Genomic DNA, 57,671 nt, shown 5'->3' with positions numbered 1-57,671 from the left:
GTGGTACTGCTTTACTTGGTATGTTAATAAATGATTTATTTGATTTTATTTCTCCTGGTGGCTGATTAATTAAATAACGTAGCGCATTTTCGCTTGCGACGATATTGTTTTGTACTTGCTTTTGCTGTCCCATAATACTTTGTAATTGGCTTGTTAAGGCTAACAATTGTAGTTTATTCGCTAATCCTTGTTTTCTTGCTATTTCTAATGATGCTAAAAGCTCTTTATTGTCTTGTTCAATTTGCTTCAGAAGAGTTAATTGGTGATTCCAAGCGAGTAGAGAAAAATAGCTACTGATTACTTCTCCAATAACAGCCAATCGAACACCAAGATAATATGCCTTAGAACGCTCCAAGATAAATTCTGCTTTTTTTTGCTGAAAATAAAGCGCAACAAAATTTTGGTAATAGCTGGGAAGAACACCATAAAACACTCCAGGATTTCCTAAAGCAGGATTTTGGGCGAAACCCATTAAAAGATTCAGACCAGGAAGCCAATTTAAGCGAATCGTTTGCAGCTCAGCCTGTGCAACACGAATTGATTGCTTCGCTACTGTAACATTATTATTGTAAAGAAGTGCTTTATCAACAAACTGATTAAGAAGAGGATCTCTAAAATCTTCCCACCATGCTTGATAAGGAAGCCCATTTAATGCATCATTGCTTGAGTCTTGCAGATATGTAGGGATATAAATTGGCGTGAGTCGTGAATTTTTTGCGCTTGGCATACATGCTACTAGCACACTTGTCATGACTAAAGTAATTAGCGTTGCCAGGCTGCGCAATTAAACGGATCCATAAATAACATGACTAATATTGAAAAATGGTAACACAAAAGCTTCGAAAGTTAAAACCTTATACAGTTTTGCTTTTCTTAGTCTTATTCGCAGTTTTATATTATTTTTTCTCTTTTTTAATTCCATTTACTAATAATGCTTTTGTCGTCGCTAATGTTCGCCCTGTAGCTGCTATTGTCAGTGGGTATATTACTGATTTATATGTTAAAAATGAACAATATGTCCAGAAAGGACAACCTTTATTTACTGTTTTCCAAGAACCTTATAAGCTCACTTACGGTAGGCTAATTGAGGAAGTGCATACTGCGAAAGCGGAGCTTCAAAGCTTACAATACCAGCTACAAAAAGAGAAACAATTACTCATACAATACACACAAGAATACAATAGAATTCACTTAAATTATTTTCGCAATAAAGCAGTTTTAAAATCAGGAGCAATTTCTGAAATTAATGTCAAAGATTTGCAATATGAAAATCTTGGTAGTTTGGCCAAAGTAAACATGCAAACACAGCAGATTAGCATGGTTGAAAAAAATATTCAGAGCCTGCACCACAAAATCAAAGCGTTAATTTATAAAATGCGTTATGCCAAAGTTAATTTAGAACAAACAACTGTTTATGCCCAAAGTAATGGCCGCATTCAAAACATGTATTTATCTTTGGGAACACCTATTGAAATTAATAAACCTATATTTTCTTTTGTTGATACTGAAAGCCTTTACATTCAAGCCAATTTTACTGAGCTGGATTTGCGTATGGTAAAGACTGGCAATAAAGTCTACATTATTCCACGAATGTACTTTGGCACAAAACTATACCATGGAACAGTGGTATCTGGCGCTTGGGCTGCTAATCGGCAAATTACAAACCCCAAGACTCAGCTCCAAACTGTAACCAATGATACGAATAATTGGGTACTCTTGCCTCAGCGTTTCCCTGTACAGATTAAAATCACTGATTATGACTCCAAACATTATCCTCTGCCTATTGGAGCGACGTGTTATGTCATTATTCAAATCTAATTTTTCTATAGAAATGACAAGCCAAAAAACAATAATGGCTGCACGTATGGCCATTGGTGCAATTATTAGTTTTATCGTTACAACATATTTCACTCTGGTTGAGCCAACTTGGGTTTATATCTCTTTATTCATTATTTTGTTTGAGCAACATACTATTGGCGCTTCTTTGACTCGCTGTTCAATGCGAGCGTTCGCAACGATTAGTAGTGCCTTATATAGTCTTATTATTATTTTTCTTTTTCATAATAATTATCTTATGAATCTTATTGGACTTATAATAGGAATTTTTCTATATACCTATTTATTTTTAGGGACTAAAAAAAGTTATATTGGAATCTTGGGTTGCGTAACCTTAGCTATTTGTCTCATTAATTATAATAATTTTTCATATGTGTTTATACGCCCTACAAATGTAATTATTGGTATATTAATAGGCTTCTTTACCCTACGATTTTTTTTCCCAAACCGAGCAACAAAGATGCTCATTTTAGAAATGGAGGAATTTCTGGCAGAATATGCCGCTTTATCTACGTACATTGCAAACATAGATGATTCAACAGACTTAGCCAAACGGTTAACCCGGTGCGAATCCAACATCCTAACACTGATTCCTCATTTTCAAACACTAATTAGTGAAGCACAGGTTGAGATCGGCAAGGATTCTGGATTTACCCAGGTTGCGGCTGATATTTTACAATCTTTCCGGCATATTTTCCGTTACTATGCATCAATAATTGCGTTGATTCTTTATGAAGGGGTTAGACTCAATGAAAAGGATAAGGAGTACTTTATTTTTTTAAGTAACGCAATGATAAAGTTAAAAGAAAATCTCTCATACTTGGATCGTAAGCCCCATTTAGTAGCAGTTCCGGATGTAATGCCTCAAAAGGGTGAAAATCTTTTATCTTTAATGCTTAGCTTACTTGTTACAGAATGTAGTTCCTTGGAAATTAAGATCAATAAATTAATACGAATGGCTAAAGTAGTTAATTAAAGATCAAGAGGAGACTCTGGATGATTTGCGGAAAAAAGTAGCTCACATTATTTTGTTTTACATAGTTAGCTCCTTCTATATAGATATATCTAGTAATAGAAAATAATCATACATGCACATTGCCATATGATAATTCGCCAGTATATTCGGGTGAATGGAGGCAAGCATAGGCGATCCATATAAAAAACAAGGCAACCCCGATTAAAATGGCCCACCCAGGAACCGGACCTAATGCTGCATTTTCCACAATATTACCCCAAGACATTGCTACTCCCCGAGGAACACCACTGATTTGCAGCCGGGTGGAAGAAACTTTCAAGATCCATGCCATCAGCAGGATGAGGAACATCCATACATAGTTTCTACGTAGCCTCCGCGACATTGCCGCGCTGAAGCTCATAAGAAAACGCGGCTCACGCAGGTCTTGGCCAAGAACTTGAGCCCAATGATCATCAGTTACTCTGGCTGCCGTAAACATAGGGGCAAAATAAAACCGTTCTATCAGACGCACACGTCCTCTGTAGACGTCAAAAAAACGATATCGCCTCGACTCTATGAGGAGAAGTAGAAGAACAAGAAGCATCGCAAACAGCAGTACTCCATGATGCGCGGAGGGCGTCGACAGAGACAGCGAAAGCATTGCGGCTACAGCAGTAATTGCCCAGTTACTCGTCCGGTCGATCCGATCCCGCCATCCAGCCATCCGACCGATCTCGGCGCGATGATAATGCGCCAGTACCGTGATGAATTCAGATGATGTTCTCGGAAATGGAGGAGTTTCAAAAACAGGTAGAAGCTTTTCACCCACTTGTTGTTCGTGTTCCATCGCACTACCTCCCTATAGGCGAAGGGTAGAATTATGCAGTATATCATGGTGTGTTTCAGGACAAAAGAAGTACTTGATTTTTCAAAGGTATAGGTATCTGCTTTAAAATGAATCCCATTAAAGTTTCAACACCTTTTACCCTCGACCCGCCAGATGCACTAATAATTCTTTAATAAAACATAAGCTGCTCATTCAAATACACTCAAGGGTTCAAATGATGTGGTTTGCTATTGGATATATATTAGTGCCCATATTATTGCTCTTATTAGCATTATTATTCTAAATTTTTTATAGGAAAATTAATTCTTAATTCAGGTCCAATAACGCCCTATTCTCAATAATGGGACCGCGTCATGGCATGTTTTATATAAGGAGAGATCTTCTATTTTCAATAGTTTTCACGAAATAGAGTGACTCTTATATTTGGAGTCTTCCAATTATTTAAAACACATAGCTATACACTTAAAAAAATATAACTGCTAATATATTGTTTACCAACTTATACAAGTTAGATATAGATTAGGTATTGCTTCAGGAAGCACCAAATCGAACTGGAAAATAACATTCTCCTAATGCGCCTATAACCTTTAGGAAAGCTTAATTTGATCCGAATTAAAAAATCAGTATAGTTGCCAACAGATTTTCTAAATAAACCACTTGTAGCAACCCATTGTTTTTTAGGAGAGGAGAGATATGTTTCAATTACATGCCTTAGAACTTGCCAGAATTCAATTTGGATTTACTATTTCCTTTCATATTATTTTTCCCGCAATTACTATAGGTTTAGCGAGCTATCTCGTTGTTCTTGAAGGTTTATGGCTTTATAGAAAAGAGCGTGTTTATCGTGATCTTTATCATTTCTGGAGCAAATTATTCGCTGTAAATTTTGCTATGGGTGTGGTATCTGGAATCGTTATGGCCTATCAGTTTGGAACAAACTGGGGTAGTTTTTCTTCATTTGCAGGGGGTGTGACTGGGCCTTTACTCATGTATGAAGTATTAACTGCATTTTTCCTTGAAGCAGGTTTTCTTGGAGTCATGCTTTTTGGTTGGCACAAAGTGGGGCCCCAGCTTCACTTTTTTTCCACTATGATGGTTGCTTTAGGAACATTAATTTCTGCAACATGGATATTAGCATCCAATAGTTGGATGCAAACTCCTCAAGGGTTTATCATTGAAAATAATCATGTTGTGCCCATAGATTGGCTTCAGGTTATTTTTAATCCATCATTTATCTATCGCTTACTCCATATGGTAACCGCGGCATTTCTGGCAACAGCTTTATTTGTTGGAGCCTCTGCAGCCTGGCATTTATTACGCGGAAATACGATACGCCCAATTAAAATCATGTTCTCCATGGCAATGTGGATGATTCTAGCGGCGGCACCATTACAAATTTTCCTTGGCGACCAGCATGGATTAAATACACTTAAGTACCAACCCGCTAAAATAGCAGCAATGGAGGGACATTGGGAAAATAAACCAGGGGAAAGCGTTCCCTTGATCCTTTTTGGACTACCCGATATGACAGAGGAAAACACGAACTATGCCCTGGAAATTCCTCACCTAGGCAGCCTCATCTTAACTCATACATGGAATGGCCAGGTTCCTGGCTTAAAAGATTTTGCTCCAGAGGATCGCCCTAATTCTACTATTATATTTTGGACTTTTAGAATCATGGTTGGTTTGGGACTATTAATGCTGTTATTAGGAATAATCAGTTTATGGCTGCGCTGGCGTGATAAATTATTCCAATCACGTCCTTTTTTGTTTTTTTCCACTCTGATGGGACCTACAGGTGTTTTAGCAATTCTTGCTGGTTGGTATACCACAGAAATTGGAAGGCAACCTTGGATCATTTATGGAATCATGCGAACCAAAGATGCAGTATCCAATCATTCCGCACTCACACTTTCCATAAGTCTCGCTATTTTCATAATTATCTATTTTTTCGTTTTTGGAACAGGAATCATTTATTTATTAAAATTGATTGCACAAGGTCCCAAAGATCATGAATCAGATATAGAAGCAGATACGAAAGGAATACATAGTCCTGCGCGTCCTTTTTCTGCAGCACCTAACGATGTTGCATCTGAGTAAGGAGAAATTCTAATGGGCATCGATTTACCTCTCATTTGGTATTTAATTATTGGCTTTGGATTAATGATGTATGTTTTTATGGATGGTTTTGATCTAGGAATAGGCATCTTGTTTCCCCTTATAAAAAATCCTGAGGAACGCGATGTGATGATCAACAGCGTTGCGCCCGTTTGGGACGGGAATGAGACCTGGCTCGTTTTATGTGGCGCGGGATTATTGGCTGCTTTTCCTTTAGCATATTCAGTGATATTAACAGCCCTCTATATTCCATTAATTTTCATGTTATGTGGATTGATTTGGCGAGGAGTAGCTTTTGAATTTCGTTTTAAAGCAAGCGAGAACCATAAACCATTTTGGGATAAAGCGTTTATTGGAGGATCCTACATAGCAACTTTTTTCCAAGGGGTAACACTTGGAGCATTTATTAATGGGATCAAACTCAATGGGTTGGTCTATGTTGGTAATGCATTAGACTGGCTGACTCCCTTTAGTTTATTTACTGGCCTTGGTCTTCTCATCACTTATGCACTTTTAGGATGCAGTTGGTTAATTATGAAAACTGAAGGAGAGCTACAAAGAAAGGTAACAAAACTGGCAAAACCCACATTAATCACGCTTCTCTTTATGATTGTGCTCGTGAGTATTATTACACCCCTTACCCACAACAATATCTTTCAACGATGGTTTACTTTTCCTAATATTTTTCTTCTTGCGCCTTTTCCTCTTTTAGCATTGGCTGCCGGAGGAATAATGCTTCGGGCTTTGCAAAAAATCCCCCATCTTTCTCCATTTATTCTTACTCTTTTTATTATTTTTATGGGATATATAGGACTTGCTATCAGTATATGGCCGAATATTATTCCCCCCTCTCTAACTTTTAGAGGAATTGCAGCACCCAGTCAAAGTTTGGGATTTACCCTGGTTGGTGCTCTACTGGTAATTCCATGCATTCTTTTTTATACCATGTGGTCCTATTATGTATTCCGCGGTAAAGTGAAAGTTGGAGAGGGATATCATTAATATGGGAAATAAAACATCATGGCTATATCGTGTTGGGTGGTTAATTTTTCTATGGGGAGCAAGTGTTGTTGGTTTAGGAATCATTGCCTTTCTTATCCGAATGCTTATGATCCTGGCAGGCTTCAAAGTATAAATTTCTGAATAGTGTAAGGTACAACGAGCCCCCTTTCATTACTTTTAATCAATTATTTTGGGGAATCTACGTAAATATCGCGTAATAAATGACAGGCTAAGGAAAAGTTTACAATAAGTTAGAAACTTTCTTTTAAATTCCATACCTGATTTATTTGAACTTTTAAAAGCCCTATCAGAACAAACCGACAGAGCTTTTTAAAAGTTATTAACTATCTTACGCCATAGCAGCGGCTTTCTTTTCCTTTTCTTTGGCAATTACTGCTTCAGCTACATTGTTTGGACAAGCAGCATAGTGCGAGAATTCCATTGAGAATTGACCACGACCCGAGGTAAGGGTACGCAAGGTACTGATGTAACCAAACATTTCTGAAAGAGGAACATCAGCCTTAATGCGAACACCAGCTGCACTGGGTTCCTGGCCCGAGATCATGCCACGACGACGGTTCAAGTCACCAATCACATTACCTACATCCTCTTCCGTACTGTAAACGTCAACCTTCATGATTGGTTCAAGCAATTGGGGGGCAGCTTTGGGTATGGATTGACGGAAAGCACTTTTCGCAGCAATTTCAAATGCGATTGCCGAGGAATCAACGGCATGATAAGCACCATCGGTGAGATTAACTACAACATCCAATACGGGGAACCCTGCCAACGTACCTGAATCCATCATTGAACGGAACCCTTTCTCAATTGCCGGGAAGAATTCTTTAGGAACGTTCCCACCCACCACGGAGGTGATGAAAGTGAATCCAGTATTTGGTTCGCCTGGAGAAATAGTATAGTCAATTTTACCGTATTGACCAGCACCACCTGATTGTTTCTTGTGGGTATAGCTGTCCTGAATCGATTTGGTGATGGTTTCGCGATAGGCAACCTGTGGTTGGCCTACTATTAACTCAACATCGTAAGTACGCTTTAGAATATCCACTTTAATATCAAGATGTAATTCACCCATGCCACGAAGAATGGTTTCACCTGAATCTTGATCAGTTTCCACTCTAAACGTTGGATCTTCTGCAACCATCTTACCAATAGCAATTGACATTTTTTCGGTGGCGCCTTTATCTTTTGGCGTCACTGCAATCGAGATAACGGGCTCAGGGAAAACCATCGCTTCAAGTGTACACTCATGATTAGGATCACAAAGAGTGTGGCCAGTTCGAACGTTTTTCATGCCCACAATCGCGATGATGTCGCCTGCTTCAGCACTTTGTAATTCATTGCGCTCATTCGCCTGCATCTCAACCATACGGCCGACACGTTCCGTTTTACCGGTAAAGGAGTTAAGGATAGTATCCCCTTTATTCAGTTTTCCTGAATAGATACGCACGAAGGTTAAAGCACCAAAACGGTCATCCATAATTTTAAATGCCAAGGCACGAAATGGCTCATCAGGAGAAACAATAGCGAATTGACCATTTGGCTCACCTTCAGCGTTGGTCAAAGGTTGTGGATTCACTTCATGGGGAGCAGGCAAATAGTCAACCACTGCATCCAATAATAGCTGCATCCCTTTGTTCTTAAAGGCCGAACCACAATAAGTTGGGAAGAAAGCTAGTTCGAGCGTACCTTTACGAATACAACGCTTAATGTCTTCTATTGAAGGCTCCTCTCCTTCTAAATAAGCCATCAGCAACTCATCATCCATTTCAAGTGCGGTTTCAATTAATTGCCCGCGATACATTTCAACGTCGTCAACCATATCGGCTGGTACGTCAGTAATTTTGTAATTTTCTGGCTGGCCAGACTCGTCCCAAACATACGCTTTACGGGTTAATACATCGACAACACCTACGAAGCTGTCTTCAAAGCCAATGGGTAAAGTCATAATTAAAGGATTTGCACCCAATACTTTTTTAATTTGTTCAGTAACTTTCAAGAAGTTCGCACCGATACGGTCTAGTTTGTTTACAAAAATCAAACGAGATACTTTTGAGTTGTTCGCATAACGCCAGTTTGTTTCTGATTGAGGTTCTACACCGCCAGAACCACAGAATACCCCGATGCCGCCATCGAGTACTTTCAGTGAACGATATACCTCTACAGTGAAGTCGACGTGTCCTGGGGTATCGATAACGTTGAAGCGATGACCTTTCCAGAAACAGCTTACTGCTGCTGACTGAATGGTAATACCGCGCTCCGCTTCCTGTTCCATGAAATCAGTTGTTGATTCACCATCGTGAACTTCACCTATTTTGTGGATTCTACCAGTGAGTTTAAGAATTCGTTCGGTAGTGGTGGTTTTTCCGGCATCTACGTGGGCGAAGATACCAATATTTCTGTAAAGGTTTAAATCAGTCATAGCACTCTTATAAAATTTAATGGTTAAAAATTTGTCACATATTGTACAGTATTTTATCCGGATTTGCAGCAAAAACTTGCTCCATTAATCTTTTTTTTATAAATATTTCTCCTATTGCTCGTTACAAAATTAAACGAAGCCGTTGTAGGTCGGGCATTGGCCCGACAAAACTCACGCAGAGAAACCATATTTTTATTGGTAAAGCTTAACAGCTAACGCTCAATATTAATTTTAGGAAGAGTTCTTTTCCCTTCTTCGGTAAACAATTTAAAATAAAAATTTCCAAATACACATTTGTATTTTTTCTGGGTAGCATTATCCTTGACAATATTGCTATTGAACTTTGAATTTAAAATGTGTGTAGGCGGAATAGCGTTTGACAGCTGCATTGGATGTCGAAAAGATTTTTCCTGCAAAACTTGGAAAGAAATTAAATGCTACTATATTCGAATTTTTACATCGAATGGCGACGGAAGTTTTTCTGGTTAGCGGAGTATTGAAATAGGCGGAGCGGGATGCCCTCAAGAAGCTCCTGGAGTTATATAAAATACCTTTTCGCTTAATCTCCGCCTAAAAGATCTTATGGTTGATGGCTACTATCTTACTGCATGACATTATTCTGATTTATTAAAATGCACTTACCGAAGAGGTGCTAATGCCTCTTAAGCGAGTAAACCACATTAGCCCCCGAATCAGTTATTAAACTCAACGATGACTTATTATCGGGCAGTTATGAATGAATTTCTTTTCTTAATGCAAAAATCCTAAGCCTATTATGCCAGCAATAATCAGATAAATAGCAACAATATAATTTAATAATCGAGGTATAAGCAGTATTAGAATTCCAGCAATTAATGAAATAAGGGGTGTGATATGGGCGGTAAACATGTTTTTCTCTCCTCCATGAATTCAATATAATAATTATAGCAGCAATTCCGTTTTCCCTAGGTCGGCTTGATGTAGATTATTTTGAACAATAATTTTTTCCATAGTGATTCTTCTGCCTTTCTTATAAGGTTCTACTGGCCTTCTAACGAAAATACCAATATATAAAAACCACATTCAGATTTTTTCTATGATTATCAAATCAATTTTAAAAAAATTGTCGAGCCAAGGCCCGACCTACACCGACGGCTTAGGCATTTTCCTGCTATACTTACTTATGCCTGAGTTATTATCGTTTTCGAAAGATTTTTTTCTGACTGTTTTTCAAACAAATCGATCAACTTTATACTTCCGTACTCAGAAAGATGCAATTGATCACGATAGAATGGAAGACCGTTTGTATCTGTCATTGAGCATTTTTTGCTATCACAAAATAAATCATTCGGATCAAAAAAAACAACATTTGGATTGGTTTTTGATATTGCTTTAATTACTGATTGACTCAATTGAGTAAGAGAGTTCCTTTCTTTCAAATCGGAAATACATCCAGTAGATCTGCTAAATGGTCTAATACAGCTTTTGACATCTTTATTAAAAAGAAGATGAGGTAAAAAGATAATAACTTTTATATGATTCTTTTCTAGAAAATCTATTTTTCTTTTCAAGCGAGAAATGTAATCCTCTGACGGTGAGGCAAATAGACCTGCAATTATTGCATATTTTAGGGAGCCAACGTTTTGTTTAATAATATTATTTATAAACTTTTCTTGGTGTATGGGTCTCTCCCCCGCACAAGGAAAAGCTGGATCGGAAATATCAACTGACTTAGTTTTGTCAACTTTGGCCGCATCGCACGTGCCAATAGAAAGTATGGTCTCATTCGAGAATAGCTTACTATTTAATAACCCAGGATATAGCTGGTTTGCAAAACTATTCCCAAGCAAAATAACGGTTGGTTTCTTGTTTTTATTGGTCATACAAAACCACCATCGATAATCTTTTGCTTCATCAAAAGGATAGCGGTTTAAGCAAGTATCATTTTGTGTGTATTGCCAGGCAGGACCTACAAACTGGGCGTTTACTTCATTAAAATTTTTCCAGAAGGGTCTATTTAAAAAACCCTCCTTACTATTACAATAAAATCCCATTAAAGCAATCACCAACATAATCAAGATCAATAAATACACAATAAAATTTTTTTGATTTAAGCGTATTGGTTTCTCAACAAAAGAGTAGGTTCCCCAGGCGAACATAATCGAGATTAAAATAATCATTAATCCTGCTTTTATTCCTATATGATCCCCTTTCAGAATGAATGCGAAAGAAAGGATGGGCCAATGCCATAAATATAATGGGAAACTGATTAATCCGATCCAAATCAAAATACGATTGGATAAGATAACTTTGTTAAACCAGGCTCTAGGTCCAGCTAAAATAATCAACAAGGTTCCGATATTGGGTAAGATTGCCCACCAGCCCGGAAAAATTTTGGTTTTGTTAATAAATAAAAGGCTGATACCGAGTAAGATAAAACCCATTAACGAGCTAACATGTTGTAAAATATAATATTTTTTGTTTATATAACTCGCGCTCTGGAAGAGAGTTTTTCCTGATGTTAAGCGATTCTTATACAATGCAGCTGGCTTGTTGACAGTGCCTCTGGCTAAGCTATGTTCTGTGTCTTGTTCGCAAGACCTAGCGGCCGGAACAGCGGTTGAGACTTGTTTTTTAAAGATAAAATAGGCTAAAAGAGACCCTGCTACTAACTCCCAGAAACGAGTTTGGGGTGAGTAGAAAGCGGCGACTAAGTCGCGGTGCACCACGCTAATATTTAAGGTTAAGGAAACTATAAAAATAATCAACAGAACAAATGGAATAATCCGGGGCTTTTTCCAGATAAGATATAATAATAATGGCCAAATAATATAATATTGTTCTTCAATCCCTAGAGACCAAAGATGGAGTAAAGGCTTTGTTTCAGCCAAATTATCAAAATAACCCGCTTCAGACCAAAAAGTAAAATTTGAAAAAAAACCCGCACCGCTCAAAACGTGCTTACCTAGCTGTGCAAATTCATGCGGGAATAAAATAAACCACCCTACTATTAAACAAACTAACAATGTAATTAGAAGTGCTGGGAAAATTCTCTTGATACGACGACTATAAAATCTAAAGATGTTAAAATTATCATTAGTTAAATTATTAAGAATAATGCTGGAAATTAAAAAGCCCGAGATCACAAAAAAAATATCAACACCGATAAAGCCGCCTTTTATCAAAGTTGGAAAGACATGGAACCCAACTACTGATAAAACAGCAATTGCTCGCAAACCATCAATATCAGGTCGATAGTTGAGATCATAGTTAGACATTTTAATTTCCTTTTAAAATCAAGGTGCTTTCGTCATGTGCACATAATTAGCAGTAGATTATTCCAATTTTCAAATCATTGATAGATAAATTATTAGAAAATTGCATAGCCCTAGTAGGATGCCAAATAATAAAAAAGTAACAGCTTATGTGGGACTCTATGAATTAAAAAATCCACTAACTACATCAGCTTTCAAATCAAATTTTTCCTTATTTGTACTCTCCTTTTCCTGAAAAAAATGATGTGGATTTTTTTTTTCATACTGGCTTTTTATAAAGGTTTGTATGCTTGAAAAGAATGCTTCTGGAACATCAGATTCCATTGAATGATCTGCATTAGGAAATACGATAAACTTATTGTCTGGAATCCTGCTCGCCATAAATTCGGAATGTCTTTTATCGGTAACCCAATCTTCTTCCCCTACCAGAATGAGCGTTTTGCAGGCTATTTCATGCAAGCGATCTTCATAATCAAATGTTCGTAAAAATCCGCCAAATCCCTGGTTCAAAGGTTCGTGAGCAAAAGCATATTCCGGAGCTGGTCGACTTACAGGGAGCTTGTGTCTTTTTTTCCAAGAATACATGGAATCCATGGCATCAAAAAATTTATCTACCTCTTCATCACTTTTAAAACTCCCTTCCCATAACTGTTCACAGGCTTTTTGTTGCTCCAGGGTAGCTCTTTTTTCAACATTTATGCGCGCCGTCTCAATATTTTTATAGCTTGGAGAACCTGCTGCCAGAATAAGACTGGAAACATGTTTCGGATAATCAAGGGTATATCCCAATGCACACATAGCTCCGTAAGATTTACCCAATAAAACTATTTCATCCAAATTAAGGTATTTACGAATTTCATTAACATCTTGGATGTAGTTTTGCATGGTATATGAAGAAGGTTCGTGTTTATCGCTTAACCCACATCCTCTTGGATCAATGAATACCATATTACCTGTCTTACATAAGCATTCGTAATCCTTGTAGTGCGAATGGTTGGCACCAGGTCCGCCAGGAAGCATAAAAACATACGGCATTTTGTCGAGATTGTCCTCATTTTCACTGACTATCCGTATATGCAATCTGGTTTCCGGGCCATTATCTCTCACAGGGATATCAATAAACAAATCCTTAATCCACATGTAGTTCTCCTGATTTAAAAATAAATTCTAACACCCTTTTTCCCGATTGCAGCGGTATAAGCGATTCTGTTATAAAGACTCTTTAGCCGAGTTGGTGGCTTCAATCAGATTGGAGTGAAGAATTATATTCTGGTTTCCCAAAAAAATGCTATATCCAATAAAATAATATAAGTGTAGTCATTTCTTCTTTGACTATGCTCTACTTATTAATTTAAAAATTACTTTTTAGAAATTAATAACTTGAATTTTAAACAATAAAATCTAGTTCTCCAATCTCGTGAAAATTTTGAATTACAGAGGAGGTACTAATTACCGGAGCAAATAGAGGTCTTGGTTTGGAATATGCTCGCCAACTTAAAGATAAAGGATAATGATAGCCTATTATATCGTCTCATCATTGCTCAGGACACTGGGGATGCGATTCGTGGGGTAATGAGAGATGATGTTTACTGGGGTGGGGGTGAAGAAGCCTATACTTACTCTTTTCGAGTTAGTTATTCTTCTTTAAGCTTTTTGCGACGAGCAAGTTCTGCTTCCGATGGTTTATCCAGCGCGAATGACCCTATCTTGACATCTCCTGCACGCACGTATGAAGCAGCGATGACTCCACTTGGAGAAACCAAACTTTCCAGCAACTTGAATCCAACCGGAATTGTACCTTTATCAAACAGACGTTTGCCATTGCCGAGCGTGATGGGAAATATTTTCAGCCAAAGCTCATTAACTAGGTCATGCTTCAGAAGTGTTTGAATGAGATTACCGCTACCATATACTTGCAATTCAGGTCCATCTTGCTCCTTAAGCTTTCTAATTTCTTGCGTGATATTGTCACTGAGGAGCACAGAGTTCGACCAACTAAGATTCTCAAGCGCTGTTGAGACAACGTATTTTTTCACACTATTGAATTTATCCGCGATTGGATCATCTTTTATATATGGCCAATAAGCAGCAAATATCTCATACGTTTTCCTGCCAAGCAATAAATCAAAGGGATGGCCCATTTGTTTGTCCATCACTTTGCCAAGGAACTCATCAAAATAAGGAAAGGTCCAACCTCCATATTTAAATCCGCCAGTGGGATCCTCTTCGGTCCCACCAGGAGCCTGCATCACACCGTCAAGAGATATAAATGATAGAACTACTAGTTTTCTCATTTTATTTTCCTTCATAAGCTCGCTTAAGCGTCGCGATATCAAATTTCTTCATTTGTAAAAATGCTTGCGTTAGCCGATCAATCTGCTTCCGGGTGCCATTTTTCATCATTTCGCCCAAAGCGATGGGAACTACCTGCCATGAAATTCCGTACTTATCCTTAAGCCACCCACACTGCTCCGCTTCCGGTACTGCAGAGAGCCTCTTCCAGTAATAATCAATTTCTTCCTGAGTTTCACAATTCACCATGAACGATATCGCTTCGTTAAAAGTAAAATCATGATTTTGGGCACTCTCCATCGCAGCGAACCATTTGCCTGAAAGTATAAAATTGGCAAATGCAATTGTCCCTTCTTTTTCTGGAGCTTGAGTAGAACTATAATAAGTGACATTGCCCCATTTTGAGTTTTTAAATATCGATATATAGAAATTGATAGCCTCTTCTGCCTTACCGCACACATTCCCGACGAACAGGAACGACGGCATGATGTGGGGCTGTTCTTCACTCCCGATATCCGAAAGAATGAGTTGCCATGAAAGACCGTATTTGTCCTGAACCCATCCATAGTATTTGCTAAAAGGATATTCTTGAAGCGGCATGAGCGCCCTGCCGTTGCTAAGCAACTTGTTCCATAGCAAATCAAGTTTTTCCCTGGCATCCTTTTCCTCTGCCTTATTGAAATTTACGATAAAGGAAACCGAAGGATTGAGTTTAAAAAAAGGTCCTGCGCTGATCGCCATAAAAGACTGGCTTGAAAGCTCAAAAGAAACAACATCACAATCTCCCGATGGCGTGTCATGGAGTGTTGTAATATTCCTAATTTTCGAGTTAGGAAACAAAGAAGTATAAAACTCGACAGCTTCCCTGGCTTCCTTATCGAACCATAAATGTGGTGTTATCTTATCCATGTATCTGGTCCCTTTTAACTTGTTTACTGGGTGCAACTTCAGCGCTTGCTTACCTCAAAAGTTCTTCTGGTACTTATAATGTATATCCTTTAAAACGAAATTATAGTATTAACTTAGTATAAACAATTTCTTTGAATTATCATTATCCTTAATTATTGTTTCATAATTGTGATTGTTCTCAAATAGCATCTTTAGGGGTAAAATCGAGTTCGTAAATCTTATGGGATACAAAGGAATTATTGACAAAAACCCGCCAATCAATAGAGCACTTTAATTGATCCGTACTGATTGAATAATAACTATTTTTCCCATCTTTAGTTCGTAAACAAGATGTTGAACCCGCGTGCAGTAATGCACATTGTTCTCCTTGATTCTTGGTAATTAATGCTAAATTGGCATAATGCAGATGACCTGTACAAACGATATGAACAGAACCTTCTTTTAAATAATTTATAAATTCTTCCGCATTATTTAAGGGATGATGCATCCCTGAAAAATATTTAAGGTTATGATGAAAAAATAAAATATTTAATTGCTTTGAGGTACCTGAAAAATGTTTTTTTATACGACCTAATGTCTTTTTACTTAGCCTACCATCTTTAATCTGGTACGGGGTGGCACTATTAACTCCAAGAATATTTACTTCTTTATTATTAAAACTTACCTCCAGCTGAGTAGAAATATAGTCTTTATAGCGTTTAAATGGATATAAAAAACGGCGGATGGGATTATCAAAAGGAATATCATGATTGCCTGGAACAATAAGCAGAGGCATAGTTAAGTGCTGTAAGAATTCTAATAATTGTTTATATTGCTTAGGACGAGCTCTCTGTGTTAAGTCCCCAGATATAATAATAATATCGGGTTTCAATAAGTTTAGATCCTCCAGAAGAGATTCAATAATCATAGAATTATGCATTCCAAAATGAAGATCGGAAATATGTATTATTTTCATGATGAACTCTTCAGAAGAGTTAAAGAGCGGGGTAAAGTTCGATAATACAATGGAGTTTTTGTTTTGATGGTATCGCCATCTACAGAGATTTTAATTTCTTTCTCATTATTAAAATGGATTTCAATAGGATGTTTTGATTGAATTTTTTCAAAGAGATTTTTACTGAAAAATAGGCTTTGTATTATTTTAAATAGTTGAATTTTTCCCTGTTTAAAATAATAAAGTCCGAGCAATGCTTTTTGAAAGCTATCCCTTTTAATTGTTGCAGGAAACTTATAAGAATATACATTATTACTGACCATCAAAAAAGAAGTGTGAAACGATAAATCCAGGTTTTTGCTTTTTACAGTTAAAGAAAAGACTGGATGTTTTTTAAAACTCTGGATAAACCCCGGTATATAGCTTAACCACTTATTATAGCTCTTATTATACTGATCTCGTTTGTCGGCAAATTTTGGATAAAAGCCAATGGAAGAATTATTAATAAAAATAATGTCATTGACTGCAGCTAAGTCGATTTTAATTGTATGAGATTTTTTCAAACTGGTAACTATATCTTTAACGTCGCTAGGTAAGGCCTGTTCCTTAGCAAAATGGTTAAGAGTTCCTAAGGGAATTACCCCTAAAATTACTGAAGTATGGGCGCAATAATGAGCTGCTGTACGTATCGTCCCATCTCCTCCACCAATCAAAATAATTTTATATTTTTTAATACATTTCTTTATCGTTGCCGGCAAATTTTTTGGTGTAGCCTCATAGAGAATATAAGAAATATTCGCACTTTTTAAACCATCTAAATAGAGTATGGCTTTAGCGGAATTTTGGGCCATTTTATTTATAATAACAGCAATAGTATCCATCTATTCTCCTTTTGCTGTTAGAAAAGAACAATGTAATTTCTTATCTTACATTTTATTTCAAAAGTCACTTTATCATCCAATTTCTCATAATCAGATTGATAAAATCTGAAATAAATGAGCTTCTATTAAAAGTAATAGATTTCTTTTTGAATTAGTCAATAATTTTGTTAAAAATAAAACCAAGCGTATCCTATTTGTTCATTTAGGGACTCTTCTAACTACTAAAGTAATCCATGGGTGATAGTCTCTATCTAAATTTGACTACTCGCCGACTTTGAATTTAATTTTTTACGATTCCGAATAGGTTAACCCCGTTTGAAGCAAAGGGCCTACGCTTACTAATTAAGTCATTAACAAATTATTTAAACCTAGCTTGGTTTTGATTGAAAATATAAATTGGTTTAACTATGCTTTAAAAAGTATAACAATTGTAAGGATTTATGACATGCCAAACAGTATTGTTCCCTTCCGAGTAGATTTCGAAAAGAATGGTACTTCAATTTCATCTAGAGATCAGGCAATTAAAATTTTGGATGAAGTAGCGAGATTACACGCTAATGGAGCTAAAACGGTTGGGATCACCTATTCTGCCAATCAAGCTCAAACAGATAAAATTATAGATACTTACAATAAAGGTGGCTGGAAAACAGGTACAAATGGAGCGAATCAGGCATCTGTTATATCCGAAATCGAGCAACTACTCACTGAGCCAAAATATCAACATTTAAAGGGCGTATACCGGACAGTTCCTATTACCACGATGAAATTCGACAGCAAAGGAAATGCAGGGCCAGCTGATGATGATTCAGTAAAAAAAAGTCTTAGCCATGCTTCTCAATTTATGGATGATGGAGGCGTGTTACTAGGCTGGACTAATCAAAAAACCCCTGAAGGAAGATTGGCAATTGGTGGTGGTGTGGCTGCTGGTGTGCAGACATCAAGCCAAAAACAAATGATTAACGATTGGGTAAAGAACAATCTACAGCCACCAACTTTGGAAGACAATCTACCATTAGCACCTCCTAAGAAAACAGTTTCCGGGACTTCTGAGATGCAGGATCTGCAAGCTCTTGCCCGTAAGAAAAAGAGTACTAGTATTCAAAGTGAACAAACTGAAGCTTTGCTTGAAGCCTATAAAAAACATTGCGGGGAAAAATGGTTTAAGGATAACCCGCCTCAGAAAGATGAAGAGGGTCGATTAAACCTATCTTTTAAATCTGATGAGGACATGGCTGCCTTTTTTAAAGAGCAAGCTGACTTAGGAAAAAGTTTTATTATGATTGATGAAAAAACCAATAAAGTCATTGCTTTTTCTAATGGTGATGGAAAGCTCTACAGGCCAGGAAAAGATGGTCCGCAAGAGATTACAGATAAATCTATAACACCAAAAGAAAGTGAAATGAGCGATCTTCCCGAGCTTGATAAATTTAAAATGCCTTCAAAAGAAACAACACAAGAGTCTGTTACTCCGCTTCAGCAAGCGTAACCTGTGTGTTTTTCTTCGACTAATTAGCATGGGGAAAAAGGTTTTATTGCTGAGACAGCAATGAACTATTGGATATATATCTTTTAAATAGTGATTGTTTTATAAGTGCTGAGAATAAAAGATGATTACTCCACCTAAAACGCTTTTACCCCAATTTTTTGCCGAGCAAGGTTGCTTGATAAGAATGATAGGAGGAGCTCATGATGCAACGGAGAAAGAGAGCTTAGCCATTCAAGACATTGAAGATGGTGCGCTCTATAACCGCCCTTCTAGCTTTATTACAAAGAATGTTTCCGTGACTAAAAAGAGGTTAAATATGAACTTTTGGCAAGCCGCCTGCATTTTTTATTCAATGAACTTATATATTGTAATTTTTTCATAATCAATGACTTTATGAAAATCTAAAACTCCTTTATATGAAGTTATTTTTCCATAAAAATCAACCTGTAAGTTTAAAAGATTATTCAAAGATTCTTTGAGTTTATCATCTAAATTATTATACCAATTTGGGTTTATACTATATTATCATTATTGAAGAAAAAATATGTAAGTAAATAATTAACCAGGCTTTTCCCCTTTAATGAAACAAGAGAAGTAAAAATTTCTGTGAAAATTTTTATGTAATAAACTTGTCGTGGTGATAATTATAAAAGTTTTATTATTTACGGATAATACATTATAAATCAATCCAAACTGCATTTTATTATCAGATTGTACCTCCTGACCCCATTATCTCCGATGATAAGGTGCTCTGCTGCCACTTAAATGGGAAAGACCATTGAATTAGGTTCTCATATCATAAGATGAAGTATATGAATTCATATTAGAAACTACCTCTGGTTCTTCCTCAGAAAGTACTGATACTAATTCTCGATAATCTGATTTAAATGTTTTGAAAGAGTCCGCTATTTCAGTACAATGATCGTACAGTTCTCTTCCATTTATCCTTTCTGCAACCGATACTAATTCTTGTAATTTATTATAATCATTAATTAACTCAGCTAATAGATTATTTAAATGTTCACTGTTTTTAAATTCGTTTAAGTGCTCTTCAAAAGTCTTCAGCTTAATTTCTAATTCACTAAAGTCCCTTTTAAGTCGAACTATGTCTTTAGTTAATGATTTTTTATCAATGGCATGCTTTTCAAACATTACCATATCATTATTCAGGTTTGTAAGATTGAAATAATCTACGAAGCTATAGTTTGTTCTTGCTAAATCGAGTACCTTTAAGCAAAGATTTTGGGTATCACGACCAGTTTCTTTAAATAAATGATTATCAATCATTGATTGTGTAAATTCATAATATTTGGCTAATGATGTTGGTTCAAGTAAATAATTGGCTGCGGACAATAAGACTTCTCTTTTTGCTGACCTTATTGCTTTAGCTTTTTCTATTTTTTTATCAGTTGATTCCAACAGTCTGTAAAGTCCTCCTCCCAGTGGTTTATTTTCATTTAAATCGTCCTCTAACTTTAGGAGGTGTTGGAGTGTTTTTTTATATAGCTCACAGATTTTTTGATGTCCTTGAGGATGAAAGTCTTTTTGGTTTTGAGTAAACGTTTTTAGAGCACCACGAATCACTTTTGTAGAGTAGATAAAATGGTCTGATCTAATTGGTACTCGAATGTTTTCTTCATTGGTATAATTGTTTCTAACTCTTCTAACTTTAGATAAAGCATCTCGAATAGCTTTACAGACTTCGTCTCGCTGACCTCTCTTTGTTCCTGGATAATCGAAACTAAGATTAATATCAGGATCTTCATATTGATATTTAATTGAAGTGATAAAACTTTTTTGAGCAATCACACGTAAAATTTCACCATCAATTACGTCTGTTTCTACATTATCGTAATTTATTGTATATGACCCATCTTTGTTGTCCTTTAATTGGTTAATGTTGTTGAGGTTAAACGGATACAGGTAGTCCTCGGATGTTTCAATAATTATTTGATCGTTTTTTCTCAATCGGATCATTTTTCTAAGATAGAGCTCCAAATTGTCTACTTCTAAGTATTTTGCAACCCTAGAAATGGAGACGTAATCATCCATACCATAAAAAAATAGAGCATCAGATATACGCACAAGCTCAGGGAGAATTAACTTACATTGCATATCTAGTTGATTTACAAATTCATCTGTTTTTTCGATAAAAAAATTATTATTTTTACTATCAATAACTAAATTCATATTTCCTATTCTATCATCAGGTACCATGAAAGTATGAAGCGCCAAACCATTTTCAAATCTCATCCCATCTATATTTTCCGCCAATTTTTGGGCGAATCCATCATGTTCATCAGTAATCAGGCCAACGTTACAGGCTAACAAATCTATATCTAAAACATGAGGGTTAATTTTTTTAAAGAGGACTATGTAATTAAACAATTGTTCTGAAGAGTTAAAAAATCCAAATGAATCTCGATGACCATGAGCCATAAATGATATGCGAGTTTGTGTATGAGGAATAATAGGGATATCCTCTGGATCTATAACTTCTATACACTCTTCATTAAGTTCATTAGCTAAAAATTGTGAGACGCTTAAATCAATTTCATTATTAGAATCTGGGGTTGGAAAGTGCATAAAAATACGAGTCATAGCAATCCCTTATATTTAGATGTTTGAGTATTTAAATATCTTTCATATAGAAACTCCAAATTAAAAACATGTGCAGGAGCACCAGAATGCAAAATTCTATATTCAATATCAATTTTTTCAGGTCTAGGTGTAATAGATTTTATTTCATTGAAATAGCTTTTAATTACACCTTGGGACTCTGAATAAAATTCATCAGGTTTCTTGGATTTTATAATAAAATTATCAGGAGCAGATAAAATTTCGAATTGATCTTTTCCAATTTTGCAAATTAGGAAGCTAATAGAATTTGCTTTTACATCCCAATAAAAGGCAGACTTAATATCCATACGATCTTCCAGAATGAAAGTACTCTGAACTTATTGAGCTTTATATAGCAAACAACCTAACTATTTTCAAATTCACTTCTAGTAATAGAATAATAAAGATAAAAAATATTAATACCCTTGTTCTACTTTTATTATATCTTTTTGGCTGTGACTTTTGCAGCAAATAAGCATGGATTGATTATTTTTCCCAATTAACCTATTGATTTTATTAAAACTGCTAGTTAACCTTGCTGCCCCAAGTGGAGCATGGTTATTAAATGACACCAGCAAAAAACTTACCAATGATCATTGAAAAATCACAAGATGAGATTGAGCGAATCATTGCATTGGTGCAATTATCGAACTTACCTGAGGGAACAAAACTCTTTGTCATTGGTTGTATTAACCTGGCTTCTTGGATTCCGAGAGCATTGGTCGAGCACATACAGTCTACAACCATGCAGTCGAACACCATATTACTTTGGAACAGCTAAGCGCAGGCCAACTTTGCCCATTTGACTGCGGTGGCAGGCTTTATCGCATGGCCCCTGGAATTATCGTGAACATCAAGGGACAGAATCTGGCATCTGTTGATAAATATTGGGTTGAGAAGCTACGATGCGCTTTATGCAATGAGATCTTTTCAGCCAATATTCCAGCTCATGTCCACCAGGAAAATGTTTTCGAAGGTGTATAATCACCCAATAGTCCCTTGACCTGCTCCCATAACTCATCAGGAATTTGCCCGCGCTTTGTTCGTGTGACTCGCCAGTGTCTAAAGGCTTGTTTGAAAGTATCTAGTTTATTGGTGCCATTTATCATTAAGTCGCCTCCTAAAATCATTGAGGCTATAGGCTAAACAATAGCTCTGTCTTTAGTCACGCACGTTTGCCGAAAACTCAGAGTACTTTTTACAAACACTTATCCTCACGCGAAGATAAAAGTATTGAGGGACTACAGGCATTTATCAAAGAGCGCCAAGGATTAAAATTCTCTAGCTGGAACGCATTAGCAGCAGATATTTGCTATGAGACTACTCGCAGGTCCCTTCAATTTAACTGAGACACGTCAATATAAAATCAGTAGTTCTGAACACACATCGGACCAAGAATCAAGTGTGAAAATTCTTAGGAGATTAAGCGCATCCAATGCCTCTAAGTCGACCATAACTAAAGGGTGTGATGAACCCCAAATACCGGCAGAGAATCCAGCAGTGAATATAACTCCCCAAGAAGAAATCTCAGACCAAGAAAATGAAATTAATGCAGACAATAAAGAGCATTTCGTCTTAGTTAAATTTCTCCTTTGAAATAATAATGTGTCATCCATTTTCTCCAGCAAATATAGCCTGGATGCTTGCAACTTTCTCTTGATCACACCTCTCCTACACCCGTCGGAGTAGAGGAAAGTTAATGATTGGCTATCGGGAATGCATTAGTTACTAATGTTAATTAAGAATTAATTAATGTTGAATGGATATAGTCTAATGAATATTATTAGGAGCCAATTATGAGAAGAATATTAATTACTTATCTTTTTTCTTTCATGTTTCTTTCTCAATCTTTTGCAGCAAAACCAACTGATCTTGTTTTGCTACTACGTGTCAATCCAACAGATAAAACAAAAATTTATGCTCAGTTTGTAAAGGATACAGTTATTGCAAAAGATAATAATACAAATAAAACAAACATGCCTAACTATCATGTTACAGCAGGATGGATTATAAACGGAAAAAGCGATAAAAACTTGGAAAATATGATGAAAGATGAGCTAAAAGCTGAATCACCAATAGACTATTTTTTTGGAGAAGCGGGTATTTATCAGGTATCGCCATCATGTCCTAAGCCAACACCAAACAATAAAAAATGTACTCGTAATGCGATTGTATTGTTTCCGGATGAATCAACTAGAAATGAGTTAAAAAACATTAACTTGAAATTGGCTTTATTACTTAAAAAATACAATCAGGATTATCATACAAATTTCAAAATGTATGCAGATATTACTCCAGAAAATTATACACCCCATATCTCTTTAGCAGCTACCAAAAAAGTCCTTCCAAAGAATAGAGAGAAAGCAGTAATACAATTAAATGATAAAATAAAAGACAGTAGTTTTAAATATACGAGAATAAAATGAACTCCCCAAGCAAAATAAAGGATACGCTGCAGGTTTAAGACAATTTAATGTAAGTTTTACATTTTTACTCTCTGAGTCTAAGCTATAATCTTATTGCTTGAAAGGAACTCCTAATCTCATGGAGAGATATGATGAAAATTTCCCGAAATATGATGAATAAAGCCATTGAAGCTAAAATCATTACAGAAAAACAAGCGAATGATTTAATTGAATTCATAAAAAATCTTCCCGAACAAAGTCCAGGATTTAATCTAACGAATGTTCTTTATTATTTTGGTGGACTTATTGCTATAGGTGCCATGACATTATTTATGAACCTGGGATGGGAAATGTATGGAGGCTGGGGAATTTTATTTCTCTCCGTGTGCTATTCCATTCTGGGTGTTGCACTGACTCATAAGTTATATAATATCGGTTATAAAATACCCGCCGGAATATGTGCCACCTTTGTAATCTGTCTTACTCCTCTAGCTATTTATGGATTACAACAAGGCATGGGCTGGTGGCCAGATAAGAGCGTGTACCAAGACTATCATGTTTATATCAAATGGAACTGGATCTTCATGGAGTTAGGGACTCTTATCGTAGGAATTATACTGGCCTGGATCTACCGCTACCCCTTTATGATTATGCCGATTGCAGTTACCCTCTGGTACATGTCTATGGATCTTACTTCTATGCTTGATCCTGAAAATTATACCTATGAGCTAGGCGCTATGGTTTCTATGTATTTTGGCATAATTACCGTATTAATAGCTTTTTGGGTGGACGTTCGATCAAGAAATTCAGCAGACTTTGCTTTCTGGCTTTATATATTTGGAGTGATAACTTTTTGGGGAGGACTCAGCGCACAACACTCAGATAATGAGCTTTCTAAATTTATCTATCTGTGCATCAATCTTTTAATGATCTTGATTGGAGTTATTCTAAACAGAAAAGTATTTGTATTATTCGGCGCTTTAGGCAGTTGTTACTACCTAGGATATTTGGCATTCAAGGTCTTTAAACTCAGTTACTTATTCCCTGTTGCTTTGACGGTTATTGGCTTTGGTATTATTTATTTAGGTATTCTTTGGCAAAAAAATGAAGCGAAACTAACGCATACAATTCGCTCGATATTACCCCAACCTTTACAGGATTTATTACAATCTAGAGATCAAATGGAATAGAATTTTAGACAGCAGCCATTTAATGCAGTTTTAATTCTTTAAATTATTGATGCATCCCAATGCATTGATTATTGTTGAATTAAATAAGAAATTAAAATTCTAATCGTTGATTCATTCTATTTTGTAACTCTACTGCTCTATCGACTAATTTTCCTGTACCGGTACGAAGTAAACCATTCCCTTTATCATATTTATGATTGATTTCCATTTTTTTTTCTAAATCTTTGAGAGTTATTTCTCCTCTTAAAAAATCCTTTGTTGCTTCCAAAACGTTTATTTTGTGAGGATATCTTCCATAAGTAGGATATTTTTCCTGGTCTTGTTTTAGGAGAACGATTTTCCCATCAATTTCATTAATAAGATCTCTAATATCTTCAGGTTCTCCTACATTATTGTGTCGAATTTCAATTAATTTATCTTTAAAATCGAGAGTAACATTATCCTCAATCTTTGCATTACTTGATCGTTTTAAATGATAATCATCAATTGCCTTTATTCTGGCCTCCAGATTTTGAATTTCAAAATCATTGATAGTTTTCTTCAGATCTTCTGAAAATATAAAATGAAGATTTTCCAAAAATATATTTGCCTGGTGGGGATCTTGCGCTTCTCTATGTATTAACCCATCAATTACTTCTTCATTCATTTCTGTTGAATAATCAAAAATACCTAAATCATCTTTTTTTATAACCCTTCGGCATTCAATTAAGGCATAAACGTATTCAATTGCTTGAAGCTTTTGATAGTAGTCAGTGCTTATAATGCCGCAAGTTTTTTCAATATAATTAGGATCTGCCTGTACTTTAGAATGAATTTCTCGATAAATAGCATTTAGTTCATTAATCAGGCTTTTATCGAGAGTGCTTGTAAAACAAGCGCGTTGCAACAACCAAATCCCTTTTTCTAGATATTCAGACTGACCCGTCTCACTAAAATAATTTTTCATGCAAAATTTAATTAATGAGTTAGTTATTTTTCTATTTCCCAAATCAATACGTTGTAAATTTTTTAATAGCAAATCAAATTCTTCTGCTTCACTTTGTGTATCTAATTCAGTTTCTTGAGTTTTTTGTGGCAATGTAAAGCCATGAACTTGAATGTGCGAAAGTCCCAATTTGTCTAGCATGAGGTGTAATTCCTGTACATTTTCTTCTGGAGTAAAGAGAAGTTTTACCGTTTGCATATCCAATTTCCCTGTATAAATTTGCTCATCGGGTGAACCCATTGAAAATGGAATTGGTTTTGCTGTAGAACAATAGATGATTGGATACTGATTAAATAGTTGCCTTATAAATAGGTCATCGGCAATAAAAGGTATATTTTCCCCAGCTAAGAGCTCTCCTATTTCTTTCATATATTTAGCAAAATATTTTACAATTTTTATTTTTCCCTCGGGGTCTTGTGTACGTTTTAATAGATTTTCTTTTTCATTTTGTAAGAGTTGTAAATAATAACCTCGTTTCTCATTTCCACCATTTGCATCCATGATCATTAAATTTGTTGCTGTCATTACCAGCATTTTGAGTACTGTAAGATAAGTAGCTGGACTAATTTGGGTAATTAAGTTCTCCATATTTTGATGGAACGAATGAATGTCAGTATGTCGTTTAGATCTATTGGCAAAACCATAAACCACCTCAATATCACTTACTTTTGTTCCCATTCCCGATAAAGAATCATAATTGACGCCTAATTTTCTACTTCCAGCTGTGCCAAATACCCCTTTAGAAAGCTCTCCAGAAATAGGATAAATTCCGTATTTTTTTCTTAATATACCTGTAGGAATTAACGATTGAGGGATTTCTTGTGTGCCTTGCCGTGTGGAAACCGTTTTTCCCATAAATGCAAAGGGCGCCGAGCTTCCACCATGAATAAATTGAATCGGTTCTTTTTTAGGATCTTGATTATATTCTTCTACTATTCCAAAAATTCTTTTTATTTGAAGCTCTTCCTGAGACTCTTTCTTAGCTTTCATTTTATAAATACTCCTAAAGTTGATTTATCACAGTTCAAAAATGGGGTATTTATAATTATTATATAAACTCTTTGGGTTAAATTTATACATTTGACGCTATTTAGCTTTCAATATGTCATGATTTATTAAGTGACTGTAGTTCTCTTATAAAATTCGTTGCAAGTCTCAAGCCCTCAGCTAATTTATTATGAATTTCTGGATGCATATTTTGATCTTGAGCTTCCATTTCATTACGTAAATCAAGGGCAATGTCTTCAAGTAAACGAATTTTTTCTTCTTTACTTATATTTCGATGATAAATTTCTAATACTTCTGCGTCCCTGTTCATATTTGTGCCTATATATTCATTGATTTGTATCAATTATAGTACAAAGAGCTCCTTAGTCTGGTTTATCTAACATCAGCATCAATAAAATGTACCATCTTTCTCGATTCAATAAGTTTGTTGGACATATTCATTAGCTAGATCAAATAAGTACGCAACATGCTAGCCAATCTTTCATACAGATCTAAAGAGGAATAGGGATTAGTAGATAGACCTGCTTCTCCTTGTGAGAAAAATGGGCTTTGCGGATAGATGACTCAATCACGTATCGTTATAACTGCATTTTCCTTTTTGCAGAATCAATCGCAGAAAAATTAATTCAGCACGTTCCATTCTAAGGATGACTATGAAAATAAGGTATTTTGTAAAAATTAAATAGGATAAATAATCCAATATAAAATAAAACTTGTAGGTTGGAATTGTTAAATCTAGCATTAATAAATAGCACCTCCAAATCATTCTATTGGTGCTGCATATGGAGGAGAAAGATTAAAAACCACCGGCTTGAACTTGGGGAGTTTTATGAAGACATTACGATTCATCACGATCATGCTGACGGCGTTGAGCTTGAGTGCAGCGTTTGCCCATCTTTTGGAATTGCCGGCCAAACTTACTTATGACAGCGCGCTGTGGCTTAACCTCCTACAAACCCTCTATCCAACTTTTGGAAGAGTCTCAGGGGTTTGTGAAATCGGAGCGGTTGTTACCTCTTTGGTGCTGGTTGTTGCTATCCGCAACCATCCGAAGGCATTTTTTTGGACTTTGCTCGCTGCATTATGCCTTGTCGTGACTCACGCAATCTTCTGGATCTGGGTCGCTCCGGTAAACGCTGCGCTTGTACCACTGTCACCCGACACCCTGCCTCCTGATTGGACTCGTTTGCGGGACCAGTGGGAGTTTGCACACGCTTCACGCGCGATTCTTCAGATTGTCGCCCTTGCTGCTTTGGTGCTTTCTCTTCTTGTTGAACTGCCACCCGTGCGACGTAGCAAACAAGCATAGATTAATCTATTTGGCGTGCTAGCTCTCCTTTATCCTGTCAGGGCTAAATAAGGACTATAATTAATCAATAGATCTTTTTCAGGAGAGCTCCATGTTAAGCCCATCGATTAGAAAATACATGCATAATCATGATATTGCATATAAGACTATCAGCCACTCTAGAGCATATACAGCATCACAATGTGCGCAAGCAGCGCATATTAAAGGAAATTGTTTTGCTAAATCTATAGTTGTCAAATTGGATGGAAAATTTGCACTCGTAGCAATTCCCGCCCATAGTCGTCTGGATTTAAATCTATTAAAAAGAGAAACTCAGGCAAAACGTGCAGAAATTGCTAAAGAATTTGAATTTCAAGACAGGTTTACCGACTGTGAAGTTGGAGCGATACCATTGTTTGGTGAACTTTATGGCATGGATGTCTATCTTGCAGATAGTCTTGCACATAAGGAATGGTTGGTTTTTAATGCTGGTAATCATACTCAACTTCTGAAAATCAAAAGTGAAGATTTTTTAAAGTTAGTGCATCCGAAAACTTTATCGGAATGTTAAATACGCTATCTAAGCGAAATGAGTATGCTGTGATTTAGTATTAAAATAAACCTCTAAGTTATTTTACAATTTTCATGCACGCTAATGATGCAGTCTTATGATTTCATTCTAATTCTTTGCATGTGGATGATTCCCATGTTTCAAGCTGCCGGTGTTTTTTGACTCTCCATATAAATCACCCAAATAATCATTCTAAATTAATTATAAAGGTTAATTTTATTCTAATCGGGTAGCATCCACCCAAAGGTTACTATATCTCCATACCCCTACGTTAAGCGAAAAAAACCGACTAAACAGTTTAATTGGGTCCAAGAATACTTTGCCAAAAGGCGCACAGAACCAAATAATGACTATAATAAATACAAGTAACGTATAAAAATATGAACGCTCTAATTACTTTTGTTTTTTGAAGTATATTTATTTATTCGGAGTGTGGGCATGAGTATTGGGAAGCTACGCTTTTTTAGCACAAAACCTCAAAGTATTGGTGGATTAGCATCAACAATAGAACGCAATGTGCCTTATTATAGAATTCATGGTACTTTTCCTGAGGATGGCTTGCCAATAAGAGGTAGTTTTGACAGAGTAACAATCGAGGCTTTAACTAAATACTTATCGGAAAACAAACCTCTAATAACATATGGAGGAGCTGTTGCTCTTAATGATTTATTCACAGGCTTTTTAAAAGATAAAGAAATTGAAAATGGAACGAGTGGATTAATCGTGGGCGTTGCAGAAAGACTAATCGTATTATCTTCTCTATATGAATCGTTTCTCGATCATAGAGATATCATTCCAGAAGAATGTACCCATGAAGCAATTATCGAGAGTTTACCTGCAGAGCGTATTATTGCGTATATAACGGATTTAAAAGACTTGCTAAATGGAGAAATTGTAAGAAATCACTTTGCGGATGTAAATTCCTCATTGCCCCCAACAGTTACGCTACCTGAAATGGAAGATTCTGACTTTGTACACTCTGTATGGGAATCAGTCATGTCTTCCAAAGTTACATTAAAAAATGAATTTTAATGAAACATTAACTTGCTGCATTTAATATTTTCTTAATATTTTGTCACTATATTTATCATTTTAACTAATAAAGGATAAATATGAACTTTCAAGATTCTTTCTTTGAAGAACGCTACAATGAATACTGGAATAAAAATGTAGTACCATTGGATGCAACGATCCGCAAATCTCCTTCAAGTCTTAATTTGTTTGAAAAACGAATGAATGTGACTCAATTAATTGGAGCATATCAACAACATGTTTTGAATATTTTATACAATTTGGATCGTCAATCTTATCAGTTTGAAGATAAAAAATATGTGCAGGCATACATGAAAAATACCGTGAGTCAAACGGTTGAAGATTTTTCTTTTTATGCAAAAATATTTCCTGAATCTAAAGAAATTTGCTCAAAATTTTTAAAGACTCTGGGTGTAAGCTCACTCCCAGAAGCTGAACAAACTGTAGCAACTTCGTATATTCCCATGATGTAATTTTTGCTCATGGGAGGGTAATGCCCGTATCTAAGTCCATGTTCAATACAAGCTAACCCTACTTGATTGCAGTAATTAATTAAAAGACTCGGCAGAGTATCTTCTTTGAGGTAGATCCTGATGATCGGAGTCTTTTACATGATGAAGTCTACTTGCCTTATCTTCATCAAAGAAATATGGAGAATACGTCAACTCGGCTCTCGAAGGTTTTTTTACAAAACAGAAAAATGTTGCTTTTGCTACATCCGTTGGAGAACGTACTTCCTCTCTCATCAAGGTAAACCCTAGTTGCTGGGTTATCCTATCAAGAATATTTTTAGAAAAATAAAGAGATTGATATTCGGCTTTAAATTTTAAAATAGCCATCTTAGCATCCGAAGGGGTAGGAATTTGATTTTTATCGATACTGTATCTGAGGTTTAATAAAATATGGGATAAATCCAGTATGTCCTCATCAAAACAATTCGCATGCTCTGACAAAAAAAGTACTCCCCCTGGTTCTAGAATTTGGCTTGCCTGTTTTAAACTGTTGAGCTGTGCTTGAAATGAAGGGAAATGATGTAATGAATGATTATACATAACTACCGCAAATTTTTTCCCTTTAACTGCACTTACCAGATCGCTGCCATCATATACATAATAGTTATGAAGTTGAGCCATGTAATGATTTTTTCTTTTTTGATCACTGCTCGTTTCACCACCCCAGTCAATCTCAGTTTGAATATCAATTGCATTTCCTTCCATCTCTAAATGCTGGCTTACTAAATAAGTCATTACACAATCACCAGCACCTACATCAAGAAGAGCTTTTCCTTTCAATTTTTCCTTCTGTTGCGGTGAAAAATGAGAGGTGATAATACGCGCAATATTTGCAGATTTATAATGCTGATACTCTTTATCAGTCATTGCAAACTCCTTTTTATACTGCATGCCAACTGAAAGATACCATTTATGGATTAATGCAGCGGCCTCAGTATCAGGGGTTTCTAAAGGTAAATCTTGTAGTGTTGTAATAAAATCCAATACTGCTTGTTTTTCTATATCTGCAAATGCATATAAAAAAGCTTTTTCTGCTTCTTTTTGACGAGACTTGAACTTTAATAGTTTAATTATTTGATTAGACTGAATGATTTGCTGTGGAGTTGAAGTTAGGACAGGAGCTTTTTTTGAAACTTCATCCATTGGCATAAAATTAGAATTTTCCTGACTGGGGTCATGATTATTGTTATTCGTAGTTGTTGGCATATCACCTCTATAATTAATTTAAATTAGTGTGCATTATATGCCCAACTGTTATTATTTTCAATCCACTCTGTTCCTTTATATCTCACTTAATTTAAATGAGTATTATTCATGATTTAAGTGGGAGTTGCTGAAAAATACTTTTGTGGTGTATTCTGGTTTTGCTTTGGCTGGGATGCTGCGAATTTATGAAAGAATCTTATTTCCATTTCTCTACAACACTAGGATTATTATTTGCTAGTTTTCTCGTATTCCTTATTTTTTTAGGAATTTGGAATATATTCCAAACAAAACATACTATATTAAGAAACTTTCCTCTCATAGGCTATGTGCGTTATATCTCTGAATCATTAGGGGTCTATTTAAGACACTTTTTTTTTACTCGCGACCGGGAAGAGTTACCTTTCAATCGTACCGAACGTACGTGGATTTATGAAGCAAGTAAGAATACCGATACAACTATAGGATTTGGAACTACTCGTGCCCGAAAACCGAATACAATATATTTTGTTGACTCACCTTTTCCTGTGCTAAAACGATATGTAGTAAAGGCGCATTCGGTTACAATTGGAATTCATTGCAAATACCCCTATACAACAAACTCATTAATCAATATTTCGGCAATGAGTCATGGCTCCATTTCACAAAATGCAATTCTTGCTTTATCGCATGGTGCAAAAAAGGCAGGTTGTTGGCTCAATACAGGGGAAGGTGGATTATCCCCTTACCATTTAGCAGGTGGATGTGATTTGATTGCTCAGATCGGATCCGCAAAATATGGATACCATGATGAAGACGGTAACCTTTCTGATGAAAAATTAAAAGAAGCAGCGGCACATCCTCAAGTTAAAATGTTTGAAATTAAACTAAGTCAAGGTTCAAAACCAGGAAGAGGTGGAATATTACCCGCTGTTAAGGTAACAAAGGAAATTGCTAAAATTCGGGGAATCAAACCTCACGAGGACTCTATTAGCCCCAATCGCTTCCCTGAAATCTCAAATTCATCTGAATTACTCAATCTAATTCATCATGTAAGAGAAATAACCGGAAAACCTACGGGATTTAAAGTCGTTCTTGGCGATTATGAATGGTTGGATGAGTTATGTGAGGAAATCATCAAACGCGGTTTGGAGTACGCACCAGACTTTATTACCCTTGATGGTGCTGAGGGAGGAACGGGAGCTTCTCCTTTAACACTCGCGGATTATATGGGTCTATCTCTAAGAGAAAGTCTTCCTGTTCTTGTTGATAAATTAGTAGAATATGATTTGCGTGATCGAATCAAAGTCATTGCCTCCGGAAAATTAATCACCCCAGGAATGGTAGCATGGGCACTTTGCGTTGGAGCTGATTTTGTTAATTCAGCGCGCGGATTTATGTTCGCACTTGGCTGTGTACAAGCACTGAGATGTCATAAGAATACATGCCCGACTGGAATTACAACCCATAACAAATGGTTGACCCGAGGCTTAAACCCCAAAAACAAGGCTGTTCGCGTCTATCATTATGTCAAAAATCTCACCAATGAAGTAGGGATCATCTGCCATTCCTGTGGCGTAGAGGAGCCACGAGAGTTAAGACGACATCATGCACGAATTGTCTCAGAGCATGGTACATCCGTTTCCTTAGCAGATATCTATCCTTCAAAGGAAAAAGGATCAAAAACTAACAAAAAGCAGAAATCATAAAAAATCCCAAGTGCAATAAAGAATACCGCCAAAGGAAGTTTCTAAAATGAGAGCGCAACAACTAAGCTTTGATTTTACACAAACATGCAATAAATCATCAAATTACACAATTTTATCGGGATCGTACTTATTACTTACTTTCAAGTTTTTTTGCTACACTACAATAAATCCGATTCGAAATCTTTTATTATCGGCAAATTGATAATCTGATCAATAAATAGCTAAAGTAGAATAAGGAAATTCGATATATGAACTATTTAGATCTTATTCTAAAAACTCTAAATAAATTTGCGCAAAATTTTATTGCGCTTATTCCAAATTTCATTATTGCCATTATTTTTGCCTTTATTACTTATTTTCTCGCGAAATTAATTAGTCGTCTGGTGAGTTCGTTTTTACCGAGAATAGCAATTCGCGCCAATTTAGTAACAATTTTTCATAAATTAACCATTGTCATAGTGTGGTTTTTGGGGATATTAATTATTTCAGCTATTCTAATTCCCTCAGTAACAACAGCAAATGTTTTGGCAACTTTGGGGTTAACCTCTGTCGCAATCGGTCTGGCATTTAAAAATGTTTTTGAAAATTTTTTTACTGGCATTTTGATCTTACTCAGAGAACCTTTTAGCATTGGTGATTTTATTGAGGTTGAGTCAGGGCAAGAGGATATTCAAGGGTATGTTCATCGTGTTTCCGTTCAAAATACACATTTGCGTAAAACGGACGGTACACGGATATTTATCCCGAACTCTAAAATGTATTCGAGTATAGTTCGGGTATATACTGATGAATCCCTCAGACGCGAAAAAATTGTTTGCAGTATTGATTTTGAAACCGATATAGAAAAAGCTCGTTCCGTCATTACAAAAGCTATGGAGCAGTGTAAAACGGTTTCTAAAGATAAGTACATTCAAGTCTATGTGGTTTCTTTTTCTTCTAATGGTGTTGACTTTGCAATATATTGGTGGACAAATCCTGAACCCAGCCAGCAACGTCGTTCACTTGATGAAGTACTCACAACGATTAAAAAAGCACTTGATGAGGAAAAAATCCCGATGACCTATTCCACTCCGGTGAGCTTTATTGAGCCTTTGATGCTTCATAATAAAGAAAAAAGTGGATCCCAAAATAAAGCAAAAAATGAATCACAAAATACAGAAGAAAATAAAAAACATAATAATGGGTCCGAGCCTTCTTAGATCAGCTATTTAAGTACTCGCTTTTCCCAGAACAAATCAGTTCTGTACTGGATCAATTAAAAAGAATAAAATCTTTCTTGTCTTTTTATTTTACCGTTCCACACATTTGGATATTTTCAAAATGAGCCTGTTTTTAGATCTCTCTCTTCTTAAAAAGAATCGAGACTTCAGATTTCTCTATTTAGGTCAATTTATTTCATTTATAGGTACTATGATCAGCAGTGTCGCACTGCCCTATCAAATTTATCATATGACTCAGTCAACTTTTTTGGTCGGTTTACTCAGTTTGGTTCAATTATTGCCTCTATTAATCACTGCGCTGATTGGTGGTGTATTTGCTGATCGATACAATCGTCGCGGATTATTAATTATTAGTGAATTACTTCTTGCCGGAGGATGTTTTATACTTGCTCTTAACTCATATCAGACATATCCCTCCCTAAGTCTTATTTTTATCATTTCAGCTTCTATGTCTGCGATTAACGGACTGCATCGCCCTGCTTTTGATAGTATTATGCAACAAATTGTTAACCCGAGTGATTACAAAAAACTGGGTGCGCTTGCTACATTTAAATTCAGTTTTTGTATGATTATTGCACCGGCTTTTTCTGGGCTTATTATTGCCCAATATGGTATAGTTGTTACTTATACGGTTGATTTAATTACATTTTTTATATCTTTAATCACTTTAGCCGGAATTCATACAATACCCAAGCCCGCCACGCAGGAGCATGCTTCCATTTTATCTTCCCTAAAGCAAGGGATTTCTTTTGCGTTTAATCGGCAGGAATTAATAGGAAGCTATGCTGTAGATTTTATCGCCATGGTTTTTGCGTGGCCTAATTCGTTACTTCCTGCTGTAGCCCAATCGTTCGGCGGTGCAAAAACCTTAGGTTTGCTTTATTCAGCACCCGCTGCAGGAGCACTGATTATTTCATTTGTCGGTGGTTGGACTGCAAAAATAAACCATGATGGTAGAGCCATTGCCATTGCCTCTATCTTGTGGGGTGCAGCAATGATTGGGTTTGGTTTATCAAGTTCCCTTTGGTTTGTCCTGTTTTTCTTAGCACTTGCTGGGGCTTTTGATGCGGTAAGCGGAATATTTCGCACTACTTTGTGGAATAATACTATTCCAACGGAATATCGTGGAAGGTTAGCCGGGATTGAAATGATCAGTTATTTGAGTGGCCCTAAATTAGGTGATACACGCGCTGGATTTATTGCTACCAGTTTTAGCATTTCAACGGCTCTGATCTCAGGCGGTGTATTATGCATTATAGGGGTAACCTTTTGTTGTTTGGCCTTGCCAAAATTTTGGCATTATCGCTCACACCAAGCAGAAACCTCAACATAGACCGAGAACTCCTAAATTTATTTAAGAATTACACTACCTTCACCAAGAAAGCACATAAAAAAATAAGCTTTATACCCTAAATCAGTTATCCTTCTTTTGCACGCATTTAAAAAATAGTTATACTTGTTTACTAGGAACATTATATTCTTTTATCGATATAATAAGGACATTCATGAAGCAAGCACTATTATTGTTATTATTTTTAACTTCTTTATTAACAGGATGTCATGCGCCAAAACATGGGGAAACTTCTAAAATAGATAATACAGGTTACGGTGGGGTTGGCGGCGCTGGAGGAAGCGGTAGCTCTGGGGGACCTGGTAGCGCAGGAGGACTTGGTGGTGCTGGCGGTCGTTAAGTTAAGATGAATGTTTTTAAAGGATGATACTCAAGATAACTTGCAATAACCTGCAATTTTTTCACTTAAGTTCATCCTGAAAAAAACTCACTTTTTAAAAATTCATAGAAAAGTTTATTGATGCAATATTGGCTAAAAAGTCAGGAACCCCAAAACGTCGAATGTATTGATTCATATAGCCAATTTCTGTAGTGGCTATTGGGTTTATTTTATAACCCAAACCTATGAAAAATCGGTTTTGATCAAAGCCGCGACTGTTTGTACCCACAAAATTATTTTTATGAAGAAACAGTTCATCGCTCGTAACAAAACTAAATTTAGCATATTGTTTGAGCGGAACTGAAATTTTAATAAGCTCCCTGAATCGATAAGCCGTTTTAGGATTATTTTCTAAAAATCGTTGTTCTGTACGTGTTCGGCTGGTGAATGTCAAATACCGATTGGTTTTAGTCCATAAAAGTTGTTGCCATATTCGATCTTCCTCAAATGGATTAGCGGTATTAGGTTTTCCCGTATATATCCAGGCATATCCAACCCAGATACTCAGATTCTCTGTTAATTCATAACCTAATCCTGGGCGTACTAATATCTGTGAGAAGCGACTGCTGTCATCACCTAAGCGCTCTTGTGTTTCTAACCAATATCGCACACGACTCAGTATTTTGTCCGTACTATGAGTCTTAGCAGTCGCTGTTACATTAAACCAAGATTGAAAATCACGCTCAAGTGCACATTCTGCATTTTTCGGCCATCCCATAACGAATATACATACTGAAAACCAGAATAATATACCTATCCTTTGCATTATTATTTTTTAAGTTAAAAAGAGACTCATTTTAGTAGGTGTTACGTAGGTTGAAAAGTATTTTTTCTGTATTTTAAAATCATACATACTTAAAGCCCTCGGAAGAATGATCCTATCAATCCCCGAGAGCTCGAATGAAAATTAAGTTGGATACTTAAGCCAAAGGGGCATCACCTTATTGAGGTAAACCATAAACTTCCATAAGCCAACCTGAGATTCCACATTACCATAGACATCTGCCTTTGTTTCTGGATAGGCGATACCTAAACCAAAGAGTCCTGGTCCAATAATACCGACATAGGGGTTATGGCGTGAATTTTCATAATCGCCGATAACAATCGTTTTACGTTGCTCAAAACCGACTGCATAAATTACTTGGTCACATTCGGGTAAAAAACGTGCGATATTGGGTTCACTGACATTGTAACGTACAAGATTAGTGGGCAAAGTTCCATCAATGTGTTCTCTAGCCCAGGCTGCACTCTGCCCTTTTAACCCAGTATTATCAAAAAGAATCCAATCATCCATCTCAATAGCGTAACAGCAAGGGGAGCGATAAAAATTGATGATTTTTTTAACATCCAATTCTACAAGATGCTTTAAAATAATAATTGAAGAATGAGAAGAACCAAATACCCCATAAGTTTCATCACGCTGAACAACAGCAGACAATTTTTCCTTATCAATTGCTGTATCAAAAGGAATTACGTTAACACCAGGGTAATTTAATGTTGATGGCAATGCACCTGTAGCCAATATTACATTTTTAGCGTAGTAGGTTTGTGAATCTGAACTTAAAGACCATAGCCGCTTAGATAAAAACATATTATGGATAGTTGTTTTCACTGCTTGGACTTTTTGTAAAAAATTTTCTGTGATCCACTGCAAGGGCTCTGCCATGAAACTCAAGGTACATGTTTCATCTAGAGGTAAATGATTTAATTGAAAATCAATTGGAGCCTCTTGATAATGAAAAGAATGGACTGCCGATAAAAAATCTTTAAAATATTTGACCTTAGTATTACTTGAGACATTACGCCAATAAAGGCCAAAATCACCAACCTTAAAATGAGGATCAAGCCATAAAATATCCTCTGGTAAAATACCATTATCCAATAATTTGCCCACAGCTGCGATTCCGGCGGGACCGGCCCCTACTACTGCCCATTGATATTTTTTTTTATGCATAAGCTTATTCTTGATCACATGTATTTACCAGAACACAAGTACCCGAGCTGCAATCATCTATTGTTTGGCATGAAGGATCATAATAACCTTCATTAGGTACTCCCAGAACCACATTTGTATCATCATTTAAATTATCATCATACCAAATACCATCATTCCAGGTATTCACATTTACACTTCCTCCATACCATTCGTTGTTATGGTAATAACTACCATAATAGTTATTATAATATCCATTATTGTGATACCCAGTATTTGGAAGCGCACCATGATACCCTCCGCCATGCCCCTCAAAAGCAAAAGCCGAAGCACTTAGCAGAAAACTTAAGGTAGATATTAAAACACGTGCGCGGAGTTTCATTTTCTTTCCTTAGAGTTAAGAGGCCAGTTTTTAATAAAGTATAGTACTCGAAATGAAAGTAAGCGCAACAAAATTTCATGACAAATAAATAGAAACTATGGATCTTCATGGTACACTTGAGTGATTGCTTGGCCTTATATGGAGGTTCTATGATTTATCTATCAATTCCTGTTGGTATGGTTTTTAGGAAAATGAGTTCTGGGGTAAGGATTAGAGATTGTTTTGTGGATCCCCAAAAGGGAACTGTTATAGAACTACAAGATTTAGTTAAAGAGGCTTTACGTAACAATACAGGACGTAAAAGCCATGTTGTTTTAAAAGAAAACGAATTTACTATATATCTGAGTACACCACCTAACACCGATGATTCTTTTTTAGCTTACGTTCCAAATCATAATGGAAAATATCCAACTGCAGTAAAACCCGAAATTGTGAGTGGAAAAAGCGCGCAGAAATATGATCCCAAATACAACACAAAATACGGTTCTTTTTGGTATCAGCAAATTCTTTTAACTACGGAGCAGGAACTGGAAATTGAAGATAAAATGTTGGAGCAGAGAGAAAATCGCAGACATACTGGCAGTAGTCCTAATGCAACCTAAATTCTTATTTAGATAAAAAAACAAGATGGATGCAACAACGTTGCATCCATGTTTACTCAACAATAAATCAAAACCCGCTAAAATTGGGATTCGGTGACATGCATAATCAATTATGCTAATATGCTTTTCGTTCCAAAATGATTAATACATGCAGTTCTTATTTAACCTACACTATATATATTGGAACAAAATATATTGGACAATCAAATAACACTTTTGGATTTATATGGCAGTTACTATAAAGACCCCTGACGAAATTGAGAAAATGCGTATTTCTGGCAGACTTGCTGGCGAAGTTCTTGAGATGATCGGTCCTCATGTGCAAGAAGGAATCACCACTGACGAACTGAATACTATTTGTCATGACTATATTGTGAATATCCAAAAAGCAATTCCTGCCCCTTTAAATTATAATGGTTTCCCAAAGTCTATTTGTACCTCAGTAAACCATGTGGTTTGTCATGGGATCCCAGGAAAAAAAGTCTTAAAGGATGGAGACATAATTAATATTGACGTCACGGTAATTAAAAACGACTATCATGGGGATACCAGTAAAATGTTCGTTATTGGTGCACCATCAGTTAAAGCAAAACATGTGATTCAGGTGGCTCATGAGTGTTTGTTTATTGGAATTGACATGGTAAAACCTGGAGTACAGTTAGGTGATATAGGTTATGCCATACAACAACATGCAGAAAAAAATCGTTGTTCGGTTGTCCGTGATTATTGCGGTCATGGTATAGGACGCATCTTCCATGAAGATCCTCAAGTATTGCATTATGGAATACCCGGAACAGGAATGAAATTGGAACCAGGTATGACCTTTACTATAGAACCTATGATCAACGTTGGTAAACACCATACCCGCTTATTGCCTGATCAATGGACTGTAGTCACTAAAGATCATAGCCTTTCAGCCCAATGGGAGCATACCTTATTGGTTACCGATGATGGTGTAGAAATTTTGACTCTGCGCGATGAAGAACGAAAGTAAACATACAAAAGCTCATCTCCTTTCCCAGAAGCAGGATGCAGAAAAAAAAAGAATGATACTAGGACTGCAACATCTTAAAAATAACCTGAAACAATTCAAAGAAAAACTTCGCGAAGAATTCGATTATAAAACCAATATCACCACCATAACTCGTAAATTAGTTAGCTTCATTGATGATTTGGTTATTAGTTTATTTACTAAGAATCAACTGGATCATGATGCTTTTTGTCTTCTAGCTCTTGGCAGTTATGGACGTCGAGAACTGCAACTCTATTCCGATGTTGATATATTGTTGCTGCATACTGATAGAGTCTCTAAATCACAATTGCATCGTGCACAAAACTTTATCCAGGATTGCTGGGATGTAGGTTTGGATCTAAGCCATCAAATCACTAGTGTTTCTTCTTGTGCGGAACTAGCGAGTCAAGATGTCACAGTAATTTCCAGTCTCATGGATATGTATTTATTATGTGGTCGCGGTGCCTTAATGGAGGAATTAATTTATCAAATCCATCCCTTACACATGTGGACCAGCCAAGATTACTTTTTAGCGAAACTTCAAGAACAAAAAAAACGTGATGCCAAGTACGGTGAAACAGCTTATAACTTGGAGCCTAATGTAAAATATGGTCCTGGTGGTCTGCGTGATTTACAGATCCTGCTTAGTATTGGTAAACGCCATTTTAACATTAAAAAATTAGCTGACGGCATAAACTATGGATTCATTACTGATAAAGAATACGAAAAACTTACTTACTGTCAGCATTTTCTCTGGCGCGTACGTTTTGCTTTACATGTATTAGCTGAAAAAGCAGAAGAACGCTTATCCTTTGATTACCAAATCAAACTAGCTCAGTTTTTTGGTTATAAAGATAAACCCCATTCATTAGCCATAGAACAATTCATGAAGGATTACTTTAAAGTAATTAAACGTAATAGAGAACTCAATGAGATGTTATTACAATGGTTTGATGAAACCATCGCCCACTCCCCAAGGCAAAAACTGTTTCATCTGGATAATGAATTTCAGCTATCCAACAATTACATTGAAGTAAGGAATACTCGCGTGTTCATTCACCATCCCCAGGCACTATTAAAACTATTTCTTTGGATAGCAAAACGGCCTGATATTGAAGGAGTTCGAGCAAATACTATTCGATTAATTAGGGAATCACTCTACCTGATGAATAAACGCTTTAAAGCATCTCCAGAAACGACAGAATTGTTTATGAATATTCTTAAAACAGCAGAGGGCCCTTATAAGGCATTACATCGAATGAGCCGATACGGTGTTCTAGCGCATTATCTTGAATGTTTCGCTATGGTAACAGGACAAATGCAGTATGATTTATTTCATGTTTATACCGTAGATCAACATACTTTATTCGTAATTCGTAATCTGTCCCGCTTCAAAGAAAAAAACTATGCTGAACAATTTCCCCTCTGTGTCCCAATAATGCAAACTTTAAACAAGCCTGAACTACTTTACTTAAGTGCATTATTTCATGATATTGCTAAAGGACGAGGTGGTGATCATTCGGAATTAGGGGCAATTGAAGCAGCATATTTTGCACAAAATCACCATCTTGAAAAAGAGGACAGTGATTTACTTGTTTGGCTTGTGCGTAATCACCTCATCATGTCACAAACAGCACAAAGACAAGATATTTATGACCCCAATACCATTAAAAATTTTTGTCAACTTTTACCCCAGCCCCACTACCTCGATTATCTGTATTTGCTAACCGTGGCTGATATTTGTGGAACCAATCCCACTTTATGGAACTCCTGGAAAGATTCTCTACTTAAAGAGTTGTATCGTGCTGCCAAACATATGTTACATAAAGAGCAAGAGTTAATAGATGAAACTGCTCTCATCAAAGCACGCAAACAATATGCATTATCTATATTGGTTACAGAAGGTATTGCAGCAAAAATAGTAGAAAATTTATGGAAGCAATTCAAGGAAAGATATTTTTTGCATGAGTCCCCTGAAATCATAGCACGCCATACCAAAGCGATACTGGCTTGCACTAAATTCCCCCTCGTCATGATTATGCCTCACCACAGCCTGGGCGGAACCGAGGTTTTCATTTACATGCCTCACCGAGATGATCGATTTGCTATAGCAACCACTGTTTTGAGCAATCACAATGTCACCATTCAGGAAGCAATGATTCTTACCTGTGATAATCAATATGATTTGGATACCTATATTATTTTAGATGAACAAAATCAGGCATTTTTTGATAAACAACGCTCTCATGATATTCAACAAGCTCTATGTACTCACTTAGCAAAAACTGAACAATTGCCCGTTGTAGCACGAAAAAGACTTTCGCGTGCTTTAGCACATTTTAATGTCAAAACTCAAATCCATTACAATGATGATCTCTCTTACAATCAAACTCGTTTATTTTTAGTCACTGGAGATAGACCTGGATTATTGGCAACAATAGGTAGAGTTTTTTCAACTCTAAATGTTCACTTACATAACGCAAAAATTGTGACTGCTGGAGAACGTGCCGAAGATACTTTTTATATTACAAATCCACAAAATCAGTCACTAAATAATGATGAGAAAGAAGTTTTAAAACAAAAACTTATTCATGAATTACAAATTAGTTCAAAGTAAAGTGATATTAATAAAAAAATGCAGATTGTGTAAAAGATAGAGGAACTATTTTTTTCACATACTCAAGATGCCTTTTAGTTTTGCAATTCGACCATAAATTATCTATAGTATAAAAAACAATTTATTCTTTAAATTTTTATGAAAAAAAAAAGACTGGCTTCATATTTGAAGTTCTATCAGGACTCTAAGATCGATGAAATTGAAGAGCTAAGAAAAAGCTATGCTACTTTGGAAAATCTTGGTGACGAAGATGAAGTCCCTGAAAAAATAGAAGACGAATATCATCATGTTGTAGAAGTCATGAGTGAACCTTCTTTGCCTCATTACCCCTTGTATTGGAAAGAATTTATTCCTACTGTTTTAGAGGACAGCTTGGATGTCTTATTGGATGGGTTTGAAGAGGGAGATCTGGTTTATGGAATAAGCGGTTCGCGTATTAGTTTATTTCATTTTTTGAGACAACAAGGGAAACACGATTTCGCTACCAGGGTTGATGACGTATTCCATGCGACTATTGATCCCTTTCTTGATTCATTACTCGATCCCCGTTTAGCAAAACCATCCAATCCCTTTTATACCCCAGCACAAACATTTAAATCTTATGCCAGTCTTTTAAGACCTGAGATAGACCAGTTCTCTCCCTCAAGACTACCTGAAGAGAATGTACCCTTCATTAAGAAAATGTCCAAGATGGGAGTATTTTGGACGCTAAACGATGAGCATAAACTGCATTTTGTTTTAAATAAAATAGATTATAAGATGTGTTTTGAGAAAAAATTTGACAAGATAACTTTTGCAGAACTTCGTTTTCTTTACCGCTATTGGGAGCAATTTAAACCTTATTATGAACGAGGACAAATCAATTTTTACTTCTTAAATGAAGCGAACCAATTACAAAGAGTAGAGGCTCCTTGGGAATCAAAACCAGATATCGTTGGGACTTATGCACCCCGAAATATCCCTAATAAGAAATACCATGCATTTTTTAATAGTTTTGTAATTGATCTAATCAAAAATGAAATAAAAAATGGAATATGGAGTACTGGCTTCTTTGGACTTGGAGGAGGCAAGTCAATTATTGTTGATGGCCATGAGAAAACTGTTCCTCATCGAGTTGCGCGTATTTATAAAATTGCTATCGACCCTGCTTTAAGTCCGGCTGCAAAATATCTAAAAATTCAAGCAGCTGCCGAGAAAGCAATTCGTAATCCCAAAAAATTACAAAAACCAGAAACTACCGAATTTTATCAGGCAATTCTGGATTTTGATAAAAAATTAGCACCCGTGGAAAAAGATACATTGAGATTTTTTAAGGGTCCGTCCGTATTGAAAGACCAACAGGAAGGCCCAAAAAAGAGCCAACCTAAACTGAAATAAAGAAAAATTTAACATTCAAAATTATACTCATTATCAGTTCCGAGTGATTAATTTTTCTGCTTTTATAAATACCTGAAGGCAACCCCCATGCACCATTATTCTCAAATAGAAGAGCAGCCCTCAAAAATTTATCGTAGTATCTGAAAAAATTCTGTGAGTAATAAAGCACATTCCGCTTGCATTATTCCCTCGTCAATTTGAACTTTATGATTCAAAGGATAACCCTGTAATAAGTTATAGACAGATCCTGCTGCACCCGCTTTAAAATCTCTAGTTGCAAAAACCAGTCTTCTAATTCGTGCATGCACAATAAGTCCAGAACACATAGCGCATGGTTCAAGAGTCACATAAAGTGTCGTGTCTAACAGACGATGATTTTTTAGTTGTTGCGATGCCTGTCTAATTGCACGGACTTCGGCGTGTTCTGAGGGATCGTGACTGGTTTGGATGCAATTTCGTCCAAAACCTAATAACTGATTGTCTTTACTTACCAATACGGCGCCAACAGGAACCTCCCCTTCCTCTTGGGCGAGAATAGCCTGAGCATATGCCTTTTGCATCCAATAGTGATCATTCATTTTCAAAAAATTTTAAAACGTAGCCTGGGTGCAGCGAAGCGAAATCCGGGTTCTCCTTCGCTGCACCCAGGCTACAATTATTCCCATTCGATCGTAGCAGGTGGTTTACCGGAAATATCGTAAGTTACACGAGATACTCCCTCTACTTCATTAATAATCCGGTTGGATACATGGCCTAGAAAATCCCAAGGCAATTGGGACCAATGCGCTGTCATAAAATCAATTGTCTCCACAGCGCGAAGACAAATCACATAATCGTATTTACGTCCATCACCCATCACACCAACACTTTTAACAGGCAAAAATACAGCAAAAGCTTGACTGACTTTATGATAAAGATCGGCCTTCCTTAATTCATCAATAAAAATAGCATCGGCTCGACGTAAAATATCTGCATATTCCTTTTTAACTTCCGCTAAAATTCGCACACCCAAGCCTGGTCCAGGAAACGGATGACGGTATACCATATCGTGAGGCAGACCTAACTCAAGACCTATTTTACGCACCTCATCCTTAAATAATTCACGAATAGGCTCTAGTAATCCCAAGTTCAATGTTTCCGGCAAACCACCCACATTATGATGGGATTTAATTACAACTGAAGCACCATTCGTGCTCGTTGCTGCCGACTCAATAACATCAGGATAAATTGTTCCTTGCGCCAACCACGAAACCCCAGGAATTTTTAGTGCTTCTTCATCAAAGACTTCAATAAAAGTACGGCCAATAATTTTTCTTTTTTCTTCTGGACAGGTCACACCTTTCAACGCTTGCAAAAACTTTTCTTCCGCTCGAACTGAAATAACTTCAAGACCCATGTGCTTGCCAAACATTTCCATAACTTCACTTGCTTCATTAAAACGCAACAAGCCGGTATCTACAAAAACACAAACCAACTGTTTGCCAATCGCTTTATGTAATAAAGCAGCGACAACAGAAGAATCCACCCCGCCAGACAAACCGAGCAATACCTTCTCAGTTCCTACTTGAGCTCTGATTTTATTAATTGCTTCATCAATAATAAGTTCAGACGTCCAATTAGTCGACGCCTTACAGATATCAACAACGAAACGATATAAAATGCGCATTCCTTGTAGTGTATGCGTTACCTCCGGATGAAATTGTACTCCATACATGTGACGGCTTTCATCAGCCATTCCAGCAATCGGTGCATTACGTGTCTCACAAATTACCTTAAAACCGAGAGGTAATTTCGTCACTTTATCTCCATGGCTCATCCAGACATCTAATAAAGCATTTCCATCAGAATTAAGTCGATCCTCAATTTGTGAAAACAATTGGCTGTGACCATGTAATTTCAATTCAGCATAACCAAACTCTCTAATTGAAGATGACTGTACTTCACCACCTAATTGCACTGCCATAGTTTGCATTCCATAACAAATCCCCAAAATAGGCAGGCCCGAAGTAAAAAGCCATTGGGGTGCACGTGGATTCTCATCATGGGTTACAGTTGCTGGACCACCAGACAAAATAACGCCACAAGGATTTAGAGCTGCAAATTGTTCTTGTGTTATATTAAATGGATGGATTTCGCAATAGACACCTAATTCGCGCACACGCCGTGCGATCAGTTGTGTGTATTGAGAACCAAAATCCAGGATCAGCAAAGGATGTTGTTTTAAATCACTCATTATTAATTATCCACCTGATAGTTTGGTGCCTGTTTTGTTATACTTACATCATGAACATGTGACTCCCTCATTCCTGCATTAGTCACTTGTACGAATTCAGTCTTAGTATGTAATTGTTCGATATTTTCACATCCTGTATATCCCATACATGAACGCAAACCACCTAACAATTGATGAATAATTGTTTGCGCCAATCCTTTATAAGGAACACGTCCTTCAATTCCTTCTGGAACTAATTTTTCGGAACCTAATGAGGCATCCTGGAAATAACGGTCGCTAGAACCTTGTGATGAAGCCATAGCACCAATTGAGCCCATGCCACGATAGCTTTTATAGGTTCTACCTTGATATAATTCGATTTCTCCTGGGGACTCTTCCGTACCTGCAAACATGCTTCCAAGCATTACAGTATCTGCACCTGCAGCAAGCGCTTTACACACATCACCAGAAAAACGTATACCACCATCAGCAATTATTGGGATTTTTCCTTTGAGTTCTTGTGCCACATTTGCAATCGCAGTAATTTGAGGAACACCAACGCCAGTTACAATCCGTGTAGTGCAAATAGAACCAGGACCTATACCTACTTTTACTGCATCTGCACCGGCTGCATATAAATCTCGAGCTGCTGAAGCTGTAGCGATATTCCCACCAATCACCTCTATATTCGGATGGTATTTTTTAATCCATTTTACGCGATCAAGCACACCCTGTGAGTGCCCATGTGCCGTATCAACAACAAGCGCATCAACACCCGCTTCAATTAATGCTTCAATACGTTCATCAGTACCCTCACCTACGCCAACAGCTGCACCAACTCGCAACTGTTCTGCAGCATCTTTACATGCATAAGGATTTTCTTTGGCTTTTTGTATGTCTTTAACCGTGATCAATCCACGTAATTGAAACGCATCATTAACTACAAGCAATTTTTCTATACGATGCTTATGTAATAAACTGCGTACCTCTTCACGACTTGATCCTTCCCTCACAGTGACTAATTTTGTCTTAGGAGTCATTACCTGCTCAACGCTCAAAGATAAATTGGTTTCAAAACGGATGTCTCGACTGGTTACTATACCGACTAAATTTTCACCATCAACTACAGGAACCCCCGAGATACTATATTTGGTCATTACCTCAAGTAATTCTTTTACTGTGATATTAGGAGTCACTGTAATCGGGTCTTTCACCATACCACTTTCAAACTTTTTCACTTTTCGGACTTCATCAGCTTGCGCCATAATTGCCATGTTCTTATGAATAATACCGATACCACCCTCTTGCGCTAAAGCGATGGCTAAGCGAGCCTCGGTCACAGTATCCATGGCTGCTGATACAAGAGGAATGTTCAAGCTAATCGCACGAGTTAATTTTGTTTTTAAAGACACATCTTTAGGTAATATCAAAGAGTGGGCAGGAATAAGAAGGACATCGTCAAAAGTTAGTGATTGCTGCACAATAGATAGAGCCATTTTATTCTCGTTACAAGAGTTAAATTAACCGAATAGTTTACTATAAATTGTGGACAAATTAAACAGAAAATTTACAGTAAACAAAAATAATTCTTTATAATTATAGGACTTGTTGATCTATTTTTATCAAAAACCCCCTCATATTTTCATTGAGCTTAGAATTCTTTCAATATCATTAAGCTAAATAATTTATAATCTTACGGTATTGATAAGGCAATAAAAAGTTTAAAAATTGTCTTTAGAGTTCTTCTTTATTGTGGAAAATGTTTTTCCACAGATTACTATTGCACTACTTGAATTAGTTATCAATTAACGTGTACACTGTTGGTTAAATATTGTGTTGAATCAAAAATAATAGGAAGGGTTCAGCGTTGGCTAAAATAATTGTAATTACATCGGGTAAAGGTGGGGTAGGAAAAACTACTTCTTCTGCAGCTATTTCTTCAGGCCTCGCTCTATTAGGGCACAAGACTGTCGTCATTGACTTTGATATCGGTTTAAGAAACCTCGATATTATCATGGGCTGTGAACGTCGAGTTGTTTATGACTTTATTAATGTCATTAATAAGGAAGCAAGCCTAAATCAGGCTTTAATTAAAGACAAACGCATTGCAAACCTTTCTATACTTCCTGCATCACAAACTCGAGATAAAGATGCATTAACTCTTGAAGGGGTTGAACGAATCCTTAATGATCTTGCAAAAGACTTTGATTTTATTATTTGTGATTCGCCTGCTGGAATTGAAACGGGTGCATTAATGGCTATGTATTTTGCTGATCATGCAATCGTTGTGACTAATCCAGAAGTTTCCTCTGTGCGCGATTCTGATCGTATCCTGGGAATACTTGCAAGCAAGACTAAAAGAGCCGTCGAAAATCAAGCACCAATTCAAGAGCATTTGTTATTAACACGTTATGATCCAGAACGCGTTGAGCGTGGCGACATGCTTTCCGTTACTGACGTAAAGGAAATTTTAGCCATTCCATTAATTGGTGTTATTCCAGAATCAAAATCTGTACTTAAAGCTTCAAACACAGGTACACCCGTAGTGCTTGATGAAACAAGTGACGCCGGTATTGCTTATCAAGATGCAATTGCTCGTTTTCTCGGCGAAGAAAGACCTATGCGCTTCATAAATAATGATCGTAAAGGATTATTGCGTCGCTTATTCAGCAAAAATAAGGAGGAAGTGACGGTATGAGTATTTTCAATTACCTGCGCAGAAGGAGTGCTACAGCATCAGTTGCTAAAGAGCGTCTACAGATAATAATTTCTCACGAACGTTCTCAACGTAACACACCTGACTACCTACCCAAACTTCAGGAAGAAATTCTTACTGTTATTGCTAAATACGTACATGTCACACGTGATCAAGTCAGTGTGAATCTTGAACGCATGGGGGATAACTCGGTGCTTGAATTAAACATCACTATGCCAGACGATGTTAAAGAAAACGCCTAGAGACTTTTTTAGAAAGATTATATTGAAATGAGGATATTGTTTATTCATAGTGCATCTTACTCAATAATAGTCTACTAGAAATCAAATGCATTTTTTTGCCAAAACCTAGAGAGAGTTTAAGTACTTATACTAATTATGCGTAACTTCCCACTTTCCTGTAATAGATTCATGTTTTGATTGTTTCATTTCATGATTTGCAGTTAATGTCCTCTTATCCAGAATCATCACTTCCACTACTGATCCTATAATAACTACTTCATTTATATACCACAAGTTCAAGGATTATTTGGTGGAACATTGAGGCCAGGTGGAACCTTGGGACTAGGTTGGATACTTGGGCCAGGAGGAATATTGGGATTAGGTTGCATAGTTGGACCAGGCTCCACATTTACATCACCAGGCCGAGTATTTATATCAGGTTGTACATTTGCACCAGGTGGCACACTTGCTCCGGGTTGAGCCGGTGCTCCAGGTTGAACCGGTGCTCCGGATTGAACCGGTGCTCCGGGTTGAACCGGTGCTCCGGGTTGAGCAGGTATTCCGGGTTGAGCAGGTATTCCGGGTTGAGCCGGTATTCCGGGTTGAGCCGGTATTCCGGGTTGAGCAGGTGCTCCGGGCTGAAACGGTGCTCCGGGCTGAACCGGTGTTCCGGGTTGAATCGGTGTTCCGGGTTGAGCCGGTATTCCGTGTTGAACCGGTGCTCCGGGTTGAACCGGTGCTCCGGGTTGAGCCGGTGTTCCAGATTGAACCGGCGCTCCAGGTTGAGCCGGTATTCCGGGTTGAGCCGGTGCTCCAGATTGAGCCGGTATTCCGGGTTGAACAGATGTTCCAGATTGAACAGATGTTGCAGATTGAACCGGTGTTGCAGATTGAACCGGTGTACCGGATTGAACTCCCGGAAATGTTTGCCTGATAATCGTCGGTTTTCCAGTTACAGGAAGCTGTGTACCCTTATTCTTTCCAGCGCTTAGCGTCCGAATTTGTGCTGGGGTTAGAGGCTTGCCTCCATTTTTTAAAAGAAGTGGTTGTGCTTCAGAGAAGGATGGGGTTGCTAAAGCAGGTTGAGTTTTGACAATAATGGGTTTTGATAGTATTTCTGCTGGGGGTATTACCTGAGTAAACTTCCTCCCCCCGAATATACTGATAGGCTGGGGGACAACAGGCGCGGCATATATTTTATTTGCATCGAAAAGTATCTTATTAGGGACACGTGAGCGTAGGTTGTTCACTATTCTGGAATTAATAAAATCATTAGTTGTTACAACGGTCACTGCGTTAGGAATCTGTGTATTTTTATAATTAATTCTTATATTTTGATGCTTATAAATATTCTTAAGATAGGCAACATTAATCACTGTGTTATTCAGATTGATCGCTGTAAAATAGTTATAGCTAACATGATAAGGCGGAATGTAGGGTTCGCCTGGAGCTAAAGGAAACCAACCTATACCATATCCTCCATCGAGCATGAGTTGTGGATTATTACCTCCAATAAATACGGTTAATGCAGGTGCATAAATAGGATATGCGCCTATTGGTCCTGGTACCCAACACCATCGCTCCTTAAGGAAAGCCCAGCGTCCATAGTGAAATGGTGCAAAACCCCAGGGTTGATTATCTACCCAAGTCCACCCCCAATAATTTATCCATATCCATTGGCCATCTTGGTACGGAGCCCAATCTGAAGCTACCTTATTGGGATACCAAACTGGGCCATATTGTTTATCTTCAATCCAAGCCCCATAATTTCCAAGATCCTCATAACCTATAGTTTCTGGGGAAACATACTGAGTTGAGACTGTACCTGCAATCTTGTCCCGTTCCAAACTCCAGTTTTCAAAAGAATCAAGTGGAGCAAGACGGGTACATTGATAATTTTCTAAATTAGTTCCTGTAGCACTGCATGAATAACCTACACCAATATTATTGGATGCATTTTCTCCATAAGCCATACCTTGTCCCATTCTCACACTAACTGTAGTCATATTATTTTGGGTTGTTACATCAAAACGATAGTAACCAGGTTCAGTAATGACAAAAGCTAAATTTGGTGTATCAACTTCATAAACTTGTTGACGCTTTGTGCGCTTGATACTTAAAGCAAGAGTTCCTTGGGTAATTTGTAATTGTGTGATTTGATCATCCAAATTCAAAATTTTTAGATCGGTTTGACTTCCCATACGTGCGGTGGCTCCAGACAATTGCATTTCTATATGAGATCCTGTATCTGACCATATCCGGTCATTTGCAATTAAAGGCCGATTAAGGGTGACACTTACCCATTGCGTTACCCCTGCAGGTACAAAACTGACTGTTCCACTAATATAGCTTAATCGGGCAACCTGATTGAAGGAATCCGCAAAGGTCAAGGTAGATATCAGTAACAGGAGGCAACCCACTATACTGGACATCATGATATTTTCCTTCACTGCCCTTTGCTTCATGTTAACCTCCATATTCTTATATTATTCCTGATACGTTAAGGAGCTTTCTTACAAATGAGTGTGTTTTTCTTTACCTGGATAACCTTGTCTAAGTATAGTCTAATGTTGCCTGATTAAAGCAAAGTAAGGCTTGATCTGGTATTTTCATTTTTTAATGTATGCATCAAAGAAAAACCCGGGGGTTATGTCGAAACACCCCGGGTTATGAAAAATATTTATAGTTATTACGAGTAAAAATCAAATCATTTCTGATTCTATATCATCTTTATTAACAATAAGCTTTTTAGTCCTAACAGGTTTTGTTGATGCGGGTCGACGTAAATCTTCATCATTGAAATCATCTACCTTAATTACATCCTGTCGTGCCAACTCTGCTTCTTTTAATTGCTTGGCTTCTTTCTCGGTTAGCAAACCACAAGCCAAAGCTTCATCGATTTGTTCCAGTAAAGTAAGTGATTTTAAAACATTATCTTTTACTGCACGCATTACTTTTCTTTCCAACTCCTCCACTGCGCAAATTTTGTGGAAAGCTTCCTCCAGACGACCTAAAGGACAATTATCCCCGGCTCTGCTGTAGACTAAACGAGTGAGGCGCATACGGGTTTCCCCAGGTTCAATTAGGATTCTGGCTAACTTATGGCCCAGCAGATCATTTGGTTTATTTCTTAGATTACCTAAAGGTTTAATAATCAAGCGTAAAACAACTCGTGCCCAACGTACTGGAAAATTGACAATAACGCCATGCATTGCTGTCTCACATTCATGCAAAAGTTGTTGGCAGCTCCAATCAACCAAAGGTAAATCAGCTTTGGGTTCACCATCTTCGTGAAAACGTTTCAAAACTGCTGAAATCAAATACAATGAACTAAGCATGTCCCCAAGACGTGAAGATAATTTCTCTTTACGTTTTAAGTCACCCCCCAGGACAGTCATTGAGAAATCAGCAAGAAACGCCAAATTAGCACTGTATTTATGCACAAGTTGATAATAACGCTTTACACTGCTCACTGGTGCTTTGGACAAATGTGCATCAGTCCATGCAAAAATAATTGACTTCGTAAAGTTAGCAATAATAAATCCAGCATGGGAAAAAAATGCCTTATCAAATTCAACCAGATTGTTGTTTCTGATACTTTCTAACTCCTTAAATACATAAGGATGGCATCGAATTGCTCCCTGGCCAAAAATAATTAAACTTCGAGTAAGTATGTTCGCTCCTTCAACGGTAATTGCGATAGGTGAACCTTGATAACCTCTGCCCATATAATTATTAGGACCAAGACAAATGCCTTTTCCGCCATGGATATCCATGGCATCAAGTGATACCTGTCTTGCACGTTCTGTCGTGTGGTATTTTAATATAGCCCCAACTACGGAAGGCTTGGCTCCATGATCAATAGCAGCAGCAGCCATTGTTACAGCAGCGTCAATAATGTAAGTATTTGCCGCTAACCTGGCCAAAGGTTCCTCAATTCCCTCAAACTTTCCAATTGATTGATTAAATTGTTTGCGAACACGTGCATAAGCTCCCGAAGCCAAAGCCGCAGCCTGGGCACCGCCGTTAGCACTCGAAGGTAAGGATATGGCTCTCCCGGCGCTTAAACATTCCATTAACATGCGCCAACCGCAACCTGCCATAGCTACACCACCGATTAGGTAATCCATGGGAATAAAAACATCCTTTCCCTGAGTTGGGCCATTTAAAAATCCTGTATTCAATGGGAAATGACGACGTCCTTTAGTAATTCCTGGGGTGTTTGCTGGTATTAATGCACAGCTAATGCCCACATCCTCGCCTTTACCTAATAAATTATCCGGATCAAATAACCTGAAAGCCAACCCGATTACTGTGGCTACTGGACATAAAGTAATGTAACGCTTATCCCAATTTAAGCGGATACCTAATATTTTTTCACCATCAATTTCTTGATGACATACTATGCCTTTGTCAGGGATTGATGCTGCATCAGAGCCCGCATTGGGACCAGTTAATGCAAAACAAGGGATTTCCCGTCCATCAGCCAAGCGTGGCAAGTAATAATTTTTTTGCTCTTCAGTTCCGTACTTAAGTAACAACTCTCCTGGTCCTAGAGAATTAGGTACAGATATAGTTGTAGCAGCTGTAATTGAGCGACCATAGATTTTTACTAAAATTGACATTTGTGCGGTGGCAGAAAATTCAAGTCCACCATAACGTTTGGGTATAATCATACCTAAAAATCGATTTTCCTTGATAAACTGCCAAATTTCTTGAGGTAAATCGGTTAGGTTATGAGTTATATCCCAATCATCGATCATGCCGCACAGGGTATTTACGGGACCATCAAGAAAAGCTTGCTCTTCATCAGTCAAACGAATTGTAGGGGCATTTCTCAGTACAGAAAAATCTGGAGCACCACTAAATAAATCACCTTCCCAACTTACAGTGCCCGCTTCCAGCGCCTCTCTCTCAGTTGAAGACATGGCAGGCATGGCCTTGCTTACTGTTTTAAAAAAATACTTGGATAATAATATTCGTCTTAAAGGTTTTATAGAGCCAGCAATTAAAATAAGTTCCACTAAAACAAGCACTATTTGAGTTGCCAATCCCGGAGAACCATACATGAAAACAAGAGCACTAAATAGAGCAAAGCTAATAGCCCACACTGAAACTGCTGCCTGCCTGGTAAGCAATATCCCTGCAGCACCAATGATTATGAGCACTAAAATAGCGTGTAGCACATTATTCTCCTTAATTATTTGAGGTCTTCCGACCACTCGTACTATTTAAGTATAAACCAGTCACAATTTTTATAATCTGCTTTGCCACAAATTCCGGGTGTTCCATAGGAAATAAATGGGTCCCTTTGGTTTTATGACTTGTTACATTAAAATATTTTTTCATATAGCGCACATCCATTTTACCAACCACAGTACTTTTGTCACCATAAATTAATGCTGCCGGAATTAATAACTTACCTTCATAGTTTGGAATAACGTGTGGAATAGTTCGATAAATTTGATATTCAATGTGTCTATCAAATCGCAGATGATAACCGTCATCTTTATACTTTAAACCGTAGGTAATATAATCATTTAAGCAGGCATCAGTAAAGGTCTTAAATAACTCTCGCGTCTTTAAATAACCCATTAATTGATCATGATCTTTCCAATACATACGCCGACTTCGGGTTCTAAACGCCGGCGTAACCCGATCAATAATACCTAGAGCTTTTGCCAAACGAACCATGCTTGATTTAAAAGTGCCGATTAAGGGTGAATCCAGCATAATGACCGCTTTAAATAATTCAGGTTGTTCAACTGCTGCTAATAAGCTTAAAATGCCACCTAATGAATGCCCAACTGCTATAACAGGACGATCGGCCTGTTTTTTAACACTGGCAATGACTTCTGAAACCAGATTATGCCAGTTTTCGCTAACTGGGAACAAAGGATCATGTCCAATCTTGTCAATATAACAATAATCGAATTCTTCCTCGAGTCGATCCAGCATTTGTTTATAACATAACGCCGGAAAGCCATTCCCATGTGCAAAATGAATCAACTCTTTCATAAGGTCACCACGTGCATTGCTCCATATTCATTAATTCCATAAGCGGTTTAATTCCATAAGCGGTTTAATTCCACCTCCATGAAAATGCCTTAACAAAATACAATTTTTTATAAAATGGCAACTCGTCTGCTTTCTGCGCGTAGGGAATAAAGTGCAAAGCTGTAATAGAAAACAAGCAATGCGAATAAAATGTAACCAGAACCCATGAAAATTGAATTGAGTGTGAGCATGACAAGTAGAAGTAATAACATAGGGGTTCCAGCAACAGCTAAAAGCCGGCTTGATTGGGCAAAAGTTACACTAAAAGAAAAGAATATGGTTGAAAAAACTTGTCCCAAAAAAGCTAAAACCAGGAAAAGAATTATGAAAATTGAAAATAACATGGCTACAACCATAGGATAAATCATTAGTTCTGAATAAAATCTCAGATTTCTAATTGAATCTTCTTCTGCAATTTTTTTGCCATCAAATACTAGATTAGTTCCTTTATCAAAAGTTTGAACTAATGGAGTGCCTTTGCTCGGCTTTGTTTCTGCCATATTAAAAAGCTTCAAACTGGGCACCTTAAGTGAAATTTTATTTTTGTTTACCAAAATCGTGAGGTAAGGATATTTGGAAGGGAAATCATTGATTTCTCCTGTTGTGTCAACAATAATAACCACTTCTCCTTGATCATTCTTGATCAAATAAGGCATGGGCTTATTAAAAGAAACTTCTCCATTTTGGATAATAAAAACAGGAATTTTTGATAAAGGATCGGTAATTTGTTCTTTAAACGCCTGATTCAAACTGAAACTCATCCTTAAAGAAAATGGAATCGAAAATAAGGCAATAACGAGCAACAGATAAAGAATACCAAGTCCTCGCCAACGTTTTCCAACATCCACATAAAGACGTCGTGAATAGAAAGACATATACAATGCTGACCAATAGCGGTAGACCGGAGTATCAATTGGTTTTAGTTGCTTGCTTTTTTCTTTACTCACGTCATTCTCCAATACGTTTTCCAGACTTACGATGAAAAAGATGTAACTTAATTTTAGGTAGCTCAACCCAGAGTTGTCCACTCGAAATGTGTTGATCCGCAGTGACGCGCAAATTAAGTGGCTGATTATTCTTGATGCATGTCGCATGTATCAATTTGTCTGCACCCATATTATCAACAAACTCGACATGAATTGAGATGCTTTGTGGATTATTTTCAGAACAAAGCCCAACATGCTCCGCTCGAATTGCCATAATGAGTTCGTCCTTATCTTCAAGGTTCCGTGCCAATTCTGGGATAAGATAATCAACTCCCAAATCTGTTTGTACTGTATTGCTGCTTTTATTGAAGACGCCAGATACTATGTTCAAAGGATAATGTCCTGTGAATCCTGCAACGAATAAGGTAGCAGGATTTTGATACAGTTCCTGGGGAGTGCCTATCTGCTCAACAACTCCTTGATTAAGTACCATAACGCGTTCCGCCATAGTCATTGCTTCAGTTTGATCATGGGTTACATACAAGCTAGTCGTATTTAATTGCTGATGTAAACGGCGAATTTCATGACGCATTTCCGTACGTAATTTTGCATCCAGATTAGATAAAGGTTCATCAAATAAAAAAACAGCTGGGGAACGCACCATAGCCCTTCCCATCGCCACTCTTTGTTTTTGTCCTCCTGAAAGTGCCTGAGGTTTACGCTCTAGATAAGGAGTTAAATGCAACAATTGTGCTGCTTCATCTACTCGTTGCTTAATATCTGCTTTCTTAAAATGCCTCATTTTTAATCCATAAGCCATATTTTCAAATACAGTCATATGAGGATAAAGAGCATAATTTTGAAAAACCATAGCCATATCCCTTTTTGCTGCAGGTATTTTATTGACACATTGATCATTAATCAAAATCGAGCCCGAACTTAAATCATCCAAACCAGCAATTAAGCGCAATAATGTAGTTTTTCCACATCCAGAAGGACCAACGATCACCATAAACTCGCCTTTTTTGATGCTAACGTTTACTTTATCCAGAATCGTTGTTGATCCAACACTTTTTGAAACTTCAATGAGACTGACTGTTGCCATGTTTACTTTAACCCTTTTTCAAACCAGCGCTGCATTAACATGACCACCATACAAGGTGGGATTAAAGCAATCAATGCAACAGCCATAATGTAGTGCCATTGTGGAA

At 37.0% G+C, this 57,671-nt stretch carries 53 protein-coding genes and 1 pseudogene (2 of these 54 cut by a window edge); 26 read left to right on the top strand and 28 right to left on the bottom strand.

Annotation, left to right across the window (positions count from 1 at the left end; all coding sequences use genetic code 11):
* Positions 1–727, bottom strand: partial view of a TolC family protein gene (locus LXO92_RS10255; protein WP_232890902.1) — the 5' portion only. It extends 581 nt beyond the left edge of the window; the window shows 727 of its 1,308 coding nt (coding positions 1–727); the start codon lies at positions 725–727; the stop codon falls past the left edge of the window.
* 95 nt (positions 728–822) lie between these two features.
* On the opposite strand from LXO92_RS10255, the gene LXO92_RS10250 reads away from it, so the two are divergent.
* Positions 823–1,818, top strand: coding sequence for an HlyD family secretion protein (locus tag LXO92_RS10250; RefSeq protein ID WP_182352573.1), 996 nt, complete (start codon positions 823–825; stop codon positions 1,816–1,818).
* Positions 1,799–2,812 (top strand): FUSC family protein, encoded by a 1,014-nt coding sequence (locus LXO92_RS10245; RefSeq protein ID WP_182352572.1) that lies wholly within the window; start codon positions 1,799–1,801, stop codon positions 2,810–2,812. Before LXO92_RS10250 ends, LXO92_RS10245 begins: the two co-directional genes overlap by 20 nt.
* A gap of 106 nt (positions 2,813–2,918) precedes the next feature.
* Here the strand turns inward: LXO92_RS10245 and LXO92_RS10240 are convergent, their stop codons facing one another.
* A complete protein-coding gene (locus tag LXO92_RS10240) occupies positions 2,919–3,638 on the bottom strand; it encodes a DUF2270 domain-containing protein (RefSeq protein WP_182352571.1) in 720 nt (239 codons plus the stop codon).
* Between the two features lie 693 nt (positions 3,639–4,331).
* Between LXO92_RS10240 and LXO92_RS10235 the strand changes: the two genes are divergently transcribed.
* Genes LXO92_RS10235 through LXO92_RS10225 form a run of 3 tightly spaced genes read left to right on the top strand, consistent with a single transcriptional unit; the run spans position 4,332 to position 6,891 of the window.
* Positions 4,332–5,738, top strand: coding sequence for a cytochrome ubiquinol oxidase subunit I (locus tag LXO92_RS10235; protein WP_304608170.1), 1,407 nt, complete (start codon positions 4,332–4,334; stop codon positions 5,736–5,738).
* 12 nt (positions 5,739–5,750) lie between these two features.
* On the top strand, positions 5,751–6,758 hold the full coding sequence (cydB, locus tag LXO92_RS10230) for a cytochrome d ubiquinol oxidase subunit II (protein WP_182352569.1): 1,008 nt from the start codon (positions 5,751–5,753) through the stop codon (positions 6,756–6,758).
* Position 6,759: 1 nt separating this feature from the next.
* On the top strand, positions 6,760–6,891 hold the full coding sequence (locus tag LXO92_RS10225) for a DUF2474 domain-containing protein (protein ID WP_182352568.1): 132 nt from the start codon (positions 6,760–6,762) through the stop codon (positions 6,889–6,891).
* Between the two features lie 216 nt (positions 6,892–7,107).
* On the opposite strand, the gene fusA is transcribed toward LXO92_RS10225, so the two are convergent.
* The 4 genes from fusA to LXO92_RS10205 all read right to left on the bottom strand — a co-directional run bounded on the left by fusA (position 7,108) and on the right by LXO92_RS10205 (position 13,592).
* Complete coding sequence (fusA, locus tag LXO92_RS10220) at positions 7,108–9,198, bottom strand: elongation factor G (protein WP_182352567.1); 2,091 nt, start codon at positions 9,196–9,198, stop codon at positions 7,108–7,110.
* Between the two features lie 750 nt (positions 9,199–9,948).
* A complete protein-coding gene (locus tag LXO92_RS10215; protein WP_182352566.1) occupies positions 9,949–10,086 on the bottom strand; it encodes a DUF3096 domain-containing protein in 138 nt (45 codons plus the stop codon).
* Positions 10,087–10,358: 272 nt separating this feature from the next.
* Positions 10,359–12,455 carry an acyltransferase family protein gene (locus LXO92_RS10210; RefSeq protein ID WP_182352565.1) on the bottom strand — a complete coding sequence of 699 codons (2,097 nt, stop codon included), beginning with the start codon at positions 12,453–12,455 and terminating at the stop codon, positions 10,359–10,361.
* 156 nt (positions 12,456–12,611) lie between these two features.
* Positions 12,612–13,592 carry an alpha/beta fold hydrolase gene (locus LXO92_RS10205; protein ID WP_182352564.1) on the bottom strand — a complete coding sequence of 327 codons (981 nt, stop codon included), beginning with the start codon at positions 13,590–13,592 and terminating at the stop codon, positions 12,612–12,614.
* Positions 13,593–13,922: 330 nt separating this feature from the next.
* Here LXO92_RS10205 and LXO92_RS17285 point away from each other — a divergent pair.
* Positions 13,923–14,063, top strand: a pseudogene (locus LXO92_RS17285) (3D domain-containing protein); the annotation flags it as partial.
* 23 nt (positions 14,064–14,086) lie between these two features.
* Here the strand turns inward: LXO92_RS17285 and LXO92_RS10195 are convergent.
* The 4 genes from LXO92_RS10195 to LXO92_RS10180 all read right to left on the bottom strand — a co-directional run bounded on the left by LXO92_RS10195 (position 14,087) and on the right by LXO92_RS10180 (position 17,468).
* Positions 14,087–14,746 carry a dihydrofolate reductase family protein gene (locus tag LXO92_RS10195; protein ID WP_182352563.1) on the bottom strand — a complete coding sequence of 220 codons (660 nt, stop codon included), beginning with the start codon at positions 14,744–14,746 and terminating at the stop codon, positions 14,087–14,089.
* 1 nt (position 14,747) lies between these two features.
* On the bottom strand, positions 14,748–15,653 hold the full coding sequence (locus LXO92_RS10190; protein ID WP_182352562.1) for a VOC family protein: 906 nt from the start codon (positions 15,651–15,653) through the stop codon (positions 14,748–14,750).
* Positions 15,654–15,831: 178 nt separating this feature from the next.
* Positions 15,832–16,608: a metallophosphoesterase family protein gene (locus LXO92_RS10185; RefSeq protein WP_232890901.1), complete on the bottom strand. Its 777-nt coding sequence runs from the start codon at positions 16,606–16,608 to the stop codon at positions 15,832–15,834.
* Positions 16,605–17,468, bottom strand: coding sequence for a diacylglycerol kinase family protein (locus LXO92_RS10180; RefSeq protein ID WP_232890900.1), 864 nt, complete (start codon positions 17,466–17,468; stop codon positions 16,605–16,607). The genes LXO92_RS10185 and LXO92_RS10180 overlap by 4 nt, the downstream gene beginning before the upstream one ends.
* A 445-nt stretch (positions 17,469–17,913) precedes the next feature.
* Here LXO92_RS10180 and LXO92_RS10175 point away from each other — a divergent pair, with 445 nt between their 5' ends.
* Together LXO92_RS10175 and LXO92_RS10170 are read left to right on the top strand one after the other, a co-directional pair.
* Positions 17,914–18,954 (top strand): hypothetical protein, encoded by a 1,041-nt coding sequence (locus tag LXO92_RS10175; protein WP_232890899.1) that lies wholly within the window; start codon positions 17,914–17,916, stop codon positions 18,952–18,954.
* A gap of 121 nt (positions 18,955–19,075) precedes the next feature.
* Positions 19,076–19,336 (top strand): hypothetical protein, encoded by a 261-nt coding sequence (locus LXO92_RS10170; protein ID WP_232890898.1) that lies wholly within the window; start codon positions 19,076–19,078, stop codon positions 19,334–19,336.
* 401 nt (positions 19,337–19,737) lie between these two features.
* Here LXO92_RS10170 and LXO92_RS10165 read toward each other — a convergent pair whose 3' ends face one another.
* Together LXO92_RS10165 and LXO92_RS10160 are read right to left on the bottom strand one after the other, a co-directional pair.
* Positions 19,738–21,555: a hypothetical protein gene (locus LXO92_RS10165; RefSeq protein WP_232890897.1), complete on the bottom strand. Its 1,818-nt coding sequence runs from the start codon at positions 21,553–21,555 to the stop codon at positions 19,738–19,740.
* On the bottom strand, positions 21,552–21,881 hold the full coding sequence (locus LXO92_RS10160; protein ID WP_232890896.1) for a hypothetical protein: 330 nt from the start codon (positions 21,879–21,881) through the stop codon (positions 21,552–21,554). The genes LXO92_RS10165 and LXO92_RS10160 overlap by 4 nt, the downstream gene beginning before the upstream one ends.
* Positions 21,882–22,138: 257 nt before the next feature.
* Between LXO92_RS10160 and LXO92_RS10155 the strand changes: the two genes are divergently transcribed.
* Entirely contained in the window at positions 22,139–22,354 is a 216-nt protein-coding gene (locus tag LXO92_RS10155; RefSeq protein WP_232890895.1) for a hypothetical protein, read from the top strand.
* Between the two features lie 166 nt (positions 22,355–22,520).
* Here LXO92_RS10155 and LXO92_RS10150 read toward each other — a convergent pair whose 3' ends face one another.
* Positions 22,521–22,682, bottom strand: coding sequence for a hypothetical protein (locus LXO92_RS10150; protein WP_232890894.1), 162 nt, complete (start codon positions 22,680–22,682; stop codon positions 22,521–22,523).
* Between the two features lie 205 nt (positions 22,683–22,887).
* Between LXO92_RS10150 and LXO92_RS10145 the strand changes: the two genes are divergently transcribed.
* The 3 genes from LXO92_RS10145 to LXO92_RS10135 all read left to right on the top strand — a co-directional run bounded on the left by LXO92_RS10145 (position 22,888) and on the right by LXO92_RS10135 (position 25,168).
* Positions 22,888–23,169, top strand: a complete 282-nt coding sequence (locus LXO92_RS10145) for a hypothetical protein (protein ID WP_232890893.1) — start codon at positions 22,888–22,890, stop codon at positions 23,167–23,169.
* Between the two features lie 200 nt (positions 23,170–23,369).
* Positions 23,370–23,999, top strand: coding sequence for a hypothetical protein (locus tag LXO92_RS10140; RefSeq protein WP_182352554.1), 630 nt, complete (start codon positions 23,370–23,372; stop codon positions 23,997–23,999).
* A 131-nt stretch (positions 24,000–24,130) separates the two neighbouring features.
* Positions 24,131–25,168: a DUF2157 domain-containing protein gene (locus LXO92_RS10135; RefSeq protein WP_182352801.1), complete on the top strand. Its 1,038-nt coding sequence runs from the start codon at positions 24,131–24,133 to the stop codon at positions 25,166–25,168.
* Positions 25,169–25,259: 91 nt separating this feature from the next.
* On the opposite strand, the gene LXO92_RS10130 is transcribed toward LXO92_RS10135, so the two are convergent.
* Positions 25,260–27,143: a hypothetical protein gene (locus tag LXO92_RS10130; protein WP_232890892.1), complete on the bottom strand. Its 1,884-nt coding sequence runs from the start codon at positions 27,141–27,143 to the stop codon at positions 25,260–25,262.
* A gap of 115 nt (positions 27,144–27,258) precedes the next feature.
* Positions 27,259–27,471 carry a hypothetical protein gene (locus tag LXO92_RS10125; protein ID WP_182352552.1) on the bottom strand — a complete coding sequence of 71 codons (213 nt, stop codon included), beginning with the start codon at positions 27,469–27,471 and terminating at the stop codon, positions 27,259–27,261.
* A gap of 519 nt (positions 27,472–27,990) precedes the next feature.
* Between LXO92_RS10125 and LXO92_RS10120 the strand changes: the two genes are divergently transcribed.
* From LXO92_RS10120 to LXO92_RS10105, 4 genes are all read left to right on the top strand, one after another.
* Positions 27,991–28,470 (top strand): DUF1772 domain-containing protein, encoded by a 480-nt coding sequence (locus tag LXO92_RS10120; protein ID WP_182352551.1) that lies wholly within the window; start codon positions 27,991–27,993, stop codon positions 28,468–28,470.
* 91 nt (positions 28,471–28,561) lie between these two features.
* Entirely contained in the window at positions 28,562–29,020 is a 459-nt protein-coding gene (locus LXO92_RS10115) for an aminoacyl-tRNA deacylase (protein WP_182352550.1), read from the top strand.
* A gap of 438 nt (positions 29,021–29,458) precedes the next feature.
* Positions 29,459–30,052, top strand: a complete 594-nt coding sequence (locus tag LXO92_RS10110; RefSeq protein ID WP_182352549.1) for a hypothetical protein — start codon at positions 29,459–29,461, stop codon at positions 30,050–30,052.
* An 80-nt stretch (positions 30,053–30,132) separates the two neighbouring features.
* On the top strand, positions 30,133–30,525 hold the full coding sequence (locus LXO92_RS10105) for a hypothetical protein (protein WP_182352548.1): 393 nt from the start codon (positions 30,133–30,135) through the stop codon (positions 30,523–30,525).
* Between the two features lie 75 nt (positions 30,526–30,600).
* On the opposite strand, the gene LXO92_RS10100 is transcribed toward LXO92_RS10105, so the two are convergent.
* A complete protein-coding gene (locus tag LXO92_RS10100) occupies positions 30,601–31,770 on the bottom strand; it encodes a class I SAM-dependent methyltransferase (RefSeq protein ID WP_182352547.1) in 1,170 nt (389 codons plus the stop codon).
* A gap of 185 nt (positions 31,771–31,955) precedes the next feature.
* On the opposite strand from LXO92_RS10100, the gene LXO92_RS10095 reads away from it, so the two are divergent.
* The 4 genes from LXO92_RS10095 to LXO92_RS17185 all read left to right on the top strand — a co-directional run bounded on the left by LXO92_RS10095 (position 31,956) and on the right by LXO92_RS17185 (position 36,366).
* Complete coding sequence (locus tag LXO92_RS10095) at positions 31,956–33,455, top strand: FMN-binding glutamate synthase family protein (RefSeq protein ID WP_182352546.1); 1,500 nt, start codon at positions 31,956–31,958, stop codon at positions 33,453–33,455.
* A 248-nt stretch (positions 33,456–33,703) separates the two neighbouring features.
* Positions 33,704–34,654 carry a mechanosensitive ion channel family protein gene (locus LXO92_RS10090; protein WP_182352545.1) on the top strand — a complete coding sequence of 317 codons (951 nt, stop codon included), beginning with the start codon at positions 33,704–33,706 and terminating at the stop codon, positions 34,652–34,654.
* Between the two features lie 121 nt (positions 34,655–34,775).
* Complete coding sequence (locus LXO92_RS10085; RefSeq protein ID WP_182352544.1) at positions 34,776–36,008, top strand: MFS transporter; 1,233 nt, start codon at positions 34,776–34,778, stop codon at positions 36,006–36,008.
* Positions 36,009–36,180: 172 nt separating this feature from the next.
* Positions 36,181–36,366 (top strand): hypothetical protein, encoded by a 186-nt coding sequence (locus tag LXO92_RS17185; protein ID WP_182352908.1) that lies wholly within the window; start codon positions 36,181–36,183, stop codon positions 36,364–36,366.
* A gap of 94 nt (positions 36,367–36,460) precedes the next feature.
* Here LXO92_RS17185 and LXO92_RS10075 read toward each other — a convergent pair whose 3' ends face one another.
* From LXO92_RS10075 to LXO92_RS10065, 3 genes are all read right to left on the bottom strand, one after another.
* A complete protein-coding gene (locus LXO92_RS10075) occupies positions 36,461–37,123 on the bottom strand; it encodes a DUF2490 domain-containing protein (protein WP_232890891.1) in 663 nt (220 codons plus the stop codon).
* A 189-nt stretch (positions 37,124–37,312) separates the two neighbouring features.
* Positions 37,313–38,359 (bottom strand): FAD-dependent oxidoreductase, encoded by a 1,047-nt coding sequence (locus tag LXO92_RS10070; RefSeq protein ID WP_232890890.1) that lies wholly within the window; start codon positions 38,357–38,359, stop codon positions 37,313–37,315.
* 4 nt (positions 38,360–38,363) lie between these two features.
* Positions 38,364–38,720 (bottom strand): hypothetical protein, encoded by a 357-nt coding sequence (locus LXO92_RS10065; RefSeq protein ID WP_182352541.1) that lies wholly within the window; start codon positions 38,718–38,720, stop codon positions 38,364–38,366.
* 149 nt (positions 38,721–38,869) lie between these two features.
* Between LXO92_RS10065 and LXO92_RS10060 the strand changes: the two genes are divergently transcribed.
* The 4 genes from LXO92_RS10060 to LXO92_RS10045 all read left to right on the top strand — a co-directional run bounded on the left by LXO92_RS10060 (position 38,870) and on the right by LXO92_RS10045 (position 44,328).
* Complete coding sequence (locus tag LXO92_RS10060; RefSeq protein WP_182352540.1) at positions 38,870–39,322, top strand: permease; 453 nt, start codon at positions 38,870–38,872, stop codon at positions 39,320–39,322.
* A 226-nt stretch (positions 39,323–39,548) separates the two neighbouring features.
* Entirely contained in the window at positions 39,549–40,316 is a 768-nt protein-coding gene (gene map, locus LXO92_RS10055; protein WP_232890889.1) for a type I methionyl aminopeptidase, read from the top strand.
* Positions 40,317–40,368: 52 nt separating this feature from the next.
* Positions 40,369–42,951, top strand: coding sequence for a [protein-PII] uridylyltransferase (gene glnD, locus LXO92_RS10050; protein WP_232890922.1), 2,583 nt, complete (start codon positions 40,369–40,371; stop codon positions 42,949–42,951).
* 138 nt (positions 42,952–43,089) lie between these two features.
* Positions 43,090–44,328, top strand: a complete 1,239-nt coding sequence (locus tag LXO92_RS10045) for a hypothetical protein (RefSeq protein ID WP_232890888.1) — start codon at positions 43,090–43,092, stop codon at positions 44,326–44,328.
* A gap of 128 nt (positions 44,329–44,456) precedes the next feature.
* Here LXO92_RS10045 and tadA read toward each other — a convergent pair whose 3' ends face one another.
* The 3 genes from tadA to guaB form a co-directional block, all read right to left on the bottom strand.
* Positions 44,457–44,906 carry a tRNA adenosine(34) deaminase TadA gene (gene tadA / locus LXO92_RS10040; RefSeq protein WP_232890887.1) on the bottom strand — a complete coding sequence of 150 codons (450 nt, stop codon included), beginning with the start codon at positions 44,904–44,906 and terminating at the stop codon, positions 44,457–44,459.
* Between the two features lie 77 nt (positions 44,907–44,983).
* On the bottom strand, positions 44,984–46,561 hold the full coding sequence (guaA, locus tag LXO92_RS10035; protein ID WP_232890886.1) for a glutamine-hydrolyzing GMP synthase: 1,578 nt from the start codon (positions 46,559–46,561) through the stop codon (positions 44,984–44,986).
* Positions 46,562–46,563: 2 nt separating this feature from the next.
* A complete protein-coding gene (gene guaB, locus LXO92_RS10030; RefSeq protein WP_182352534.1) occupies positions 46,564–48,036 on the bottom strand; it encodes an IMP dehydrogenase in 1,473 nt (490 codons plus the stop codon).
* Between the two features lie 371 nt (positions 48,037–48,407).
* Here guaB and minD point away from each other — a divergent pair, with 371 nt between their 5' ends.
* Complete coding sequence (minD, locus tag LXO92_RS10025; protein WP_182352533.1) at positions 48,408–49,238, top strand: septum site-determining protein MinD; 831 nt, start codon at positions 48,408–48,410, stop codon at positions 49,236–49,238.
* Positions 49,235–49,498: a cell division topological specificity factor MinE gene (gene minE, locus LXO92_RS10020; protein ID WP_019233062.1), complete on the top strand. Its 264-nt coding sequence runs from the start codon at positions 49,235–49,237 to the stop codon at positions 49,496–49,498. Before minD ends, minE begins: the two co-directional genes overlap by 4 nt.
* A gap of 275 nt (positions 49,499–49,773) precedes the next feature.
* Here the strand turns inward: minE and LXO92_RS10015 are convergent, their stop codons facing one another.
* The 6 genes from LXO92_RS10015 to ugpE form a co-directional block, all read right to left on the bottom strand.
* The gene (locus LXO92_RS10015) at positions 49,774–51,942 is read right to left on the bottom strand and encodes a DUF6600 domain-containing protein (RefSeq protein ID WP_232890885.1); all 2,169 of its coding nucleotides are present in this window, start codon (positions 51,940–51,942) and stop codon (positions 49,774–49,776) included.
* A 237-nt stretch (positions 51,943–52,179) separates the two neighbouring features.
* On the bottom strand, positions 52,180–54,663 hold the full coding sequence (locus LXO92_RS10010; RefSeq protein ID WP_182352532.1) for an acyl-CoA dehydrogenase: 2,484 nt from the start codon (positions 54,661–54,663) through the stop codon (positions 52,180–52,182).
* 10 nt (positions 54,664–54,673) lie between these two features.
* Positions 54,674–55,495 carry an alpha/beta fold hydrolase gene (locus LXO92_RS10005; RefSeq protein WP_232890884.1) on the bottom strand — a complete coding sequence of 274 codons (822 nt, stop codon included), beginning with the start codon at positions 55,493–55,495 and terminating at the stop codon, positions 54,674–54,676.
* A gap of 107 nt (positions 55,496–55,602) precedes the next feature.
* Positions 55,603–56,481 (bottom strand): DUF1189 family protein, encoded by an 879-nt coding sequence (locus LXO92_RS10000; protein WP_232890883.1) that lies wholly within the window; start codon positions 56,479–56,481, stop codon positions 55,603–55,605.
* 1 nt (position 56,482) lies between these two features.
* Positions 56,483–57,565: an ABC transporter ATP-binding protein gene (locus LXO92_RS09995; RefSeq protein WP_182352529.1), complete on the bottom strand. Its 1,083-nt coding sequence runs from the start codon at positions 57,563–57,565 to the stop codon at positions 56,483–56,485.
* Between the two features lie 2 nt (positions 57,566–57,567).
* On the bottom strand, positions 57,568–57,671 hold the final stretch of the coding sequence (gene ugpE, locus LXO92_RS09990) for a sn-glycerol-3-phosphate ABC transporter permease UgpE (protein ID WP_182352528.1). 727 nt of this gene lie beyond the right edge of the window; only the last 104 of its 831 coding nucleotides appear in the window; its start codon lies off the right edge, out of view; the stop codon is at positions 57,568–57,570.

This window comes from Legionella resiliens (assembly GCF_021344005.1).
GTDB lineage: Bacteria > Pseudomonadota > Gammaproteobacteria > Legionellales > Legionellaceae > Legionella > Legionella resiliens.
Note: the sequence above shows the minus strand (reverse complement) of the source record. Positions and strands in the feature narration are given on the sequence as shown.

Bases quoted from the DNA above. Each gene is read 5' to 3' on its own strand.
- LXO92_RS10250 (WP_182352573.1), top strand. From the start codon at position 823: ATGGTAACACAAAAGCTTCGAAAGTTAAAACCTTATACAGTTTTGCTT.
- LXO92_RS10245 (WP_182352572.1), top strand. From the start codon at position 1,799: ATGTCATTATTCAAATCTAATTTTTCTATAGAAATGACAAGCCAAAAA.
- LXO92_RS10240 (WP_182352571.1), bottom strand. From the start codon at position 3,638: ATGGAACACGAACAACAAGTGGGTGAAAAGCTTCTACCTGTTTTTGAA.
- LXO92_RS10235 (WP_304608170.1), top strand. From the start codon at position 4,332: ATGTTTCAATTACATGCCTTAGAACTTGCCAGAATTCAATTTGGATTT.
- cydB (WP_182352569.1), top strand. From the start codon at position 5,751: ATGGGCATCGATTTACCTCTCATTTGGTATTTAATTATTGGCTTTGGA.
- LXO92_RS10225 (WP_182352568.1), top strand. From the start codon at position 6,760: ATGGGAAATAAAACATCATGGCTATATCGTGTTGGGTGGTTAATTTTT.
- fusA (WP_182352567.1), bottom strand. From the start codon at position 9,198: ATGACTGATTTAAACCTTTACAGAAATATTGGTATCTTCGCCCACGTA.
- LXO92_RS10215 (WP_182352566.1), bottom strand. From the start codon at position 10,086: ATGTTTACCGCCCATATCACACCCCTTATTTCATTAATTGCTGGAATT.
- LXO92_RS10210 (WP_182352565.1), bottom strand. From the start codon at position 12,455: ATGTCTAACTATGATCTCAACTATCGACCTGATATTGATGGTTTGCGA.
- LXO92_RS10205 (WP_182352564.1), bottom strand. From the start codon at position 13,592: ATGTGGATTAAGGATTTGTTTATTGATATCCCTGTGAGAGATAATGGC.
- LXO92_RS10195 (WP_182352563.1), bottom strand. From the start codon at position 14,746: ATGAGAAAACTAGTAGTTCTATCATTTATATCTCTTGACGGTGTGATG.
- LXO92_RS10190 (WP_182352562.1), bottom strand. From the start codon at position 15,653: ATGGATAAGATAACACCACATTTATGGTTCGATAAGGAAGCCAGGGAA.
- LXO92_RS10185 (WP_232890901.1), bottom strand. From the start codon at position 16,608: ATGAAAATAATACATATTTCCGATCTTCATTTTGGAATGCATAATTCT.
- LXO92_RS10180 (WP_232890900.1), bottom strand. From the start codon at position 17,468: ATGGATACTATTGCTGTTATTATAAATAAAATGGCCCAAAATTCCGCT.
- LXO92_RS10175 (WP_232890899.1), top strand. From the start codon at position 17,914: ATGCCAAACAGTATTGTTCCCTTCCGAGTAGATTTCGAAAAGAATGGT.
- LXO92_RS10170 (WP_232890898.1), top strand. From the start codon at position 19,076: ATGATTACTCCACCTAAAACGCTTTTACCCCAATTTTTTGCCGAGCAA.
- LXO92_RS10165 (WP_232890897.1), bottom strand. From the start codon at position 21,555: ATGACTCGTATTTTTATGCACTTTCCAACCCCAGATTCTAATAATGAA.
- LXO92_RS10160 (WP_232890896.1), bottom strand. From the start codon at position 21,881: ATGGATATTAAGTCTGCCTTTTATTGGGATGTAAAAGCAAATTCTATT.
- LXO92_RS10155 (WP_232890895.1), top strand. From the start codon at position 22,139: ATGACACCAGCAAAAAACTTACCAATGATCATTGAAAAATCACAAGAT.
- LXO92_RS10150 (WP_232890894.1), bottom strand. From the start codon at position 22,682: ATGATAAATGGCACCAATAAACTAGATACTTTCAAACAAGCCTTTAGA.
- LXO92_RS10145 (WP_232890893.1), top strand. From the start codon at position 22,888: ATGAGACTACTCGCAGGTCCCTTCAATTTAACTGAGACACGTCAATAT.
- LXO92_RS10140 (WP_182352554.1), top strand. From the start codon at position 23,370: ATGAGAAGAATATTAATTACTTATCTTTTTTCTTTCATGTTTCTTTCT.
- LXO92_RS10135 (WP_182352801.1), top strand. From the start codon at position 24,131: ATGAAAATTTCCCGAAATATGATGAATAAAGCCATTGAAGCTAAAATC.
- LXO92_RS10130 (WP_232890892.1), bottom strand. From the start codon at position 27,143: ATGAAAGCTAAGAAAGAGTCTCAGGAAGAGCTTCAAATAAAAAGAATT.
- LXO92_RS10125 (WP_182352552.1), bottom strand. From the start codon at position 27,471: ATGAACAGGGACGCAGAAGTATTAGAAATTTATCATCGAAATATAAGT.
- LXO92_RS10120 (WP_182352551.1), top strand. From the start codon at position 27,991: ATGAAGACATTACGATTCATCACGATCATGCTGACGGCGTTGAGCTTG.
- LXO92_RS10115 (WP_182352550.1), top strand. From the start codon at position 28,562: ATGTTAAGCCCATCGATTAGAAAATACATGCATAATCATGATATTGCA.
- LXO92_RS10110 (WP_182352549.1), top strand. From the start codon at position 29,459: ATGAGTATTGGGAAGCTACGCTTTTTTAGCACAAAACCTCAAAGTATT.
- LXO92_RS10105 (WP_182352548.1), top strand. From the start codon at position 30,133: ATGAACTTTCAAGATTCTTTCTTTGAAGAACGCTACAATGAATACTGG.
- LXO92_RS10100 (WP_182352547.1), bottom strand. From the start codon at position 31,770: ATGCCAACAACTACGAATAACAATAATCATGACCCCAGTCAGGAAAAT.
- LXO92_RS10095 (WP_182352546.1), top strand. From the start codon at position 31,956: ATGAAAGAATCTTATTTCCATTTCTCTACAACACTAGGATTATTATTT.
- LXO92_RS10090 (WP_182352545.1), top strand. From the start codon at position 33,704: ATGAACTATTTAGATCTTATTCTAAAAACTCTAAATAAATTTGCGCAA.
- LXO92_RS10085 (WP_182352544.1), top strand. From the start codon at position 34,776: ATGAGCCTGTTTTTAGATCTCTCTCTTCTTAAAAAGAATCGAGACTTC.
- LXO92_RS17185 (WP_182352908.1), top strand. From the start codon at position 36,181: ATGAAGCAAGCACTATTATTGTTATTATTTTTAACTTCTTTATTAACA.
- LXO92_RS10075 (WP_232890891.1), bottom strand. From the start codon at position 37,123: ATGGGATGGCCGAAAAATGCAGAATGTGCACTTGAGCGTGATTTTCAA.
- LXO92_RS10070 (WP_232890890.1), bottom strand. From the start codon at position 38,359: ATGCATAAAAAAAAATATCAATGGGCAGTAGTAGGGGCCGGTCCCGCC.
- LXO92_RS10065 (WP_182352541.1), bottom strand. From the start codon at position 38,720: ATGAAACTCCGCGCACGTGTTTTAATATCTACCTTAAGTTTTCTGCTA.
- LXO92_RS10060 (WP_182352540.1), top strand. From the start codon at position 38,870: ATGATTTATCTATCAATTCCTGTTGGTATGGTTTTTAGGAAAATGAGT.
- map (WP_232890889.1), top strand. From the start codon at position 39,549: ATGGCAGTTACTATAAAGACCCCTGACGAAATTGAGAAAATGCGTATT.
- glnD (WP_232890922.1), top strand. From the start codon at position 40,369: ATGATACTAGGACTGCAACATCTTAAAAATAACCTGAAACAATTCAAA.
- LXO92_RS10045 (WP_232890888.1), top strand. From the start codon at position 43,090: ATGAAAAAAAAAAGACTGGCTTCATATTTGAAGTTCTATCAGGACTCT.
- tadA (WP_232890887.1), bottom strand. From the start codon at position 44,906: ATGAATGATCACTATTGGATGCAAAAGGCATATGCTCAGGCTATTCTC.
- guaA (WP_232890886.1), bottom strand. From the start codon at position 46,561: ATGAGTGATTTAAAACAACATCCTTTGCTGATCCTGGATTTTGGTTCT.
- guaB (WP_182352534.1), bottom strand. From the start codon at position 48,036: ATGGCTCTATCTATTGTGCAGCAATCACTAACTTTTGACGATGTCCTT.
- minE (WP_019233062.1), top strand. From the start codon at position 49,235: ATGAGTATTTTCAATTACCTGCGCAGAAGGAGTGCTACAGCATCAGTT.
- LXO92_RS10015 (WP_232890885.1), bottom strand. From the start codon at position 51,942: ATGAAGCAAAGGGCAGTGAAGGAAAATATCATGATGTCCAGTATAGTG.
- LXO92_RS10005 (WP_232890884.1), bottom strand. From the start codon at position 55,495: ATGAAAGAGTTGATTCATTTTGCACATGGGAATGGCTTTCCGGCGTTA.
- LXO92_RS09995 (WP_182352529.1), bottom strand. From the start codon at position 57,565: ATGGCAACAGTCAGTCTCATTGAAGTTTCAAAAAGTGTTGGATCAACA.